We start from the raw sequence: 44,385 nt of genomic DNA, 5'->3' as shown, positions 1-44,385 counted from the left end.
AGATGTGTATAAGAGACAGTGGGAGTAGGGCTGGGAGTGGGGCTAGGGGCAGGGGTAGGACTGGGCAACCCGATCGCCTGATGCCATGCCACTAAGCCATCGGCAATGCCAGTGGCAATCTCTTTGCGGCGATTCTGAATTAGGGCGCGATCGTCGGCATTCGTCAGAAACCCAATTTCCATCAGCAATGAGGCGGGAATCAGTTGCCGACAGAATGCCAGACTGCCCGTTCCCGTTGAGGTATCTGGTTTAGTGCCGCGATTGGGTAACTGGGGTACTCGGCGTAACACCGCGATCAGCAGCAGTTCGGCATGTTTGCGGCGTTCTTCATTCTGGGCAATGTAAAACACGCTACTGCCCCGTACTGATGTTGTGGTAGATGCGTCCGCATGGATTTCTAACGCCACATCTCCCGATCGGGCGCGGGCATTAATCCAGGCGATCGTTTGTTCCAGGCTCAGGTCATCCGGCACAGACCACACATCCATCTGCCGGGATTGCAACTCCGCCATAATTAAATCGCGGGTTAAGATCATTTCTCGCGCTTCCGTGGTACCCGCTACCACCGCACCGGGATCAACCTTGCCATCTTCCTGACCACCATGACCGGCTGAAATAAAAATTCGTCCCATCTGATCCACCGCCCCTTCGTCGTTAACCGAGTAGTTTCTTTCGACCTACCCGAACCGCACCATGTGTAATCTGTCCATGTTGTATACCAAGAGCCGCCAATGGAGACAAAAAAATGTCCCAACTGACCCTAATTATCGGCAATAAAAATTATTCTTCCTGGTCATTGCGTCCCTGGTTAGCATGAGTAGGCAACGGTATGATTCCACGCGGTACACCGGATATTGGTTGGCGGGATTTAGCGATCGGGGCACTTGCCTCGCTCCAGTCCCACAATCCAGATACGCTCCAAGCCCAGGTCGAAACGCTATGGTCAGCGAACCATGACAGTCTAGTCTGTTTATCGGTACGCAGTGGTTTCGATGTCTGGCTGCAAGCGATCGCCTTACCCCCAGGGAGTGAAGTGCTGGTATCTGCGATCACGATTCCTGATATGGTGCGAATTCTGGAGCATCACGGACTGATCGCTGTGCCTGTTGATGTAGAGATGGCAACGCTATCCGTCGATCGTGCCAGTTTGGTAAAGAGTTTAACCAGCAAAACCAAAGCGATTCTGGTCGCGCATTTATTTGGTAGTCGGATGCCGCTAGACCCGATCGTGGAGTTTGCCCGTCAGCATAATCTCCTGCTGATCGAAGACTGTGCCCAGGCGTATGACGGCTCGGAGTATCGCGGACACCCTGCCAGTGATCTCAGCCTGTTCAGTTTTGGGCCAATTAAGACGCACACAGCTTTAGGCGGTGGGCTACTGCGTTGCCAGAACCAGGTAGTTTTAGCCAGGATGCGATCGCTGCAAGCTAAATATCCTCGCCAGCGATCGTCTGCCTTTCTTAAGCGAGTTGGCTTGTTCGCTCTCCTGAAACTGCTGGCACAACCGATGATCTTTGGTGGGTTTGTTCAAGTGTGTAACTGGTTGGGGCAGAATCACGATCGGGTTCTTTATCAGGCACTCCGAGGGTTTGCCGGTAAGGATTTGTTCCAACGATTGCGCCAGCAACCCTGTATGCCGTTGTTAAGGTTATTAAAACGACGGCTCACTCGGGTTGATGTCGCCAGTATCGATCGGCGGATGCAGTATGCCGATCGATTGATTGTCCACCTGCCGGACATTTCCCGTCCCGGCTATCATGCCAAACTGCATACCCATTGGGTGTTTCCCATCCAAATCCCAACCCCAGACGAGTTAGTCCATCGCCTCTGGCAAGCTGGCTTTGATGCGACTCGAACTGCCTCTAGCCTGGTGGTTGTCTCCCCGCCTCGCGATCGCCCCCATCTAGCGCCCGTTCAGGCAAGCCAAGCCTTAGCCACAATAATTTATCTGCCTCTATATCCCTGGATGACTGAGGATGATCTACAATCCCTCAGCGCGATCGTCTTCAGCCACGATCGCCCCTCTGAATAAGCTATAACAAAGCTAAGAGTGGTCAGCTTTTGACAACCCTGGTTGGCATTCTCACCTCCCCATCTCCCCATCTCCCCACCTCCCCACCTCCCCCTCTCCTCCGTCAAGTTCTCTTCAGCAGCCTCATTGCCACGGGTCTTGTCTTCGGCATCCGGTGGCTTGGACTACTGCAACCATTGGAACTCTGGGCATTCGATCGCTTCCTGACCCTCAGACCCCAAGAAACCCCCGACTCTCGCTTATTGATCGTGACGATCGATGAAGCCGATATCCAGGCACAGCACCCTGATCAACGGCGAGGTTCCCTTTCCGATCGGGCATTCGATCAACTGCTAAAGCGATTGCTACCGTATCAGCCGCGTGTGATTGGTCTAGATATCTATCGCGACTTTCCGACGAGTCCGCAATATCCTGAGTTGATTCAGCAATTGCGGCAGAATCAGCGTCTGGTAGCGATCTGTAAGGGTAGTGATGCCCAGTACGATCCCGCAGGGGTGGCTCCTCCCCCGGAAATGCTGGAGTCCCGCCTGGGTTTTAGCGATTTTATTGAAGATAATGATGGCATCCTCCGCCGCCAAACTTTGTTTAGAGATCCTGAGCCTGCCTCTGCTTGTAGCACACCCTATGCCTTCAGTACCCGACTTGCCTTTCGGTATTTGGAGGCAGAAAAAATCACTCCGGAATTTACTTCGGCTGGGAATTTAAAGCTGGGAAACACAGTATTTCCGCGATTGGGGACACAAACAGGGGGGTATCAAGGAGCCGATCACCGAGGCAATCGAGTGTTATTAAACTATCGGGCTTTACCGCCGCGATCGATTGCTCCGCAAGTTACCCTGACCCAGGTATTAAAGGGACAAATTCGTCCGGAGGCGATCCGCGATCGGGTGATTCTGATTGGTGTGATTGCGAATAGCAGCGGTGACTTTTGGCTGACCCCCTATAGTGCCAGGACTGCCGAGCAGCCTTCCGAACAAGTTCCAGGGGTATTTATTCAAGCCCAGATGATCAGTCAAATGATTAGTGCGGTATTAGATCAGCGTCCCTTGATGACAGCTTGGCACTGGACAGGTGAAGGACTGTGGATCTGGGTCTGGGCAGCGATCGGAGGAATAGGGATGGGATGGGGACAGCGTCTCAGTCGGCAAAGCCTTGCGAGTATGATAGCGTTGAGCATACTTGCCGGACTCAGCCTATTTTTACTCATACAAGGAATTTGGGTGCCGCTCATTCCGGCGGGAATGGCGTTAATGTTGACGGCAGGTATAACCAATTTCTGGAAGAGGAAATTCTGATGAAGCCCCCTATCACAATAAGCTTATTTATTCTACTCGCTGGAATACTCATTAATCCTGCACCGAGTGGGTCACAGCCCTCGACGACTAATCCGCTCCAGGGCAATCAAATTATTTTTAATGATCCCACCCCACCCAGTCAGGGAACCCCCACCGGGAGCCGTCGTGGTGGAGCCAGTCGTACCTGTTATCGCTCAGAAGAAACCTTAACTGCCCTGGTGCCAATTCAGAACCAAATTGTATTTGGGCGAACCAGTGCAGATCATCCCACCCTTTGGTTTTATCTTCCTACCCATCCCGATCGCCCGATGACGATCGAATTCTGGCTTCAGGATGCCAAGGATAATGTGATCTATACCACTCAAATTGCCCTAGCAAATCGTCAGCCTGGGTTAATGTCAATTGCTGTACCCGCTACAGTCCCACCACTCGCTGTAAATCAGCTTTACACCTGGACACTGCAAGGATCTTGTCAGTCTCAGCGATCGGCAGAGTCCAGTTCTTTAGTGGTGAAAGGCACGATTCAACGCACACCGCTGGATACAACTTTACAACAACAACTGACAACGGCTACTCCGTTAGAACAAGCTAAGGTATATGCAGCAAAAGGCATTTGGTATGATGCTCTAAATACGTTAGCGACATCCTATCGGAGTAATCGCCGCGATCGCCCAATTGCCGAAGCCTGGAATACATTATTGCAACAAATTGGCTTGGAATCCCTGGCAGAAAAGCCATTTATCTCTTCTGGAGAAGACGTTTCCAATCGCCATCCCTAGCGGCTTCATAACTCTCCTCCTCAACAGCTTGCTGCACATCACAGGTTAATAGTTATGAGCACACCAGTTCGCCGATTCACCAAATTTTGGCAACGTATCCTGGCTGGCATTGGATTGGTGCTGGTATTGAGTATTGGACAACCCTTTGGATTCAGTCATCCATCACCTGTGATCATGACTCAGTCCGCTGTTGATGCCAGCCAACTTTTACAACAAGGTCGCGAACAGTATCAACAGGGATTATTTACCCCCGCGATCGCCCTCTGGCAACAGGCGGCGATCGCCTATCAAGCTCAAGGAGATCAAGCGAATCAGGCCTTAGCCCTCAGCTATTTATCCCTGGCATACCAGCAGTTAGGAGACTGGCAGCAGGCACAAATCGCGATCGCCACCAGCTTAGACCTAATCAGAAGTACAGGTAGCAGCAACAATTCTCCCGCCAATCGCCAACTGATTTTGGCGCAGGGATTGAACACTCAAGGCAGCTTACAGTTCGCTCAGGGCCAAACAGAAGCGGCACTGGCAAACTGGCAACAGGCAACCGTCATTTATACCCAGTTAGGAGATGCCCAACGACGCATTGGCAGTTTAATTAATCAAGCTCAGGCGCAACAAGTATTAGGCTTTTTTAACCAGGCGCGGCAAACGCTGGATGATGTCGAACGATCGCTTCAGAAACAACCAGATTCCCAGTTAAAAGCCTTGGGATTACGCAGTTTAGGTAATGTGTTGCTGCTTGTCGGTAATCGAGTCGGTGCTCAACGGGTATTACAACAAAGTTTACAACTGACTCAACAACTTCAATCTCCTCAAGATATGAGTGCCACCTTGATCAGTTTAGGCAATGCAGCCCGATCGCAGCCTAATCCTGCCTCTGCCTTGGCATTCTACCAGCAGGCCGCTAACGCTACAGAGTTGCCCTTACCTCGGGTGCAAGCGTCGCTGAATCAGTTAAGTCTGTTACTAGAGCGAGGACGGACAGCCGAGGCTCAAGCGTTATTACCTGAGATGCACTCCCAAATCGAGCAACTCCCTGCCAACCGCGCTGCAATTTATGCTCAAATTAACTTTGCTCGTAGCCTGATGCAACTCAGAGACAAGCTTCCGACTCCGTCCAGGGTGGCTCAGATGTTGGCGAATACAGTGCAACAGTCAAAAGATTTGGGCGATCGGCGGGCAGAATCCTACACGATCGGCTACCTGGGAAATGTATATGAACAGAATCAGCAATGGTCGGAAGCCCAACGGCTGACGGAACAAGCCTTGCTGATTGCCCAAGCGATTAATGCCCCTGACATCACCTATCAATGGCAGTGGCAACTGGGACGGATCTTAACAGCCCAACGGCAGACAACCGAGGCAATCCAGACCTATGAAGCGGCATTTCAGACCCTACAATCCGTTCGCCGGAATTTACTAGCTAGCAGTTCAGATCTACAGTTCTCATTTCGGGAAAGTGTCGAACCTGTCTATCGAGAACTTGTTGATCTTCTACTTCAGCAAGCTGACAGCGACCCTCAAGCCGCCACCGCTCAATCGGACTTGAAACAAGCCCGTCAAATCATTGAATCTTTGCAACTTGCCGAACTGGATAACTTCTTCCGCAGCGCTTGTTTAGAGGGGCAAACCGTGGCACTGGATACGGTGGATCAAACGGATGCAGCCGTAATTTATCCAATCATTCTGCGCGATCGCATGGCAGTGATTGTTAGCCTGCCTGGACAACCCTTACAACAATATCTTGCACCTGTCGCCCAGGCGGAGGTCGAGAACGCACTGAATCAATTTCGCCAAACCTTAGAGAAACCTATTACCACGCCAGAAAGTAAGATTTTAGGACAAAAAATTTATGATTGGCTAGTGCGTCCCCTTGAGGCAGCGCTACAACAACATGCCATTAGAACCTTAGTGTTTGTGTTAGATGGAGAACTCCGCAACATCCCGATCGCGGCTCTGTACGACGGCAACCAATATTTGATTGAACACTACAGCGTAGCCCTAGCACCAGGTTTGCAACTATTAAATCCTAAACCATTACAGCAACAGGGACTACAAACTCTAGCGGCTGGATTAACCGAAGAGCGACATGGATTTAGTGCCCTGCCCAATGTAGGTTCTGAACTCCAAGAAATTCAATCGGAAGTATCCAGCCAGATTCTGTTAAACCAGGCTTTTACCAGCACTGCCCTGCAACAACAAATTAAGGCGGCATCGTTTCCGATCGTCCATCTGGCAACCCACGGACAATTTAGTTCTAACGCAGAAGATACCTTTATCCTTGCCTGGGATAAACCGATTCGAGTCCAGGAATTGAGTCAACTACTCCGGCAGCGAGAGGATGCCCAAGAAGAAGCGATCGAACTACTCGTACTAAGTGCCTGTGAAACCGCTACAGGCGATAAACGGGCAGCACTGGGGCTGGCAGGAGTGGCGGTGCAGGCGGGTGCCCGGAGTACCCTGGCTTCCCTCTGGAGCTTAGATGATCAGTCAGGAGCGCAGTTGATTGCTCAGTTTTATCAGCAATTAGTGGAGGCGAAAGTGTCTAAAGCAGAAGCCTTACGACAGGCGCAACTTAGCCTCTTGCGTGATCCTAACTTCCGTCATCCCCGGTACTGGGCACCCTATGTACTGCTCGGCAATTGGTTGTAATAGTGCTGTCTAGTGGCATTGCACTCTTACATCGGGCAGATGCACAGGAGCTTGGGTAGTGAGAATGATCGTACCATCGGGCATAGTCGCCCAATCTTGAGCTTCGACGATCGCCGCTGTAGTTGATGGTAAAGAACTACTGTTCCTGACCTCCTGGCTGCTATTCTCCGCTGCTAAGGGTGATAAATCCTGCCAGAGAGTATCGGCGGCGATCGGATCAATTGGATTAGTCGGAACGCCACCCTGCCCAGCAATGACAAAACTGCTGGCTCGGTTGCCCTGTGCCCGACAGCCCTGCGCTAGAGGAGGACTGCTGAACGTGGTGGGCAAATCTGCACCGCGTTGGAGCGGATCAATCCCTAATGTCGTAATCATGACGTTGCCAGCTAGCCCAAATTCAGAACTGGCGGTAATGTCGCTGAGGGGAGTCAGGCGATCGCTGAAGTATGAGTTAATTTACCTGATGGCATTTGAAGATGGAATTCATTTGAACAAGGAAGTACAACGATGGTTTCATTGGTATAATCAAGAGCGTCCACATCAAGCCTTGAGTTATCGCACTCCAGAAGCCGTGTATTGGGAAACGCGATTGTTCTCTAAAGAAGCTTGAAACGGTCATGGAGATCTCTCGTTTCAGAGCTTAGAGATCCCTCAGAATTGTCCAACCAATCGGGTTCACCTCAGTTTAAGGTTCATCTTGAAAAATCTCTTTCAGGTAAGCTTCATCTGCATTGGATGGCACCCTAATCAAAGAACTGATTAACCGATTAAACGAGAAAGAAACCTGATCAGGATCAACACTGAGTCTCGATAACTGGGGTAGTTGCTTCTCAAGCTGGGGGTTCATACCATCAAGACGAACAACCTCATAACCCAAAAAATTAGCCACTTCCCCTTTAAGTTTATGAAGAGCGTCTCTGACAGTGATTAGGCACTCTTCAATGCTTGCCCTTTGCGAAAAGTACGAATCCTTACTCTCAACAAAAACAAGCTTCAAGTACATTGAAGCCAGAGTAAGGATAATCTGTTTCAACTGAGCTTCTTTTTGGGAAAGTTCTTGCTGATGTTCCTGATTTTCAACTGGCTTGGGACGATTAAACCAACCGTACTTGTTCCCTTTTGGCTTTGCTGGTTGATCGATTATTGACTTAACACCTAATTGACTACTAGGCGATCTAATTTTGATTTTTTCTATTAAATCAATGCCAAAACTCCGAATGGAGTTTTCAAGCGAAGGTTTATCATGACCATTATCGTCTAGACCGACAAAGAACAAATGGTAGATGTATATACCTAGCATATTAATATAATAAACCGTTGGAGATAGGTCTTTATAAAAGATAGCCTCAATCTCTCCTTCCTCTATATTTCTAAAGGCATTTTCATAATCCTTTCTTTCTTCTTCATCTTCTGAAGGAATAGATAGTCGCAATTTCCAACTGTCTCCGCTTAAATCACTCACTTGCCAGAGATAGCTATTTCCGCGTAACTTGATCAATACCCAATCCTCACGTCTGATCATATTACCGTAGGGAGAAGCATCCATAAATTCATAGACTGTGCAATCTAGCGTACTAGGTTTCTTATTGATATTGTATTTTGCTTTTAAGCGGATAGGACGACGAATATAGTTGAAGAAATTAGGCACATAGGGATTCGTCGGATCACGATTAATCTTAGTGTAGACAAAATCCTTTCTTAGATCGTCCATATAGCGGCTCTGATTCTCATAAACGATATATCTGACTCCCAAACCTGATTGATCCTGAGTAATATTTTTAGGCATTAACTCAAAGAAGTAAGCAATGTCGTTGGAAACAAGATTTTGTATGAGTTGGATTAGTTTCTCAAAGTACTGGATTCCTCTGGAGAGGCGCTTGGGAAAGTCTTTTTTGGCAAATTGCCTGAGGTTTGCTAAATCGTTTGAGAAATCCACTAGATTTTGTGGAGAAATTGCTTTCTGCGTATCAATATGATAGAGCTTATTCTTTTTGGCAAGCTCTGATGTTTCAAATTGACTGTTTCGATTATAATAGAGATCCTCAAGATCGGATATAACTGCCTCCATTGTAGACCCGGGCTTTTCTTGTTCTTCCGTGCGTGAGTAAAATGTACTCTTTGCTTTGTAGAGCATACATCTCAATATCAACATGACAATCTCAGGGGGAGCATAAATAGAGGAGGCATCATGCAGTTTGAAGGGTGAAAAAATCTGTACCAGACTCGGCTCAGTTGACTGAAAATTAGAGACTTGTCGATACAAATCCATAATTGAATCAACATCCTGATCGGGCGTGTCATATCTACGAATCGCTTCATAAAAACGTTCTGGCGAGTTACCACAGGTCAATAATTCAAACATCAAGGCTCCGAACCCAAACAAATCGGTGCGATGACGTTGACGCTTGTAAAAATATACTTGGGTTCTTTTGTCTGGCTGGATGCTCTGCTCTTCCTGGTTTGGCTGCTTCTTTAATGTGATATGAAATGTAGTCGTTTCACCAACTTTCCTGCTAACCTCGGCAATTTCATATTCTTTCTTGTACTTGCTAAAGCTAACAACATCTGTGTCTTCAATAATCGTGTCATTAAACTTGGGATCTTTGATAATCAGTTTTATCTCTAAGTCAACAATAACCTCTACGTCTGCCACATCAAAATAATCTTTTTGCTCCGGTGAGCGATAATGTCTAGTTCCTAAGGGTAAGGATGGACGTTCTTCTTGCTCAAGATAGGGCTTATAAGGGGCATTAAGATGCTCTCGGTTTGCCTCATCTAAAAAGCCAAGGTCGCCAATGACAGTCTCAATTTTTGTTCCTTTTTTACGAACAAGGACATTAGCGGGTTTGAGATCAAGATGTAATAGCTTAACCTGATGCAGTGTTTTCAGTCCTTGAGCCACATCATAAATATAGGGCTGTATATTATTAATTCGCTCTACAAAGTCCATCCGTTTGAGCACTTCATAGCCAGTAATTGAATAGATTTTACGCTCAAGTTCTTTTTGGGTCTCTTTCCTCTCCTCTTCCGTTGTAGAGGCATACACTTGCTCTACTCGTTTACTGATCTCGTTTGTAAGCTCATCATAAGAACCAATTGGTATATCGGATGGGAAAAAGGTTGTGACGGTTGTGTTTGTGCCAGGTAACGTAAAGATATCTTTGCGCTCTTCCTCTAACAATTGCTTGAGTGTCTTCTCATACTTGGGCATGACTAAGACATAGTTGGATACACTCAAGGGTTGCAGAAAGCTCTTTAAAGAGTTATAGGCGGGAGAATCGTGGAAATGCTCAGTTCCTCCTTCAGTTTCAATCACCCCAGCAAAGGTGTTGCGATCGCCCAAACTCTCTTCAATCAGGTCATTAATGAGCTGAGATGATTTCATCTCTCGCCGAAATCTCTCCTCAGAGCGATCAGTTTCCTGATCCTGATAGAGCAACTTGGCAGCATACTCTCGCCTTAGAGAATCATGAACTTCAAACACTATCCCATACGTTCCATCCCCTAGCTTAATTGGGCAATGCTCCTTATCTAATTTGAAATAGAATGTCTCTTGCTTTGGAGTTTCAATGTTAAATGAATATTGAGGCTTTAGCTCTTGGACAAGCTGAGATTGCTGTGTGGATTGAGCCTGGGGAGGTTGTTCTTGTGCTTGAGCATTTGGTACATTTTGCGGCGTTTTGAAATCTTCTGCTTGGTTGCTCACAGCACCCTCCTATTCCTGCTTAAGATCACCATACCCTAAGACCCCCTTGTTAGGTAAGAGTTACCCTCTAAAGAAAGTCTAAAAAAGGTCTGATCCCTTGACAGATATGACAAAAGTGTGGGTCATAAGACGGATGTGATATGGGAAGGAGCGCAGGTTCCGAGGCGAGAGAGAATTGCACACCAGCCAATCCAAGCCTGACCAAGATTAATTCCAGGTGATATACGGCAGGCTCTATATAAAGTTGGAAGATGGGCAGGTGGTGCATTCATACTAAAGTTCAGAGCTGTATAGTTAAGCCACTCTCTCTTTGATCGCCATCCAGTACGGTCGCTCAACTCTCTAAAGGTTCTGAGTGTAACATCATTATCCGTGCCAAAGTCAAGCCTCCCTCCAACTGACAGCCAGAGTTGTTTCTGCACACTCAAACCAAACTTACCGCCACTGAATCTGAACCAGAGTTGATCGATCTGATCTAAATCTTGGCAGGGGAATGTTTTTAAGCTGTCTATGGTGAGATGACCTTCCTCTTGTTGCCCTGCTAGCTCTAGCATCAGTCGCTCAGTTTCCTGGTCAGCCTCCTTCCAGCGACCATTTGCCAGAAAATTGACTAAGTACCTATAGTGATTATCGATATGTTCGCGCACAATTCGTAAAGCATTGCTTTGGCTATCTGGTGTTGATAACCAGGGTTGAATATTTTGTATCCCGACCTTCGGGGATCTAACCTGAATCAGTTCTGCCGCTGTAGGTAAGCGGAAGATGTAGACCCCATCCTCCGGTTGTAAATGAGTTTGGGTACTCAACCAGGCACAAAACCATTGAGCATCAATCCAGCAAATATCAAGTTTGGGGCTGTCAAGAGGACGATCAGTAATATCTCCTACCATTGCTGTTGAGTGAAATTGCCCAGTTTGTTGAGACTTCAGGAAAAGTTGGTATTCTTTCCAAGTGATGTACTGAGACGAGATAATTGTGGTTTCGTTTAAGAGTAATTGCGTTTGAAACTGTTCTTCTAGTTTCACTTTTGCATTGAGTTCACGACCCAAATCAATTTCGCTCAGAGTTTTGTATAGATGAGATTTAAGTGCTGGAGAGATTTTTCTAGTATCCTCAATGCCAATCCGATACGCCAGTAGGAGAGCATCTTTATCAGTTGTTTTTAAGATAGCCTGGACAAATTGAGTGGCATCGGTCATAGTGGCGTAGAATCGGATCACTTCTTCCCAATCTTTCCAGGCTCCATCCATAATTTTTTGAATCAGCAACTCTTTTGATCTCTTATGTTGTTTGAGTTCAACTGCCGCTAAATACTCTTGAAAGGTTTTGTGGCTGAATTGATACAGATCACTTTCTCCAGTGAGTAGCCCTGCAATTGTTTTAATTTCCCATAAAAATTTTTCAGGAGTTAGTTCAGCATCATATTTTGCTAGAAGTGGTTGAAACGGCTTACTTGTCTGATTGACAGTAAATTCAGTTTTGCCCTTATTCATCAAGGCAAGAGCTAACTTTTGCAAAATCTGTTGATTCTCTTCTGCTGTTGGAATTGTTAAAGGTGTATCCCGATAGTTTGGTCGATCAGCAAGTAACAGATCAAACATTTTTTTATAGATCTCTACCCGGCGTTTGGGCAATGATGCAAAAGCCCGATGGGTGGCAGCAATGATTGTAATCAGGAGAGGGTTTTTGGCAAGTTCATTGAGACTGGGAATTTCGATGATTTGTCGGATCAAATCCTCAGCAGCGGCTTCCGCTTCCGCATCACTTTGAGCTTTTGCCTGCTCCGGAGAGAGACGCTCATGGTTTGGCTTCGCCTGACTCAGTTGCCAGTGAGACTCCCATTTTTTATGCCATAGAACCGCTTTATACCATTTGTAAATGAAGTCTTCTTTCTGATCTAGGTTGAAATCAACAATACTGATGCGTTCAACTCCCTGAAAGAGCCCCTCGTCATAGCCGTGGGGACGAGACGTTAAGATAAATTGGCTGGGATAGGTTTGCATTTGCCGTTTAGCCCACTTGCTGACTATTTCCCGGCAAACCTCTGGGACTTCATCCAGTCCATCCAGCATGACTAAACAGCGACCGCTCTCCAATTGCTTCTCAAACCAGTCTGCCGATACATCTAGATCCTGACAGCGAGGCAAACCCTTGACTTGTTTCTGCACCATGTCGGGTAGCATGGGGGTCTGTTCATCTCGAATATCCGCATAGATACTCCGAAGTATGAGCAGGATGGGAAGCAGATCGGCAGCACCAAACTCGTGATAGCTGGAATTGGCATATTTTAGGGTGAGATACCGGGTGAGGGTTGTTTTGCCGTATCCAGGATTTGCCACGATCGCAATGCGACGGTAGCGATTGTCAGCCACAAGTTGTCCCTGTCTTGGCAGTAGGGACCAGATTTGTCTGATTGAGGGGCTGATGGCAAAACGCGCTGGATCAGCGTCCAAGCTTAAGGGAACAAAGACCTCCTCCAGAGCCAAGGATGGAAAGTCTCCCTTGAGTCCTTCCACTTCGAGATCGTAACAGTAGCCTTGCAAGGCTTTAAGATATTTCTGATCAATGCCAGACCAAGTCTCCAGGGTTCCATCTGCCACCTTAGTGATGCGATGACCTGACTTTTCGCCAAGATCGCCAATCCAATTCTCTATAGGTTTCATCAAGCGTTGCCCAAAGTTGGTGAGGAGTCCAGCTCCAGTTGCAACGAGTCCACCAATAGCTGCCTCGGCTAACTTACCAGTGTAGAGAAAATATAGGGCTGACCCACTGCTACCTGTGACTATTAGCTCAATTAGTCTATGTATGAGTTGTTCGGACAGGGATGATTTGGATTCAGAGGATGGTTCAACCATAAGAATAATAGATTACAAGGTGGCGGAAACAGGAAGAAACCAAATATCAAAGGTTTAGCCCATGACCAATGAATGCCTAAAGTATAGACAGCCTCTATCAATAGTTAAAACAGTGTTTTGAGAACAATCAAATTTCTGGACAAAAGCTACCCCCTTTGTAGATGTAGATATGACCTCAAACACCTGAAGGGTAGCATTATGAATATACTACAAGCCCTAATTACCCAAATAGGACATTTAACAAACCGCAGTAAAAAATTTACTGTTAGGAAAGCCTAGGAAGCCATTCTTGGGCTTTTTTGTGCTTGTTGGATAACTCTCATCTATATGTTTATGGGCTTGCTGATGGGCACAGGGTACTGATAGAAATACTAGTTCCATAGGGAGGTACCGCAGCCTGGGCGGTTAATACAGCAGTGCCGCTGGGTAACAGAATTAAGTTTTGTACCTCCACTAGTGAAGCCGGAGAAGCAGCTATGGCAGATTTAGGTTGTCTGTCTAACTCTACTTTCTGGTTTTCTGAAGTTGGTAGAGGTTGCAAATCCTGCCAGAGGGTATCGGCGGCGATCGGATCAATTGGATTAGTCGGAACGCCACCCTGCCCAGCAATGACAAAACTGCTGGCTCGGTTGCCCTGTGCCCGACAGCCCTGCGCTAGAGGTGGACTGCTAAACGTTGTCGGTAAATCTGCACCGCGTTGGAGCGGATCAATCCCTAATGTCGTAATCGTGACGTTGCCAGCTAGCCCAAATTCAGAGCTAGCTGTAATTTGACTTTCTGAGAGCAGAAAAAAACTTTGTGTGCGAATCCGCACGTTACCACCCTGTCCTTGAACAGCATTTGCAGTAATCGAACTTTTCTCTGCAAGTAGCAAGTTGTCAGCATTGATGATGACATTGCCACCGTTGGCAGTACTGGGAATAGTAATATCTGGTCTGGGGAAAGCATTTGCACTAGGGTCAGCATCACCAATAATTTGACCTTGACGACGCAGCAAAATCGTCCCAGCATTAATGATAATGTTGCCACCTTCCCCAAAAATGCTAGAGGCGGTAACGATCGCTCCATCACTAACTTGCAAGAAGGGTGTGGTAATGCGTAAATCTCCAGCACCACCACGTCCCAAACCATCGATTTGGAGATAGGTCGGATAATCGACGATCGGCGACACTCCGGAGATAATCACAGATCGTGTTGCCTGAATATCCAGGTTGCCTCCACGTCCAAGACCACGATTGGCAGCAGAGACAAAGGCTCCATCTCGAATTGTTAAAGTTCCTGTTGTAATCCTGAGATCACCTGAAAAGCCGGTTGAAGTGAAATCACTTTGAGAGGCAATCACACTACTAAATGTATCAGTGGGATTGACACCACTGACATCAACTGAATCTGTAGCATTGATGATTAAGGTTCCACCATTTCCAGAGCCAAAGGAAGCCGTGGAAACTTGCCCACCTTCACGAACAGTTAACCTCCGGGTATCAATCTTCAGGTTGCCAGCATTACCCGTACTATCAGGTTGAGAATCGGTTGAGATCGATGAGGCGATCGTTTCATCACTACCGATCACTTCAACCGAGTTAGTGGCTCGAATGGTAATATTGCCGCTATCTCCTGCCCCATAGGTAGCCGTTGAAATGGTAGCGCGATCGTTTACCTGAAGTTGCTTAGTCGAAATATTAATTGCTCCTGCTTTGCCTGTACCACCCGTTCGGGCAATTAATCCACTGGGCCCTGTCAAATCTGGGGTTTGACCACTTAATAGGATAGATTCAGCAGCGTTAACCGTAAGAGTACCACCTGGTAACGAGCCGATTACATTGGCATCCAATTGACTGCCTGCGGTTAAGCTAATCCTGCGTGCCTGGGCTTGAATCCCACTACCACCATCACCCGCGATCGTAACTCGGCTGGCTTGAGTCATTTGAATGTCGCGCCAGGATTGTTTGTCTGGATAACTTAGTTGCCAGCCGGATGGGATGGAAGTCAGCCGCACCTCTCCAGCAGCAATGCTGCCTAGCTCGGCTCGACCTGCCACTGCCGTTAGATACCCGCCTAATAAAGAAATATCTCCTCCGACCAAAGCGATCGTTTTACCAGCAGGCACTTGTAACCCTACCACTTTCCCGGTTGCGTCGGTGGCACGGGATTGATTAATTAATGCCCCTGGATCAGCACCGACCTGTAACCCGATCGGTAGATTAATGGTTAGTAAGGGGGGCGTTTGAGGATTAACAGCACTGAAGGTAAAACCGTCACTGAACACCACACTATTAGCAGTACTAGCAATAAATGACCCTTGCCCATCTAACTGGGCGTTAGGTCCAAAGATAATTCCATTAGGATTGATCAAAAAGAAATCCGCATTGCCCAACACGCCCAACGTTCCCAAAATGTTGGAGCGATTGCTGCCAGTGACTCGGGTCAGGATGCGATCGACTCCAACTGGATTCGCAAAATCGATTCGTTGTCCATTGCCAATATTAAACTCTGAGAAGCTGTGAAATAAATTGCCACCCCGTCTGGCACCACCATTAATTACGTTAGCTGGAGATAAATCGGAGCGTTCTGTTCCCAGCGAATCATCTGGAATGATTTGTGCGATCGTCGGGAGTTCAACCAAGCTAATGGTAAAGCCAAGAACACTGAATAAGAAGCGAATTGACCACTGAAGAATTGCTGGATGTTGGGGGCTAAACATAGTGCTAGGTGGGAATTGCTGTTTAACACTCTAAACTGATTCTCTTTAAACCATCCGGGGAGTTGCAAAAAATTCAAAAAATTTGGTTTCAACAGTGCATACCGCTCAAAAGGTGTCCGCAGAAGCGAGTAGCAGCAGAACGCACCTGCTGATGTTGCTGCCCCACAACCTTTACTTCTGTAAGGACTACACTCATGGACACTTTCCAAGATTTCAATAGCCCCCTGACCACAAGTTCTGGTTTTCTGCCAAATCAACCGATTCAAGATCCCATCATCGCTCTGGAATCATTCAACGGACGTGCCAGTGCCGCCTACAGTGACCCAGCAATTGATTTTCTAGCCCAATCCTCACAAGTGGCAACGACCGCTGCTATGCCAGTATGGTGGATGGGGCAACGCTCAGAAACTTGGCAACAGGGTGCAGGCGGACTTCCAGGTAAAGCAGAGAACGGGTTTAAATTCTCAGGAGGTCAAGGAACCACGGCTTATCAACGGGGAGATGAATTTGGGAAAGCTGTGGCGACTGGAGATTTTAATGGCGACGGCTATGTAGACTTAGCCATTGGTACACCAGGGGAAGACTCTTCAGCGTATAACGACGACTCTGGTAAACCCTATGACGAGTATCAATATAACGGACCAGGGCAAGTCACAATTATCTATGGTTCGGTCACGGGGTTATCGGCAACCAACAGCCAAACCTTTCGAGCTGGGGAAACTAACGCATTTGGGCGATCGCTGGCCGTCGGTGACTTCAATAACGATGGTAAAGCCGATCTGGCCGTCGGTAGCGGCAATGGAATTGGAATTTTCAATGGCAGCAGCAGCGGTTTACAACGAGGTATCTCGTTAGGTGCGGGTAGCTATGCCTTAACAACCGGAGACTTTAATGGTGATGGAGCGGACGATTTAGCGGCAGGTGATCCCTTTTATGACAACGAAAAAGGTTCTGTCAGCATCTTCCACGGTCAGGCAAACGTGGGTTTAACGAATGCGGCTTCCCAGTTTTGGACTCAGGATTCTCCAGGAATTTGGGGGTTAGCAGAGAGTACCCCTAATCCACTATTCAATTCTAGCAAAACCTGGGGCGATCGCTTTGGTTTCTCTCTAGCCGCAGGTGATTTTGATGGAGATGGTAGAGATGATCTGGCGATCGGTGCTCCAGGTGAACGGTTTTACATGGGCGGGATCAGTAATGTTCCAGGTGGAGCCGTCAATGTTCTATACGGTAGCGGTTTTGGCTTGATGAGCTATCGCAACCAGTTCTGGGATCAGAATGGTACAGAAGGATCTCAGTTCAACCTGGAGGGTGGCATTGAAGCGAATGATCAATTCGGCTACGCTGTCAAAGCAGGTGACTTTAATGGGGATGGTGTTGCGGATTTAGCGATCGGAGTTCCTGGGGAAGATACATCCACTGGTGGGATTAGCTATGATTCCGATGGTGGCGCTGTCGCAATTATCTATGGCAAGCGCTTCCAGGGGTTAACGAACGAAGGTAACCAATTAATTGATCAAAATACTCCTGGCGTGACAGGGGGAGTCGAAGAGAACGATCGCTTTGGTCAAGCTTTAGCCGTTGGTGATTTTGACCATAATGGCTTTGATGATTTAGTCATTGGCACTCCTGGTGAAACTGCGGCTGGAAAGCGAGGTGGCTCCATTTCGATTATGATGGGAACTCCAAACGGAATTTACCCTAGCGCGAACCAACTGATTGATCAAAGCCAAATTACAGGTGCTCAATTGGAAGATGCGGATCTATTTGGTGCAGCCCTAGCAACCGGAGATTTCGATGGCAATGGAAGTGATGACATCGCGATCGGTGCTCCTGGCGAAAAGATTGGCAATTCATTTTATTCCAACTTAAACCATGCTGGTGAAGTCAATGTGGTGTATGGTAACACCTTCTTAAGAACCATCACTGTTACATCTGATCTGACCCCCATTCGAGAAGGATCTCCAGTATCTGCGGCTTTCTATGTCAATGATGGTGGTTTTGGGGTACCCGCAGGAACATTGGTTAAGCTTAGGAGTATTGGAACCGCTAAGCTAGGGGTTGACTTTACAGTCAGTGGAGCCACTGTAGAGGGTGATTATGTCATCTTCAGAATGCCAGGTCCCAATTCCGACCCAACGACCCGAATGTTTACAGTGAGTGCATTGCAAGACAACGACCTAGACCCAGTGGAACAGGTTGTGTTTGAGGTTGTTAAAGGCGATGGCTACATGGTGCAACCCAATCAGAAAGCCAGTGTGCTTGTGCTTGATCCATCCCCCTTAGTGGTTGACACCCTGGTGGATGAAAACGATGGCGACTATAGCCCTGGTGATCTATCGCTGCGAGAAAGTGTTCAGCTTGCTGGTCGTGGTTCGACCATTTCCTTTGCGTCTGGGTTGCAAGGAACCATCATCCTCAATAGCCAACTATTGATTAATAAGAATTTGACCATCGATGGACCCGGAGCTAACTTACTCAGCCTGAGTGGTAACAATACTTCGAGAGTATTTGAGATTGCCAACGGTGCAAATGTCACTCTAGAAGGACTGACGATCGCCAATGGCTTTGCCAATAATGCGTCTGGTGGTGGGATCGAAAACTATGGCACGTTAATGGTTGACAACAGTAGAGTCACTAACAATCGAGCGGTCTATGGAGGTGGCATCCATAATGTGGGTAGACTTACTATCCAAAACAGCACCGTGGATAACAATACAGCCAGCTATGATGGCGGTGGTGTAAATGTTGATATGGGCACAGTCAACATTTACAACAGTACCATCAGCGGCAACCGAGCAGATTATGGAGCTGGCATCCAGCGGGTAGGTGGCGATTTGACGCTCAACCATGCCACCATCACCAATAACACCGCTAACTTGGCAGGGAGTGGTCTGTATAACTACCCAGATCTCGGCACAACCACAGCTAAAAACACCCTCATAGCTGGAAATCACACGCTATATAATGCGGGCGGCGATGTGTATGGTAATGTTTCTAGCCTGGGTTTGAACCTGGTTGGTGATGCCACTGGTAGCACTGGATGGATTTATTACTACGATCGTTGGGGAACGAATACCAGCGTCATCGACCCCAAGTTGGGAGCGTTGCAAAACAATGGTGGAACAACACCCACTCACGCCTTGTTGTCAGGTAGCCCCGCGATCGATGCATCTTCTGCCGATGATTTGCTTTTCGAGGATATGGCTCCGGATCAGCGGGGTATCACTATACAAAACGGCAGGCGGGATATTGGGGCAGTCGAGTTTACATCAACGGATGTCTTACAACTTAGTTCTGGTTTGGCAATTAATCCTCAACCTAGCCCTCAACCTAGTCCTCAACTTAATCCTCAACCCAATCTGCTATTAGGGTTTCTGAGCTGGCTAGAGCTGAACTTCCCCAGACTCTAACGCCATCGTGCCATACCGATGAGATTCTATGACTAAACATAGGGTCTCTAGACCCAACAAAATTACTCTTTAGGTGAGGCAACCTTTTGTCTCACCTTTTTTATGGATTAAGAGCAATGCAGAAGCAAAAGTTTTTCAGTCACCCAGAATGCATAAATCCTCAACGCAACCCGCAATAGGTAATAGATGCTCATTCCCCCTGAAATAAGTCTACTGTAAGGAAACCAGATCATGGCTCGTTATTCATTTTGGCAATCAATTCAAACTATCAGTTTCAGCTTGCCTTTGCTCACCCTGAGTATGACTCTCCCAAGCACCGCTATCGTACCTGAACCTGCTCCAGCGATCCAAAATTCCGCTATCAGCCCCAGCCCAAAATCCCATCAAACTGCCCAAATTCTGATTTATCAGGAAAGGCGCGGTTATGAATTGTATTGGGATGGCAAACGAGTTGGCTCTGAACCCGAGTGGACTCGGCAGCAGGCGATCGCTAATTTGGAATGGAATAAGAGAACCTATCCACAGAAAAAAGTAGAAGGTTTTTGGTATGGTCAGAAAATTGGCTATGAACTCTATTTTGACGATCGCCGCGTTGGCTTTGAACCAAGCTGGAATCAACAGCAAGCGATTAAAAACTTCCAAATGCACAAAAAGCGTCATCCTCACATGCGTGTTGAGGCAACCTTAGATGGCTTCCCACTAATACGATAAATTCTACTCTCAGGTCTACAGATGGAAGCTAGTTAGCCTATTTGTCAGCGATCGCTGCATAAACTACATCATCTCCCCGCAAAAACCTTCAGGAATTGCATTAGCACATTGCACCAGATCACCTCAATCCTGTAACACAGACTATGGAAGTTTTGCCCTCTGCCTCCACTTTCACCACATCCCTGAGTACCGCTGCCAGCTCAGCCATCCTCACTCCCGATCGCACTTCATTATCAACAGCAACCATACCAACGCCGCGATCGTCCAGCATTACCTTCATCGATCCATCCGCCCCAGATTATGAGTTGCTGCAACAGGGGTTGCAACCGGGAACAGAAGTGTATGTGTTGGATTCGACTCAGGATGCGATCGCTCAAATTACGCGGACTCTCGCTGGACGGAGCGGGATTTCTAGCCTGAATATTGTGTCTCACGGCGACATCGGCAGCATTCATTTTGCTTCGCTGCGATTCGATCAGCATAACCTGAACCAATATACCAACGACTTGCAGCAATGGGCACAGGCATTAACCTCCGATGCCGACATTCTATTGTATGGGTGCGATATTGCTCAAGGCGATCTGGGAGCATCGTTTGTCCAGCAACTTAGCCAGTTAACCGGAGCCGATGTTGCTGCCTCCATAGACCCGACAGGTAGCACCCAATTAGGTGGGAACTGGACACTGGAATACCACACCGGCAGCATTGAAGCCGAGGAAATGTTGCAACCGTGGGCACAGAGTGCTTATCAACATCTTCTGGCAGTCTTTGCAGTCACTAACACCAACGATCAGGGAGCTGGATCATTACGACAGGCAGTTTTGGATGCCAACAGGTTGGCTGGTGTCGATGAGATTATCTTCAGTCTGCGAGGGAGTGATCCACACACTATCACCCTTACCTCTGGACAACTGGAAATTACCGAAGACTTGTTTATCAGTGGTCTGGGGCAGGAAAATCTGACGATTAGCGGCAACAGTTTATCTCGGGTGTTTCAGATCAATCGTCATGTGAGGGCTACCCTGACCGGACTGACGATCGCAGATGGGCAAAGTGATCTGGGTGGGGGCATTTTGAATGCTGGCAGATTAGATATTCGCCACAGCACCCTCAAAAACAACAAGGCTGAAAGCGGTGGTGCGATCGCAAATGGTGTATCTGATGAGGATAATTCTGCGGTCAGCCTGACTCTAAATAATGTGCAACTAACAAATAATAATAGTGTTTGGGGAGCCGGACTGATGAATCTTGCTACCGCAACAGTTCGAGCCAGTACGTTTAGCAATAATGTGGCTGAAAACTTAGGCGGTGGCATTTTCACCACGGGTAACTTGACCGTTCATAGCAGCACCTTCCATGCCAATCAGGCATCAAGCGGGGGTGGAATTGCGACAGGAGCGTTTCGAGGTCATACAACGGTAGATAACTCAACCTTTAGTAGCAACTGGGCTGCGATCGGGGGAGCTATTTACAATGCCAGCACTGCTTCTGTGATCAATAGCAGTTTTGAATCGAATTCAGCCGTGAGTAGTGGCGGCGCGATCTATGATCAGGGGGCAACGACCGTCAGCTACAGTAGCTTCAAAAATAACATGGCACAAGGACAGGGAGGTGCGATCTACAGCACCGCCGCGTACTCTGAAGGAGAATTGCGCCTGGAATTCAGTACCTTAGCAAATAACTGGGCACACAGTGGTGGTGGAATGGCTAAGGCAAATGGCAAACTAGTGCGAATTCAGGAAAGCCAAATCTATGGCAATACTGCTCTCTTCAATGGAGCCAATTTGCTGGGAGGATTCATTAGTGAAGGGGGAAATGATATTGGCGATCCCGCAGGCAGTATCGGTTTTATCGATGGTGTGTTGGGCGATCGCGTACATGTGCCGCTACCCGCTTCCAGCAATACCATCTCTGGTGTGTCGAATCCCATCAGCGATGTCCTGACGATCGAGGATGCGATCGTGGATGGCAATCTGATCACCCTCCCTGATGCCACCTCGATCATGCCTCTAGGGCATATCACTACCTTTACCACACTGGATAGCTTGGATGCGATCGTGGATGGCAATCTGATTGTCCTGACCGATGATGCTGCCATTAGTTCTTTAGGGAGTGCCCTTCCCCCGTTGGGTAGCCCAATTCTATTAGAGCCGATCAGCCTGATAGATGATGTCGCCCACCACAAGCAACCGGCTAAAGATGGACTAGCTCAAGACAAGCAACCGAGCAAAGATGGGCAGATAGATGATGTTGCCCACCACAAGCAACCGGCTAAAGATGGACTAGCTCACGATAAGCAACCGAGCAAAGATGGGCAGATAGATGATGTTGCCCACCACAAGCAACCGGCTAAAGATGGACTAGCTCACGATAAGCAACCGAGCAAAGATGAGCAGATAGATGATGTTGCCCACCACAAGCAACCGAGCAAAGATGATCTAGCTCAAGATAAGCAACCGAGCAAAGATGGGCAGATAGATGATGTCGCTCACCATAAACCGCTTTCAGATAAATCCCCAGATGACTCGCAAAAGGTGTACGACAACTAAAATCCTAGCTGACCAATGTCGGGAAGGGTGGTGAAGGGCGGCGATCGGTTCTGCGATCGCGTCAGACCATTGGGGCGATTCTCAATCGCATGGGATATCGCCTAAAAAAACACAAACAGTCAAACTGTTGAAGAAGAATAAATGGCATCATCTCCCCGCAAAAACCTTAATGATCAGGGAACGTCTGAGCGATTTGCCACCCCGTTTAGCAGATCGCTCAGCCTATATCAAAACTTCGCTCAATCATCAACGATTTAAGTGAAGATGGCGCTGAAACTTTTGTCATTAAACAGTTGATTTTAAAGTGTGTTCAACTCGCTCCCATAATGAGACTAAATCCTCCACAAACATAGATTTGTCTGTTGAAAAACTATGGGGAACTTTGACCCGGATAGTAGTTTGATACGCGCCATCTACTATCTGATGACCGTAAGCAACGACCTTGCCAACGGTTCCAGAAAGTTTGTGGGATACATGATCATCTAGTTTAAACATAAGCTTCCTCACAACGAACATTAAAATTTTTGAAAATTATAGAATGCACCCTGAATGTTTGCTGGTCTGGGCAAGATAAATTAAATCGCGCTTCTGATTGAACTAAATGGGGCAACACATTGATAAAGTTGATGTACCTGGGCAGCAACAGCAGAAATGCTAAAGTGGGATTGCACATGCTGATAGCCAGCCTCTATCAGTAATTGCCATCGTTCAGGATCAGCAAATACATCTGCGATCGCGGCTGCTAATAAATCCGCATTGCAGGGAGGAATCAACACGCCAGTTTCATTGTGGATAATGCTATACCGTAGTCCTCCTACATGACTGGCAATCACTGGAGTTTTGGCTGCCATTGCTTCGATCGCCACTAAGCCAAAGGGTTCATAATAGCTGGGCACGACGCAGACATCAGCCGCTGCATAGTAGTCTGGGAGGCAATCCTGGGAAACGGCTCCAGTAAATGTGGTTACGCCTTCCAGCCCTAGCTCTCGCACGATCGCCCGAATCCGTTCTTGCTCTTGAGTTTTCTGACTATGCTGGTGATCCCCTCCGACTAAATATAGTTGAAAGCGCTGCCGCAACTGTGAACAGGCTTCAACCAATGTCTCAATGCCTTTGCGGCGATCGAATTGCCCAACATACAAAATCATGCGAGTCTCTGGGGCAATCTGTAACCGTTGACGAGCTACTGTTTGAGAAACGGAGGCAAAGTGTTGCACGTTAATGCCATAGGGAATCATGCGAACTTGCCCCTTGCGAGAAATCATTTGGCGTAGGGTGATCACCTCTTGCGGACTGGTGGCAATCACACAGTCTGCCTGCTCTAAACAGCGTTGCTCAACCTCCGATCGAGTTTGAGCTATCAAAGAGGATGGGCTGTCAGCCCCGCATTTTACTGCTCCAATGGAGTGGAAGGTATGCACAAACGGTAAGCCTAAATAGGATTTTAGTTGTAGTCCTACCCAACCAGACAGCCAGTAGTTTGTGTGAATTAACTCATAGGTTCGCCCGGATTGTTGGACAAAGGCTAACCAGGCTTCTACAAACTCTGGTAAATAGCCAAATAACTCAGAGCTAGGTACTGGGTAAGCAGAACCTGCCTTCAGCCGAATGATCCGACATCCCGGGGCTAACTCGACGATCGTTGCCTGTTCGGGATGCTGTCGTCGAGTGAAGATATCGACCTGACAACCTCGTTTCGCTAGGGCTAATCCTAACAACCTGACGTATAAACTTTGTCCACCTACCCCCTCCTGATCTAAGGCTGTGGCTGGGTCGCAGTGGACTGAGATCAAGGCATAGGCAGGCTTAGGTTGGGTCGAGACTTGGTGAAGAGATGGAGGGATGGAAATAACTTGTTGCCGCCGATCCATACAGTGCTTCTACCTTTAGCGTTAGACCTCTACTGATACCAACCCGTCAGCCGGGATAGTCATTACTAACACTATCGGCTTGGGGTCTAAAATCAGGGGAAGATTCGGGTAGATTTTGGGGAGAGTGTGATTCATCCTCTCAGGTCTACTGCTTGAGGCGATAGCCCAGACCATGTACTGTCTCAATGAAGTCCTCAGGTGCTCCTGCCTCCCTGAGCTTATGGCGTAGCGTTTTAATGTGAGACTTGACGGTTTCTTCGGTTGGGGGATCTTCAAGTGACCAGATGCGCTCGATAATTCCAGGTCTACTCAGCACCCGCCGACCGTTAGACATCAATAATTCTAGTAGGGCGTATTCTTTAGGCGTGAGATGCAGGGGAGAGTGATTATAAAACACTTCATAGGTGCTGGGATTAAGACGTAAATTGCCCCAAGCCAAGTTGGGTGTGGCAGTTGAACTGCCCCGGCGCAAGAGTGCCCGGATGCGAGCCATGAGCTCTCTCAGATCAAAGGGTTTGACCATGTAATCATCTGCCCCAGCATCCAAGCCAACAATTTTGTCTTCGATCGTGTCGCGGGCGGTCAGCATCAGAATGGGTAAGGAGAAGTGGCGATCGCGCAACTGATGACATAGTTTCAACCCATTCAATTTAGGCAACGTAATGTCGAGCAAAACCAGGTCATATTCCAATGTTTGGGCATAATTCCATGCCTCCTCACCATCTCGGGCAACATCAACAACGTACTGCCGGTTGGTCAGGGCTTCGGTTAGCATGTCCGCAATCTGGACATCGTCTTCAACCACCAAAATCCGCATTGGTCTTCAGATTCTCTACATTTAAGCGTTAACTCTTAGTGTATGGCGAGAGCCCAGTTTAGGTTTACTTGTTAAGCTAAAAGATGACATCAGTGGATTAGGTATCGTGAGCTAAACCTAACATGGCGATGAAATGGTTGCCTGAGCGGCAGTGGATAGCAGCAGGATTTGGTTTAGTCATGGTACTGATGGGAAGCATTAACCTACTGTCATACCAAAATGCCACTCGCTTAGCCGAAAGTGCAACTAAGGTGCGACAAACCTATGAAGTCTTAGAAACGCTAATAGAAATTCTCGCAACGTTGAATGAGTCGGAGGCGGGTAGACGAGGATATATCTTGTATAACGATCGTGCAGAGTTAAGTCGGTACACTCGCACCATTCAAGAACTTGACCTGCAATTACAGCACCTAGAATCGGTGATTGCCGAAAATAGCAGTCAACAGCAAAGATTAACTAGGCTCAGTAGATTAATTGCTCAGCGGCTTAAGTTAGGGCAACAGTCGATCCGGTTGCACCAGGCAGGACCTTCGCCCATCACTCAACTCACGATCACAACGGCAAGCACTCGGAATCGGCAGGAAATTTATCAGCTTGTCAGCGATATGAAACAACAGGAAGAGCGATCGTTGGATCTCTGGGTAAGTGAGTCTCAATCGAGTATGCACCTGCGCATGTGGCTGGAATTTTTCGGCACATCTTTTACATTTTTCATTTTGTTTAGTATTTTTGCTTTGCTATATCGGCAAATGGTTAAGCGGCAACAGGCAGAAGCTTTGCAGCAAAAATTAGCCCAGGAGAAGGAGTTAGGCGAACTCAAATTGCAATTTTTCTCAATGGTTTCCCATGAATTTCGTACCCCTCTGAGTAGCATTTTGGGGTCAGCACAAATCCTAGAAGAGACGTTGCAGTCACTGGTTGAAAAACAAAAACTGAAGAGTCTTTATCGCATTCGATCGGCAGCTCAACTAATGACTCAACTCCTCTCAGATATTCTAACTTTAGCCAGGGCAGAAGCAGGTAGATTAGAGTTCAACCCTAAGTCTTTAGAAATGCAAACCTTTTGTCTCAATTTGCTTGAGGATATGCAGTCTTTCAGTAATATGAGACATTCAATTGAGTTCACGATGCAGGGCAAATGTACTTATGCTGATGTCGATGAGAGATTGTTATATTCGATTTTGAGCAACTTAATTTCTAATGCAATTAAGTATTCGCCGAACGAAGGAACGATTTATTTTTCTCTCAGTTGTGAAGCCAATATCCTAACTTTCAAAATTACCGATGAGGGGATTGGTATTCCATTAGAAACTCAGAAAATTTTGTATGAGCCATTTCAGCGAGGTAGAAACGTCGGTGGAATCTTAGGGACAGGACTAGGGCTAGCCGTTGTGAAGAAATGCCTTGATTTACATCATGGCAAAATCTTAGTTGAAAGTGAGGTAGATGTCGGCACAACCTTTACCGTGACAATTCCTCAAGGCAGTCTAGCCAAGGCTGAATACGCTGAAACCCATTAATTAGCGGTCGAGTTTGGATGACTCGATCGCTGAAATTACCTGGACTCTATGCAGTTTTATCGGCTGTTTGAAACGTTAAAGGGGGGCTTTAAGCCCTACGGGCATACTCGAAAAGGGTTTTAAAGCGCCCTTCTTCGATCGTTCTGATCATTCTGCACTGACAATATAATTGGCTGCATTTGTTTCGGCTGCAACTGGCTCAACTTTTCCCTGATTGACTAATGCCTGATGAATTAAGGCGGCAATTTCTCCTCGGGTCGCAGGGCGATTTGGATTTAGCACATCTGAGTCGGGATAGTTCACAACGATTCCTGCGGTTGTTGCCTGAGCAACTGCATCCACAGCATACTGGGGAATTTGATCTGCATCCCGATAGTAATTACTCACCACTTCGGATATAGGACGCTGGGATTGAGGTGAATCCTGGTTGGCAGCTGGGGCAGCAGGTACAGCCGGTGTAGAGGCTTGGGTAGGTTGGGTTGCGGGAGCTACAGGGGTCGATCGTGCTGCCACAAATGGTTGCATCAGGGTTGTCATTGCCATTGGGTACATCATAGCCGTTCTGCTCCGTTGAACCTGCTGACGATCTGGCTCTGATGGTGTCGTTTGTTGAGTAGTTTGGGTAGTCTGGGGCTGAGGTGATACTGAAGCGGCTGGGTCACCTAGATCTAAACTGCGGGCTAATGCCACTAAAGCCTCTACCCGAGTCACTTCCTGGTTTGGTCTAAAGTTACCCCCCGGATAGCCATGCATAAAGCCCATTTGATAGGCATCTTCGATCGCCGGAGCAGCCCAGTAACTCTGGGGAACATCGTTATAAACGCTACCCGTTGCAATTCGCCTTTCTATGTCTTGGTTAAACGCATTATGAATGAACGAGGCAAACTCATCTCGACCAATGGGTTGATTAGGACGGAATGAGCCATCTAAGTAGCCAGCAACAATATCACGGTTTGCTAGTTTGGCGATAAAGGGTTGTGCCCAATGGTTGTCTGTATCAGGAAAAGCTGTGGCAGTATTGGGGGCGGCAATGACCGATGTGGAGGGTTGGGTCAGCGCGATCGTTCCGGCTAGAGAGCCTGCGGTTAATACTGCAATTCCTACAAATGACCGAGCAGAAAGTCGTAGCATAATATTCGTCTTATCCTTAATAACTTCTCACTGATCACGCTAACGTTTATATTCTTCAATTTCGTCTCTCGATCGAGAGAAACATAACTTTCAATCTAGAGTTAACTTAATGTTAAAATTGCTCTACCTATAATTAGCAGGAATCAAATTAAAGCTGGTTTTCAATTAATTCCCAACTTTTAATCAACACTATCAACATGCTGATTGCCCTCGTTGAAATATCCATGCTGTCAATTAGCTTGATCTTATTAACAGGATTTTTAGCCGTAGGACTGGCATTAGTTCACTTATTTGCTGGTCAACTACGATTTCTCAAAGCTACTCCCCGTAGCCAGTGGCTTTCAATCAGCAGTGGTGTTTCAGTAGCCTATGTGTTTGTGCATATCTTACCTGACCTGAGTGAGGCACAGAAAACCGTTCAGCAAAGCCTCAATCCCGAATTTGCCTTTCTAGAACATCATGTTTATTTACTATCCTTGCTGGGATTAGCTGTATTCTATGGATTAGAACGAGCCGCTACCGTGTCACGGCAACGGAGTCAGGCGGCAGGGAGTGGGGATGTCACCAGTGTCAGAATATTTTGGCTGCACATTGTTGCATTTGCAATTTATAATGCCTTAATTGGTTATTTACTGATCCATCGTGAAGTACCCGGTTTAAGTAGCCTCCTGTTTTTTGCGATCGCGATGGCATTGCATTTCGTGGTGAATGATTACGGCTTGCGTGAACACCATAAGGATATTTATGATCACATAGGTCGCTGGATTCTGGCAGGTGCAGTGATTACGGGTTGGGCGATCGGCAGTGGGACAAGGCTGTCTCAAGCTGCGATCGCTGTATTATTTGCTTTCCTCGCCGGTAGTGTTGTCCTGAATGTGTTGAAGGAGGAACTTCCTGAGGAGCGGGACAGCCGCTTTTGGGCATTTGCCTTAGGTGCAGGTGGATATGCAGCCCTATTATTAGCGTTGTAGATTGAATTAAAACAATTTGAGTGTTACAAGGTTGACTTCAAAATATTACACGGCTACTCTCTCTAAAGGTATATATCTAGAGTAGGATTCATTATTTCTTTCTAGCTATTAAATTTTAAGGTATGAAAATATTTGTATGCCATCCGTAAATTCTATACCAATAGCCATATTAACTGCCCTCTCGGAGTACCACCATGAGTCACCGTAATTCCTCCTTATCTGATCTGCAACAACCTGTCCGGCAGGCGGCAGCCCATCCCTGGGTCGAACGACTGGCACGATTAGGCTACGCGGCTAAAGGTATGGTTTACTTTGTCGTGGGCTTGCTAGCTGCCCAAGCGGCATTTACCACCGGTGGCAGAACTACGGATCCCAATGGTGCATTAGAAACCATTATCGACCAGCCGTTTGGTCAATTCCTGCTGGTGATCATCCTGATCGGATTAATTGGTTATGCTCTCTGGCGATTTGTGCAAACGCTTGTTGATCCGGAGCATTCTGGAGAAAGTCTAGATGCAAAACGGATCGCCCAACGTCTTGGCTATGCCTTTAGCGCGATCGCCTATACCGGATTAGCCTGGACAGCCGTGAAATTACTCATGGGTGAAAGTGGGGAGCATGGCGATTCTACCCGCGATTGGACAGCCCGATCAATGGCACAACCCTTTGGGCGCTGGCTGGTGGGTTTGGCGGGTCTGGTGGTGATCGGAGTGGGTGTATCCTATCTCTACCAGGCATATAAAGCCAAGTTTCAACGCCACTTTAAACTACACGAAATGAGCCAGACCCAGCGCCAATGGGCAAAACGGTTAGGTCAGTTTGGCATTGCCGCCCGTGGGGTGGTATTCGGCATCATTGGGCTATTTCTGGTGCTTGCCGCTCTTCGGGCTAATTCCAATGAGGCAAGAGGGCTAGGTGGTGCTTTAACGGCTTTAGCCGAGCAACCGTTTGGAGCCTGGTTATTAGGAGTTGTCGCACTGGGGCTCATGGCTTATAGCGTCTATTCCATCATTGAAGCTCGATATCGCCAACTTGCCCCACCTAGCCAGAACTATTGATGCCTGAGTTAGCGGCTAAATGTAAAAGAATCAGGAGCGATCGCTTTACCCAGGTTAGGCGGCTGAAATGTTGCCTCTTCAGCGATCGCCGCAGGGAGGTGGGCTTGACGTAAATCAGCGTCTTCTAGCTCAGCTTCGCTGATATTTGCTTGATCTAAGTTCACCCATTTTAATTTGGCTTGACTTAAGTTGGCTTGATCTAAATTACTCTGATAAAGATTGGTTCCAGATAATTTTGCCTGTTGTAAGTCAACATCCTGAAGGTTAGCATTGGTCAAAATGGTGCCATACAAAATCGTTTCCTGCAAATTTGCGCCTTGCAAATCGGCATAACTCAAATTCGCACCGCTCAAATCTAGTCCGCTCAAATCTGTATGGTTCAGATTAGCGCTTTGGAGATTACTACCCCGCAAATTAGCTCCCTTCAGGTTAGCTCCCCGCAGGTCACTATGGCTGAATAGGGCAGTTCTTAAATCTAACTCTGCTAACTGAGCCTGCTGGAGATTGGCATAACTGAAATTGGCTTTGTGGATGTTCGCATCCTTAAACGTAGCGAAACTTAAATTGGCGGCTTGAAATTGAGTTTGGTTGATATCCGATCGCGTGAAATCAGCCCCTTGAAGATTAGCCCGATTAAATTGGGTTTGTTCCAGGTCAGCCGCCCGTAATTTTGCCTTGGCTAAATTGGCTTCAGCAAAATGGGTCAACCTTAATATCGCCGCAGATAAATTAGCTTGCTCCAGGTCAGCATGGCTGAGATCGGCATGGGATAAATTAATCCAGGCTAATGATTGTTGGGTCAGTTTCACATCATTAAATGCTCGTTCTCCAGCTTGATATTGGGTTTGTAAATCGTGACGGTTCATGGTTATCCTAAAATTTCCACAATTCATTGATTAATTACTCGCCTGTTGTTCTGCCCACAAATAGGTGCTGACGTTACGAATCGCCTGACTGGCATAGTGATCTCCGGGGCGCTCTGCTAATGCCCGTCGGAAGTTAATCAGTGCAGTATTGTAGTCTCCCTGTTCAGTAGCGTCGTAGCCAATTTGCATGGAGCGATCGTACTCTGAACGGGTTCCGGCGCTGATCGGTTCAGATTCTCCTTGGCTCTGGCTTTGCAGCAGATCCATCGTATTCCAGTAGGAGATCGTAGCTAGACGATCGTAGGGACGGACAGATAAAGCATTACGGAAATAGGTCAATGCTGTAGGGTAACTCTCCGTTTTTAAGGCAGCATATCCCAATCGCATGTATTGATCATAGGCAGGTTCTTCTGCCATCCCCATACTGGGTTCAGGTGTGTTAGGGGATGTCGGCTGATTTACCGTGGCATTCTCGTTCGAGAGATTTGGTTGTGGAGCAGGCGTGTAGTAGGATTGAGCATTACCTGAGCCGATGCCAACGCTGCTGACAAAGGTAAACAAAATCGTTGCCGCACCTGCTTTTAAGATAGATTTCATAGCTGTAATCTCCTAAATGACTATTCTTCCTCCTTATCTAGGGCTGATGAAATTGTTAAGCCCCTATGCTTAAAGATTAATTAATAAGTTTGCCAAATACGTCTACCTCAGGGATAGGTCATTGTCTAACGCTGGGTAGTCACTCATTTTCGTTAATTGGTACTTTTCTATTCTCTCGCGTTCCTCAAAAGTTTGATAAGATTATTCGATAGCTTGGCGATCGAGCCGCCCCGTTTATCAGTGATTGAAATCAGGTTTACCACGGTAATACTTCACCATTGGCATGCCAAAATGTACCTGAGTTCTCCAGCGTTAGCGCATCAATCCGAGCCAGTAATCCTTGCACAGACTGCTCAGGGGTAATGCCGCCGGAGGTGAAGTTGGTCATGCGGGTTTGCACTAAACCGGGATGCAGAATTGCCACTGCGATTCCCCGAGGTTTCAGGTCGTGTGCCAAAGATCTCCCTGCCATTGACAGTGCCACCTTCGACATGCGGTAGCCGTAGGAACTACCAGACGTATTATCTGCGATCGATCCCATCCGACTGGTCATCAAGATAATCTTAGAACCAGCATCAAGATTGGGCAGAAGGGCATGGGTCACCCGTAAGGCTCCAAGGGCATTCACCTCAAACTGCTGCCGAATACTGTCAAAGTCCAGGTCTTCCAGGGTAACTCGTTTGAGTATACCGGCGTTATTGATCAACACTGCGATCGGGGTATCTGCCAACCGATGCCGTAATTCGACGACCGAAGGATCAGAGGTAATATCAATCCCCGCTTCAACTCGTATCCCTAATTGCTGCAATTCCTCAGATGCCGTCCGACAGACCGCGATGATCCGATCGCCCCGAGCTTGCAGTTGACGACAGTATTCGTAACCAATGCCGCGATTTGCTCCCGTAACTAAATAAGTTGCCATAACCAGATCTGTTGTCCTCGTAGAATCAGCGAGTAGAATTTTCCTGTTAAAGATTTATTGCTGACCAGGTTGCCGTTAGGGGGCAATCACGAAACAATTATTATCCTTTTAACCAAGTATATTGGCGATGAGGGAATGGTATCAGGATGATGCAAACCGGGAGTTAATGGGAACCTTAAGTACAGGTTAATTGTATTAAATGTAACAGTATGTGTTCCCCGATGGTTCATGTGCTTCTTGTTGAAGATGACGAAGAAGACTATCTCATTACCCGCAGCTTACTTGCCCAGATCAAGCAAGTCAAGGTTCATTTGGACTGGGTAGCGACCTATGAGGCGGCGTTATCCGTGATTGAATCCTGCCAGCATGATGTGTATCTGGTGGATTATCGCTTGGGTCGCCATGATGGGCTGGAATTGTTGCAAGCGGCTGTCCTGAAAGGCTGTCGATCGCCAATTATTCTATTAACCGGGTATGTCGATGCCGATCTGGATCTGGCCGCCATGAAGGCAGGAGTCGCGGATTATCTGGTAAAAGGGCAAATTGATGCGCCTTTGTTAGAACGATCGATTCGGTATGCGATCGAGCGCAATCGTACCTTAGCCGCTCTCCATGAAAGTGAATCGCGCCTGGAAGGGATTCTTGGCTCGCTTAAGGATGTCGTGTGGTCGATGTCTGCAACGACCCTGGAACTGCTGTATATGAGTCCCGCCGTTTATGGAGTCTATGGGCGGTCTGCCCACGAATTTGTGGAAAATCCTAATCTATGGTTGGAGGTCGTTCATCCCGACGATCGCGACTGGGTTAAACTCGCTTCTCAACAGGTGTCAGAAACTGGCTCGAAGGATTTGGAATACCGGATTCTGCAACCTGATGGCAGTGTGCGGTGGATTCGCGATCGGGCGTATCTGGTCTGTGACGCGGGTTGGAAAACGATTCGGATGGATGGCATCACCACCGATATCACGGCTCAAAAGCAGGCAGAAGCCGCCCTCACCCAGGCAGTCCGAGAGAATAGTCGGTTAGCCGCCGCCATCTCCCATCTCTCAACGGGGGTGGTGATTAGCGATCCACGGTTGCCAGATAATCCCGTGATATTTGTCAACTCAGGCTTTACAGCCATTACAGGTTATACTGCCGCCGATGTCTTAGGTCGCAACTGCCGGTTTTTGCAAGGCGCGGAAACTGACCCAGCGATGGTGAACCAACTCCGCCAAGCCGTTGTCCAGGGGCAGCCCTTTACCGGGGTGCTGCTGAACTATCGTAAGGATGGTAGTCCGTTCTGGAATGAACTGATAATTAATCCGGTGTTTGACAACGAGGGTACACTGATTAATTTTGTCGGGCTGCAAACGGATGTGACTGCCCGCAAAGAAGCCGAGGTGACGCTGGAACGGCTTCGCCGTCACAATGAGTTGATCTTAAATTCGGCGGGAGAAGGCATTTATGGTCTGGATCAAACGGGAATCCTCACCTTTATCAATCCGGCGGCTGCCATCATGTTAGGTTGGGAAGCCGATGAACTGGTGGGCAAACAAATTGCTGGCGTGGTGCATGACTCGCAATCACAGCAGGATCTGTACTGGACGAGTTGCCCACCCGATGCCGCGTCTCAACATGGTTGGGTGCATCACGTTGGCGAAGAGGTGTTTTGGCGGAAGGATGGTACTAGCTTTTGGGTGGAATACATCAGCACCCCGATTCTGGAAAATCAAGCCTTAGTCGGGACGGTGGTGACATTTCAGGATATTACCCAGCGACGGCAGGCAGAAGTTGCCCTACGCGAAAGTGAGGAGCGGTATGCGATCGCCGTTCAGGGTGCTAAAGATGGCTTATGGGATTGGAACTTGAAAACCAATCAAGTTTACTTTTCTCCCCGGTGGAAATCGATGTTGGGGTGGGAAGCGGACGAGATTGGTCATCATCTGGATGAATGGTTTAACCGGATTCACCCCGAAGATTTTGAAACTGTAAAAAGTCTGTTAGTTGCCCATCTAGAGGGGAGGACAGCCGATTTTGAGAGTGAGTATCGCATGCTGCATCGGGATGGCAGCTATTGTTGGATGCTCTGCCGAGGGCTGGCTGTATACGATGGTTCTGGTAAAGTCTCTCGGATTGCCGGATCGCTCACCGATATTACCAGCCGGAAACGCACTGAAAAACAATTGTTGCATGATGCCCTCCATGATGCCTTAACGGATTTACCTAACCGAGCGCTGTTTATGGATCGGCTCGGTCGATCGCTAGAACGCCATAAACGGAATCCTGATGATTTGTTTGCCGTGTTATTTCTGGATTTAGATCGGTTCAAAATTGTTAATGATAGTTTGGGGCACGTAGTAGGCAATCACCTATTAATTGAAATTGCTCGACGGTTGCAAACCTGTATTCGTTCTGAAGATACAGTTGCCCGTTTGGGGGGTGATGAATTTGTGATTTTGTTGGAAGCGATCGATTACCCCAGTGATGCGACCCGTGTAGCGGAACGGATTCAACAGGAATTAGCGCGACCGTTTGATTTGAATGGGCATGAAATGTTTGTGACCGTGAGTATTGGCATTGCCTTAATTTCAGCTGAATATGAGCAACCGGAAGAGATGCTGCGGGATGCGGATACTGCCATGTATCGCGCCAAGGCATTAGGCAAATCCCGGTATGAATTGTTTGATACCAGTATGCATCACCAGGCAATTACCCTATTGCAACTGGAAACCGATTTACGTTATGCGATCGAACGGCAGGAGTTTGAACTGCATTACCAACCGATCATAGCCCTGAAAACCAATCGTCTCAGTGGGTTTGAAGCTTTGGTGCGCTGGCGACATCCGCAACGGGGTCTGGTAAGTCCGGGAGCCTTTATTGCGATCGCGGAAGAGACGGGATTAATTAATCCGATTGGCTGGTGGGTATTACAGGAAGCCTGTCAGCAGATGCAGCACTGGCAAACGCAGTTTTCGCTCCAGCCGCCGCTCAGTATTAGTGTGAATCTATCGGGTAAGCAACTTGCCCAACCGGATGCTGTGACCCGGGTGCAACAAATTTTGCATACCACTGGACTCAATCCAGCCGCGTTAAAGTTAGAAATCACCGAAAGTTCGATTATGGAGAATGCCGAGTCTACTGTGGCTAGATTACAGCAACTTAAAGCCCTGGGAATTCAACTTTCGATCGATGATTTTGGCACCGGCTATTCTTCCCTCAGCTATCTGTGTCGATTTCCGATTGATACGTTGAAAATCGATCGCTCGTTTATTCATACAATGGATAGCGAGTTAGAAAAACTGGAATTGGTGCGAACGATCGCGACCCTGGCCTGGAATTTGAATATGGATGTGGTGGCGGAAGGGGTAGAGAATGAACATCAACTTGCCTATCTCAAATCCCTAGGGTGCGAATACGCTCAGGGCTATTTATTCTCACGACCAGTTGATCAGTTAGAAACTGAAAAACTGATTGCAACAGCATCGCATTCGTACCAGAACACTACACTGAATTACTCAAACACGCAAGAACAACTGCGATCGTAATTTTAGTTGGGTTGGTTAGTCAACCAGAGTTATTCTCTTAATCCCTTCATCTTACTCATTCATTGCTCCAGGGAAGCCATCATGTATTCCAACTTAGACCACCACTCTACTCAGACCACCTATCAATCTAGAGAATATTTGCAAACCGCTTTGATGTTTGCCCAAAGCATTGTGGAGACAGTGCGAGAACCGTTAGTTGTTCTGGATACCGATTTACAGGTACAAACCGCCAATCGGGCTTTTTATCGTACCTTTCAGGTCTGTCTGGAAGAAACCAAAGATCACTTTATCTATGAGTTGGGGAACGGTCAATGGAATATTCCGGCTTTACGAACCCTGTTAGAAGCTGTACTATCCGATAATGCTGCCTTTGAAGACTTTGAAGTCGAGCATGAATTTCAGCATATTGGACAAAAAATTATGCTGTTAAATGCTCGGCAGATTATGCATGCAGATCGGGCAACGGGCATGATTTTGTTAGCGATCGAAGATGTTACCGATCGTAAACACACTGAAACCGCCCTAAAGCTTTTCACTGCCAAACTAGAGCAAAGTAACCGGGAACTGCAAGACTTTGCCTCGGTTGCTTCCCATGATTTGCAAGAACCACTGCGTAAAATTCAAGCCTTTGGTGATCTATTGACCAAAGAATATGGAGAATGCCTACCGGAAATTGGTCAACAGTATTTACAACGGATGCAAAATGCGGCGGCTCGGATGCAAACCTTAATTAACGATCTGCTCGCCTTTGCTCGGGTGACGACTAAAGCTCAACCGTTTATTCCGGTTCAGTTAAATCAGGTGGTTCAGGAAGTGTTATCGGATCTGGAAGTGCATATTCAGACTGCGGGAGGACAGGTAGACGTGGGTAGTCTGCCCACGATCGAGGCAGATCCGTTACAGATGCGGCAGTTATTCCAGAATTTAATTAGTAATGCCCTCAAGTTTCACCAACCGGACTTACCAGCGCAGATCAAGATCCAGGCGCAAATGGCTGAACCGCCAATTTCCACCAGCAATAGTGGTAGCGCTTCAGAACGATGCCTCCTGTTGATTGAAGATAACGGCATTGGCTTTGAAGAAAAGTATTTAGATCGGATTTTTACAGTTTTCCAACGATTACATTATCGTAATGAATATGAAGGAACGGGTGTGGGGCTGGCAATTTGCCGTAAGATTGCAGAGCGGCATGGCGGCAGTATTACCGCAATGAGTAGCCCTGGAAACGGCTCAACGTTTGTCGTGATCTTGCCCATTCACCAATCTGTTACCTGACTCGATCGTGGATAAGTCTGGAAAACCAATCACTATTCTGATGGCTGATGATGACGAGGAAGACCTCTTGCTGGCAAGAAGTGCCTTAGAAGCCTGTCGGCTGGCGAACAATCTGCACTGTGTCAGAAATGGTGAGGAATTGCTTGATTACTTGTACCGACGTGGGGAGTATACTGAGTTAGCCAGTTCTCCCCGTCCTGGTTTAATTTTGCTGGATTTGAATATGCCCCGCAAGGATGGACGTGAAGCACTTCAGGAGATTAAGGCGGATCCGGAGTTACGCCAGATTCCCATTGTCATCCTCACTACTTCCAAGGCAGAGGAAGATATTTATCGTACTTACAATTTAGGTGCTAACTCGTATATCACTAAGCCTGTGACTTTTAATTCATTAGTGGAAGTGATGCAGAGTTTAGGACGGTATTGGTTTGAAATTGTGGATCTGCCGCCCAGCCAAAAGCCTTGACTCTAGCAGCAACTGTTAGCTTTAGAGAGGAGATACATTTTCTCCCAGTTCCTCCTGCTTGATGAGGGTAGCGATCGCCTGAATCAACCTGTCTGGTTCAATCGGTTTTGCCAGATGGCGTTGGTAGCCAGCCGTTAGGGCTTGTTGTTGATCTTGCTCCATGGCATAGGCGGTCAGCGCGATCGCCAGCATAGGTTGAGCGGCAACCGCTGTTCGACCTCGGACTCGCTGGATTAATTCATATCCATCCATATCGGGCATGCCAATGTCACTAATGAGTACCCTGGGTTGGAATTGCTCCAACAGGCTCAGGGCAACTATGGCTGAGGGCGCTGTTTGGACGATCGCTCCTGCCTGTTCCAAAATCATTGCCACTAACGTGCGCATATCCGCTTCATCGTCTACCACCAGGACGGAAATTCCTTGCAAAACGAACTCTGAATTGCTTGCCGGAGTGCTTGGTTGTAAACTGCCTAAACTTAACCGCGTGGTCATCAACGGTAAGCGGATTGTAAAGGTGGCTCCGGTTCCTTCCCCCTGGCTCTCTGCCTGCACAGTACCTCCGTGTAGTTCGGTTAATTGCCGCACGATCGCCAATCCCAGACCCAATCCGCCAAATTTCCGGGTGGTTTTGCCATCCTCTTGCCGAAATGAGTCAAACACGAACGGTAAGAAATCGGGAGCAATGCCTTTGCCAGTGTCAGAGATGGTAATTTGAGCGTAATGATGAACTGGCTCATTCGTCCCCTTACCGATTGTTTCACTGGCAATTCGTGCCAATCGCACTGTCACTAATCCACCAATAGGAGTGAATTTAATCGCATTGGATAAAAGATTCAACACGATTTGTTGTAACCGTCCGGCATCTCCCAAAACCGGCGACAGCGATAGATCAAAGTCAGTTTTGATCTGAATACTCTTGGCTTCGGCGGCTAATCGCACCGTTTCTAACGCCGACTCGATCGTTAACACTAAATTAACCGGAGCTTCACTCAACATCAATTTGCCGCGCAGAATTTTGGAAATATCCAGCAAATCATCAATCAATTGAGTTTGCTGTTTAGCATTGCGCTCAATAATTTCTAGTGCCTGCTTGGTTCGTTGAGCGTCAAATTTGCCCGTTTGCAACAGTTTTGCCCAGCCCAGAATTGGGTTCAGGGGCGATCGCAATTCATGGGACAGAACCGCTAAAAACTCATCCTTAATGCGATTAGCTTGTACCAAATCCTCCGTTTGTTGCTGAAGCGAGGCAACCAATTCAGCCCGATCGAGGGCGATCGCCACTTGCTTAGAAATTACTTGCAGTAGTTCTACCTCCTCCAGCGTAAATTCAGGGCGGGTGCGGCTGGCAAACGACAGCACTCCTAACAATTGCCCATGTACCATTAAGGGTTGTCCGGCATAGGCAGATACTCCCATCATACAGATGGCTTGAGCCTTGGGATGAGTGGCAATTTCAACCTGATTCAGGACAATTTGCCGCCGCTCCTGGGCGACCAATCCACACATCGCCTGCCCCAGATCGATCGAGGCAAAGGCCTGGGCTTGCTCTGCCGAAATGCCTTGATAATTCATTAACTGGAGTAGTTGTTTGCCGTCCTGTGTAACCAACTGAAAGTGGTAATAGAAATGCAAATCCATTTGGGCTGAGAGCCGCTTAAACAACTGATTCATTAACTCCAACGGTTGTGGCGCTGACAATAATTCACTGGTAGTTTCATACAGTAAATTCAGGCGTGTACTATGTTGTTGTAAAGCTTGCTCAGCATGTTTGCGATCGGTCACATCCATATTTACCCCAATCAAGCGATCGGGTTTATCGGCATCATCATAGAAAACCTGCGCTCTAGCCGTCACCCAACGCACCTCACCCGTGGGGCGAACCAGTCGGAATTCTGTATCAAAATCAGCCCCTGCGATCGCAGTTCGTTGAGCCGCTTGATCCGCCGCCGGACGATCGTCGGGGTGTATCCGGTTTAACCAATATTCATAGCTGCCCTCAAAACTGCCTGGAGCCAGTCCGAACAGCACTTCCATCTCCTCTGTCCAGATTAATTCTCCAGTCTTAATATTCCATTCACAGGTACCCATTTTGCCCACTTGTTGTGCTAACACCAAGCGCTCCTGGCTGGTGCGGAGGGCGATTTCCACGCGCTGCCGTTCCTCAATTTCCTGTTGCAATTGCTGGTTGACATGAACCAATTCCGCCGTTCGTTCTTTGACCCGTTGTTCTAACTGATCTTGCAATTGTTTTAGTTCCGCCTCAGCCCGTAACCGTTCCTCAACTTGAGTGGATAGTGCGGCATTCACCTGCCTCAGTTCCGCCGGACTAGGCAATGCTAACGCTTTAGGCACTAAAGGAATCAATTCCATCGCTGTCAAAAATGATACTCCCGCCGTACCAACTTTTAAGACACCAGAGAGCCAATAGGTTGGATGCCAGAGCGTCCAAATTTCAGCTAGATGCGTTGTGCCGCAGGAAACGATAAATGTCGCAAAGAGTAGAAAAATCCAGCTAAATGGTAAATCCTGCCGCTTCCGCACAAAATAGAACAGTGTCAGCGGAATGGAATAGTAAGACAGCGTAATAATGGCATCAGAAATAACATGTAACCAGACTAAACTGGGTTTCCACAGGTAGCAATGACCGTGAGGAATAAAGGAACTCGAACTAAACAGGTTAACTAGAAGGTCATGCATACCAGGGAAAGTTGCTGTGAGATGAATAAAACAGTCGAAGGAGCCTAGCGTTGGTAATTTCCGATCGATTGATTGATCGTCATCAGTTCTGAGATCGCATTGACTAAGGCTTCCGGTTCAACCGGTTTCGCTAAATGCCGTTGAAATCCCACTTTAAGTGCCTGTTTTTGATCATATTCTCCCGCGTAGGCCGTAAGTGCGATCGCTGGAATTAGCCCACCCCGATCGGGCGATCGCTGACGAATTTGTCGAACTAACGTATAGCCATCGATTTCGGGCATGCCAATGTCACTAATTAGGAGGTCAGGCGGTTGGCGATCGATAATCCTCAATGCCTCCTGAGCAGAAGCCGCTGTCATGATTTGTGCCCCCTGGTGCGCCAGAATTGTTTCTGCCAAAACCCGCATATCATCATCATCATCCACAATCAGAATGCATAACTGGCTAAAATCAAGCGATTGTCTGGGTAGAGGTTCTGCGGCTACCGCTTGAGTTATCATCATCATCGGCAACTGTACCGTGAAAGTGCTTCCCTGTCCTTCTCCGGCACTGGTGACCTGAACTGTGCCGCCATGTAATTCCGTTAAATGACGCACGATCGCCAGCCCTAATCCTAATCCACCAAACTGTCGTGTGGTTTTGCCATCCTCCTGCCGGAAATAATCAAACACAAATGGCAGGAAGTCTGGCTTGATCCCTTTACCCGTGTCAGTGACTTTGATTTGGGCAAAGTGGGAGGGTGAGGAGGGTGGGGAGGGTGAGGAGGATGATGAGGGTGGGGAGAATGAGGAGGGTGGGGAGGATAAGGAATGTGAGGAGGCGTTCACCTCCCTATCTTCCCTATTTTCCCTATCTCCCCTATCTCCCCTATCTCCCCTATTTTCCCTATCTCCCCTATCTCCCCTATCTCCCCTATCTCCCCTATCTCCCCTATCTCCCCTATCGACCTGTTCCAACCGAATCTCGACTCGTCCGCCCAGGGGAGTGAATTTAATGGCGTTGGAAAGTAAATTCCAGACGATCTGTTGTAAACGAGTGGAGTCTCCCATGACTTGAATCGGATGGGTAGATGGGCGATCTCCGACTCTCCCATTCTCCCATTTACCCTCTTGGTCGAGGAGAATAAATTGTACAGCGATCGCCTTCGCTTCGGCGGCTAGTCGAACAGTTTCCAGGGCTGATTCCACAACAGCAACTAAGTCAACCGAGCCAATATTCAAGCTCATTTTGCCGCGAAGGATGCGAGAGACATCAAGCAAATCATCAATTAACTGGGTTTGGAGTTTGGCGTTGCGTTCGATCGTTTCCAGGGCACGCAGGCGAGTTGGATGATCGAGAGTGTCTTTTTGCAATAGTTGTGACCAACCGAGAATCGGATTCAGGGGCGATCGTAGCTCATGGGAGAGCACTGCCAAAAATTCGTCTTTGATGCGGTTGGCGACTTCCGCCTGTTCCCGAGCGGCTTGTTCGCGGATTAATAATTGTTCCCGCTCCTGTTCTGCCCGTTTGCGATCGGTGATGTCGATCGCCATACCTGCGAGTAGTAGCCGACCCGTAGCATCTTGGATGGGAAACTTAAAGGCCAGATAATAGTGTTCACCATCCTCTAAAGGATTGGTTTCAATAATCTGAATGGCTTGTCCTGTCTTTAAAACATTTAAATCATTATCTCGCACTGCTTGGGCAACTTGCTGGGAAAAGAAGTCGAAATCTGTTTTGCCTAACCACTCTGCCATCGGTCGATTAAACGAGTATTCTACCCGTGAATTGACATAGAGATAGCGCCCTGCCTCGTCCTTAATAAACGCATTGGCAGGGCTGTAATTCATAAAACTTTGAAACAGTGCTTGACTGGCTTGTAACTTTTCCTCTGTCTGCTTTCGCTCCATAAACTGCCCGATCTGGCTACCAATTGCCTTAATCAGGTATAGCAAATCTTGATCAGGTTCTTGATGGTGGATACTGAAACATTCAATTACACCGAGAATTTCCTGGTCGATCGACACCGGAAACCCAAAGACACTATGCAAACCTGCCTCTAGAGCAAGTTCTTTGCGGGGGAAATTAGGCTCTTGAGCCAGATCGGCGATCCAACTGGGCTGACCGCTTGCCCATACCCGACCGGGTAAGCCAGTTTCCGGCGCAAAGGACATGGTTTGATTTGCCGTGATGACTGAGGTGATATCCAGGTCGGGGGAATGCCAGCTATTCAGATAGCGCAGGGTATGAGTGGGTGAGTGAAGCTGCCAGAAGACTGCAACTTGCCATCCTAAACTGTGACAAAGCGACTGCAATACCTGAGGAATTGCCTCCGTCAGGGTAGTTGCCTCGGCTAACGTCCGAACGACGGCATATTGAACGGCTAATCGTTGCTCGGCTCGCTTGCGATCGCTGACATCCAGGATAAAACTAATTAACTGCTCCGGATCATCCTCTAATAGGGCTGCGCCCACTACCACAGGCACTCGCTGTCCTTGCTTACCAATAAAGGCTTTTTCATAGGGAGTATTTACTCCTTTGGTAATTAACTCGTCATAGGCAGGCATATCGAGAGGCTTTAAATCAGCCGGAGTCATTTCATCCCACCGAATGCGTCCAGCTAATAAATCTTCGCGAGTGTAGCCTAAACTGTTCAACAAAATATCATTGGCATCGGTAATCGCTCCATAAATATCGCAGGATGCAACGCCAATAATGTTGGAGTCTACCAGACGGCGAAATTTAGCCTCGCTAGATCTTAACTGCTGTAAACTCTCCTTCGTTCGTTGTTGGGCACTACGCAGCGCCCCAATCAGCATACTGATGAGAGTGCCTTCCAGGAGAAAAATCAACACTCTACCACTGCTGGCCAGCGTGGATGACAAGGAATAGGTAGGAACGATAAAAAAGTAGTTAGCCAGTAAGGCTGATAGAACTGTGGCGATTATGCCCCCCCATTGTCCCCTATACAGAGCGGCGATCGGTACAGCCCCGAAAAATAATAGAAATGGGGTTTGAGTCATGCCTAACCAAGGATTCAGCCCCAGCATCAGCAATAATGCAATCAGGACAATCCCAATGGCAATGATGCAATCTTGAGCCAGGAATTTCAGCTTGAGCATAGTTCGGTAGTAGCAGGTGCAATTAGAGCAGTAACTATAAGGCGAAGCAGGACAGGCGCATGAGGGACTGGAGGGGAACGCTGTGCGATCGACGATTTAGACTATAGGGAGTTAGGGGGCGTTAGAGAGTGTTGGTTCTAACAGCGTCGCGATTGTTCGGACTAAGGTTTCTGGCTCTACAGGTTTGGGAACATGTTGTTGAAATCCTGCCTTGAGCGCTTGCTGCTGGTCATATTCCCCCGCATAGGCGGTCAGCGCGATCGCGGGCACCAGTCCCCCTTGATCCGGCGATCGTTGGCGAATTTGGCGGGCTAACGTATAGCCATCGATTTCGGGCATGCCAATGTCGCTAATTAGGAGGTCAGGCGGTTGGCGATCGAACATCACTAGAGCTTCTGATGCCGAAGCCGCAACTCTCACCTGCAACCCCTGTTGTTCCAAGATGCACTGCATCAACTCCCGCATATCCTTGTCATCATCCACTACCAGCACCTGAAGTTGGTTGAAATCTAATCTGGATGGCAGGGTTGACGTTGGTGTCTCTGTTTTTACCACAGTAGGCATTAAGGGTAAGCGCACTGTAAAAGTCGCTCCCTGACCTTCCCCAGCACTATAGACATGCACACTGCCACCATGCAGTTCAGTCAGATGACGCACGATCGCCAACCCTAGCCCCAGTCCGCCAAACTTGCGGGTGATTTTACCATCCTCCTGCCGGAAGTAATCAAACACATACGGCAGAAAATTGGGACTGATTCCTTTGCCGGTATCGCTGATCACAATTTGGGCATAGGAAGGGGATGACGGTGAGGAAGCATTCCTATCTCCCCCATCTCCCCCATCTCCCCTATCTCCTGTCTCTTATACACATCT

The 44,385-nt window shown here is 47.7% G+C and carries 28 protein-coding genes; 14 read left to right on the top strand and 14 right to left on the bottom strand.

The features are described 5' to 3' along the window. Window positions 1-632: N-acetylmuramoyl-L-alanine amidase family protein (locus ACN4EK_RS25460; RefSeq protein ID WP_431661090.1), on the bottom strand; the 632-nt coding region annotated here is incomplete at its 3' end. A gap of 197 nt (window positions 633-829) precedes the next feature. On the opposite strand from ACN4EK_RS25460, the gene ACN4EK_RS25455 reads away from it, so the two are divergent. Genes ACN4EK_RS25455 through ACN4EK_RS25440 form a run of 4 tightly spaced genes read left to right on the top strand, consistent with a single transcriptional unit; the run spans window position 830 to window position 6,755 of the window. Continuing rightward, window positions 830-2,032 carry a DegT/DnrJ/EryC1/StrS family aminotransferase gene (locus ACN4EK_RS25455; protein ID WP_431661089.1) on the top strand — a complete coding sequence of 401 codons (1,203 nt, stop codon included), beginning with the start codon at window positions 830-832 and terminating at the stop codon, window positions 2,030-2,032. Window positions 2,033-2,061: 29 nt separating this feature from the next. Then, window positions 2,062-3,327 carry a CHASE2 domain-containing protein gene (locus ACN4EK_RS25450; protein ID WP_431661088.1) on the top strand — a complete coding sequence of 422 codons (1,266 nt, stop codon included), beginning with the start codon at window positions 2,062-2,064 and terminating at the stop codon, window positions 3,325-3,327. Continuing rightward, window positions 3,327-4,106 (top strand): DUF928 domain-containing protein, encoded by a 780-nt coding sequence (locus ACN4EK_RS25445; RefSeq protein ID WP_431661087.1) that lies wholly within the window; start codon window positions 3,327-3,329, stop codon window positions 4,104-4,106. Before ACN4EK_RS25450 ends, ACN4EK_RS25445 begins: the two co-directional genes overlap by 1 nt. Window positions 4,107-4,160: 54 nt before the next feature. Continuing rightward, window positions 4,161-6,755 carry a CHAT domain-containing protein gene (locus ACN4EK_RS25440; protein WP_431661086.1) on the top strand — a complete coding sequence of 865 codons (2,595 nt, stop codon included), beginning with the start codon at window positions 4,161-4,163 and terminating at the stop codon, window positions 6,753-6,755. 9 nt (window positions 6,756-6,764) lie between these two features. Here the strand turns inward: ACN4EK_RS25440 and ACN4EK_RS25435 are convergent, their stop codons facing one another. Further along, window positions 6,765-7,130 carry a hypothetical protein gene (locus ACN4EK_RS25435; protein WP_431661085.1) on the bottom strand — a complete coding sequence of 122 codons (366 nt, stop codon included), beginning with the start codon at window positions 7,128-7,130 and terminating at the stop codon, window positions 6,765-6,767. On the opposite strand from ACN4EK_RS25435, the gene ACN4EK_RS25430 reads away from it, so the two are divergent. Continuing rightward, entirely contained in the window at window positions 7,129-7,365 is a 237-nt protein-coding gene (locus ACN4EK_RS25430; protein ID WP_431661084.1) for an integrase core domain-containing protein, read from the top strand. The two genes, ACN4EK_RS25435 and ACN4EK_RS25430, sit on opposite strands and share 2 nt — an antisense overlap. Before the next feature lie 75 nt (window positions 7,366-7,440). On the opposite strand, the gene ACN4EK_RS25425 is transcribed toward ACN4EK_RS25430, so the two are convergent. From ACN4EK_RS25425 to ACN4EK_RS25415, 3 genes are all read right to left on the bottom strand, one after another. Further along, entirely contained in the window at window positions 7,441-10,461 is a 3,021-nt protein-coding gene (locus ACN4EK_RS25425; RefSeq protein ID WP_431661083.1) for a protein kinase domain-containing protein, read from the bottom strand. A gap of 122 nt (window positions 10,462-10,583) precedes the next feature. Continuing rightward, the gene (locus tag ACN4EK_RS25420) at window positions 10,584-13,316 is read right to left on the bottom strand and encodes an NACHT domain-containing protein (RefSeq protein ID WP_431661082.1); all 2,733 of its coding nucleotides are present in this window, start codon (window positions 13,314-13,316) and stop codon (window positions 10,584-10,586) included. A gap of 331 nt (window positions 13,317-13,647) precedes the next feature. After that, window positions 13,648-16,017 carry a two-partner secretion domain-containing protein gene (locus tag ACN4EK_RS25415; protein ID WP_431661081.1) on the bottom strand — a complete coding sequence of 790 codons (2,370 nt, stop codon included), beginning with the start codon at window positions 16,015-16,017 and terminating at the stop codon, window positions 13,648-13,650. A gap of 194 nt (window positions 16,018-16,211) precedes the next feature. Here ACN4EK_RS25415 and ACN4EK_RS25410 point away from each other — a divergent pair, with 194 nt between their 5' ends. From ACN4EK_RS25410 to ACN4EK_RS25400, 3 genes are all read left to right on the top strand, one after another. Then, a complete protein-coding gene (locus ACN4EK_RS25410; RefSeq protein WP_431661080.1) occupies window positions 16,212-19,430 on the top strand; it encodes an FG-GAP-like repeat-containing protein in 3,219 nt (1,072 codons plus the stop codon). Between the two features lie 231 nt (window positions 19,431-19,661). After that, window positions 19,662-20,141: a hypothetical protein gene (locus ACN4EK_RS25405; protein ID WP_431661079.1), complete on the top strand. Its 480-nt coding sequence runs from the start codon at window positions 19,662-19,664 to the stop codon at window positions 20,139-20,141. Window positions 20,142-20,284: 143 nt separating this feature from the next. Then, complete coding sequence (locus tag ACN4EK_RS25400) at window positions 20,285-22,690, top strand: DUF4347 domain-containing protein (RefSeq protein WP_431661078.1); 2,406 nt, start codon at window positions 20,285-20,287, stop codon at window positions 22,688-22,690. A 575-nt stretch (window positions 22,691-23,265) separates the two neighbouring features. Here ACN4EK_RS25400 and ACN4EK_RS25395 read toward each other — a convergent pair. Both ACN4EK_RS25395 and ACN4EK_RS25390 read right to left on the bottom strand, forming a co-directional pair. Then, the gene (locus ACN4EK_RS25395) at window positions 23,266-24,561 is read right to left on the bottom strand and encodes a glycosyltransferase (protein WP_431661077.1); all 1,296 of its coding nucleotides are present in this window, start codon (window positions 24,559-24,561) and stop codon (window positions 23,266-23,268) included. A gap of 145 nt (window positions 24,562-24,706) precedes the next feature. After that, window positions 24,707-25,378: a response regulator transcription factor gene (locus ACN4EK_RS25390; protein ID WP_431661076.1), complete on the bottom strand. Its 672-nt coding sequence runs from the start codon at window positions 25,376-25,378 to the stop codon at window positions 24,707-24,709. Between the two features lie 122 nt (window positions 25,379-25,500). On the opposite strand from ACN4EK_RS25390, the gene ACN4EK_RS25385 reads away from it, so the two are divergent. Next, complete coding sequence (locus ACN4EK_RS25385) at window positions 25,501-26,898, top strand: sensor histidine kinase (protein WP_431661075.1); 1,398 nt, start codon at window positions 25,501-25,503, stop codon at window positions 26,896-26,898. Window positions 26,899-27,045: 147 nt separating this feature from the next. On the opposite strand, the gene ACN4EK_RS25380 is transcribed toward ACN4EK_RS25385, so the two are convergent. Continuing rightward, the gene (locus ACN4EK_RS25380) at window positions 27,046-28,029 is read right to left on the bottom strand and encodes an S-layer homology domain-containing protein (protein WP_431661074.1); all 984 of its coding nucleotides are present in this window, start codon (window positions 28,027-28,029) and stop codon (window positions 27,046-27,048) included. Window positions 28,030-28,253: 224 nt separating this feature from the next. On the opposite strand from ACN4EK_RS25380, the gene ACN4EK_RS25375 reads away from it, so the two are divergent. Continuing rightward, window positions 28,254-29,000 carry a hypothetical protein gene (locus ACN4EK_RS25375; RefSeq protein ID WP_431661072.1) on the top strand — a complete coding sequence of 249 codons (747 nt, stop codon included), beginning with the start codon at window positions 28,254-28,256 and terminating at the stop codon, window positions 28,998-29,000. Between the two features lie 194 nt (window positions 29,001-29,194). Further along, the gene (locus ACN4EK_RS25370; RefSeq protein ID WP_431661071.1) at window positions 29,195-30,058 is read left to right on the top strand and encodes a DUF1206 domain-containing protein; all 864 of its coding nucleotides are present in this window, start codon (window positions 29,195-29,197) and stop codon (window positions 30,056-30,058) included. Between the two features lie 8 nt (window positions 30,059-30,066). Here the strand turns inward: ACN4EK_RS25370 and ACN4EK_RS25365 are convergent, their stop codons facing one another. From ACN4EK_RS25365 to ACN4EK_RS25355, 3 genes are all read right to left on the bottom strand, one after another. Then, window positions 30,067-30,924, bottom strand: a complete 858-nt coding sequence (locus ACN4EK_RS25365; RefSeq protein ID WP_431661070.1) for a pentapeptide repeat-containing protein — start codon at window positions 30,922-30,924, stop codon at window positions 30,067-30,069. A 30-nt stretch (window positions 30,925-30,954) separates the two neighbouring features. Beyond that, a complete protein-coding gene (locus tag ACN4EK_RS25360) occupies window positions 30,955-31,521 on the bottom strand; it encodes a hypothetical protein (protein ID WP_431661069.1) in 567 nt (188 codons plus the stop codon). A gap of 256 nt (window positions 31,522-31,777) precedes the next feature. Further along, window positions 31,778-32,443: an SDR family oxidoreductase gene (locus tag ACN4EK_RS25355; protein WP_431661068.1), complete on the bottom strand. Its 666-nt coding sequence runs from the start codon at window positions 32,441-32,443 to the stop codon at window positions 31,778-31,780. Window positions 32,444-32,664: 221 nt separating this feature from the next. Between ACN4EK_RS25355 and ACN4EK_RS25350 the strand changes: the two genes are divergently transcribed. The 3 genes from ACN4EK_RS25350 to ACN4EK_RS25340 all read left to right on the top strand — a co-directional run bounded on the left by ACN4EK_RS25350 (window position 32,665) and on the right by ACN4EK_RS25340 (window position 37,711). Beyond that, complete coding sequence (locus tag ACN4EK_RS25350) at window positions 32,665-35,970, top strand: EAL domain-containing protein (protein WP_431661067.1); 3,306 nt, start codon at window positions 32,665-32,667, stop codon at window positions 35,968-35,970. A gap of 81 nt (window positions 35,971-36,051) precedes the next feature. Then, complete coding sequence (locus tag ACN4EK_RS25345) at window positions 36,052-37,245, top strand: sensor histidine kinase (protein ID WP_431661066.1); 1,194 nt, start codon at window positions 36,052-36,054, stop codon at window positions 37,243-37,245. A gap of 7 nt (window positions 37,246-37,252) precedes the next feature. Next, window positions 37,253-37,711, top strand: coding sequence for a response regulator (locus tag ACN4EK_RS25340; protein WP_431661065.1), 459 nt, complete (start codon window positions 37,253-37,255; stop codon window positions 37,709-37,711). Window positions 37,712-37,732: 21 nt separating this feature from the next. On the opposite strand, the gene ACN4EK_RS25335 is transcribed toward ACN4EK_RS25340, so the two are convergent. The 3 genes from ACN4EK_RS25335 to ACN4EK_RS25325 all read right to left on the bottom strand — a co-directional run bounded on the left by ACN4EK_RS25335 (window position 37,733) and on the right by ACN4EK_RS25325 (window position 44,292). Further along, window positions 37,733-40,411: an ATP-binding protein gene (locus ACN4EK_RS25335; protein WP_431661064.1), complete on the bottom strand. Its 2,679-nt coding sequence runs from the start codon at window positions 40,409-40,411 to the stop codon at window positions 37,733-37,735. 44 nt (window positions 40,412-40,455) lie between these two features. Further along, on the bottom strand, window positions 40,456-43,512 hold the full coding sequence (locus ACN4EK_RS25330; protein WP_431661063.1) for an ATP-binding protein: 3,057 nt from the start codon (window positions 43,510-43,512) through the stop codon (window positions 40,456-40,458). 111 nt (window positions 43,513-43,623) lie between these two features. Beyond that, window positions 43,624-44,292: an ATP-binding response regulator gene (locus tag ACN4EK_RS25325; RefSeq protein WP_431661062.1), complete on the bottom strand. Its 669-nt coding sequence runs from the start codon at window positions 44,290-44,292 to the stop codon at window positions 43,624-43,626. Between the last annotated feature and the right edge of the window lie 93 nt (window positions 44,293-44,385).

This window comes from Pantanalinema rosaneae CENA516, from assembly GCF_050753385.1.
In the GTDB taxonomy this organism is placed as follows: domain Bacteria; phylum Cyanobacteriota; class Cyanobacteriia; order Leptolyngbyales; family Leptolyngbyaceae; genus Pantanalinema; species Pantanalinema rosaneae.
This window is presented reverse-complemented; position numbering and strand designations above follow the sequence as displayed.

Bases quoted from the DNA above. Each gene is read 5' to 3' on its own strand.
- ACN4EK_RS25455 (WP_431661089.1), top strand. From the start codon at position 830: ATGATTCCACGCGGTACACCGGATATTGGTTGGCGGGATTTAGCGATC.
- ACN4EK_RS25445 (WP_431661087.1), top strand. From the start codon at position 3,327: ATGAAGCCCCCTATCACAATAAGCTTATTTATTCTACTCGCTGGAATA.
- ACN4EK_RS25440 (WP_431661086.1), top strand. From the start codon at position 4,161: ATGAGCACACCAGTTCGCCGATTCACCAAATTTTGGCAACGTATCCTG.
- ACN4EK_RS25430 (WP_431661084.1), top strand. From the start codon at position 7,129: ATGACGTTGCCAGCTAGCCCAAATTCAGAACTGGCGGTAATGTCGCTG.
- ACN4EK_RS25435 (WP_431661085.1), bottom strand. From the start codon at position 7,130: ATGATTACGACATTAGGGATTGATCCGCTCCAACGCGGTGCAGATTTG.
- ACN4EK_RS25420 (WP_431661082.1), bottom strand. From the start codon at position 13,316: ATGGTTGAACCATCCTCTGAATCCAAATCATCCCTGTCCGAACAACTC.
- ACN4EK_RS25415 (WP_431661081.1), bottom strand. From the start codon at position 16,017: ATGTTTAGCCCCCAACATCCAGCAATTCTTCAGTGGTCAATTCGCTTC.
- ACN4EK_RS25410 (WP_431661080.1), top strand. From the start codon at position 16,212: ATGGACACTTTCCAAGATTTCAATAGCCCCCTGACCACAAGTTCTGGT.
- ACN4EK_RS25405 (WP_431661079.1), top strand. From the start codon at position 19,662: ATGGCTCGTTATTCATTTTGGCAATCAATTCAAACTATCAGTTTCAGC.
- ACN4EK_RS25400 (WP_431661078.1), top strand. From the start codon at position 20,285: ATGGAAGTTTTGCCCTCTGCCTCCACTTTCACCACATCCCTGAGTACC.
- ACN4EK_RS25395 (WP_431661077.1), bottom strand. From the start codon at position 24,561: ATGGATCGGCGGCAACAAGTTATTTCCATCCCTCCATCTCTTCACCAA.
- ACN4EK_RS25390 (WP_431661076.1), bottom strand. From the start codon at position 25,378: ATGCGGATTTTGGTGGTTGAAGACGATGTCCAGATTGCGGACATGCTA.
- ACN4EK_RS25385 (WP_431661075.1), top strand. From the start codon at position 25,501: ATGGCGATGAAATGGTTGCCTGAGCGGCAGTGGATAGCAGCAGGATTT.
- ACN4EK_RS25380 (WP_431661074.1), bottom strand. From the start codon at position 28,029: ATGCTACGACTTTCTGCTCGGTCATTTGTAGGAATTGCAGTATTAACC.
- ACN4EK_RS25375 (WP_431661072.1), top strand. From the start codon at position 28,254: ATGCTGTCAATTAGCTTGATCTTATTAACAGGATTTTTAGCCGTAGGA.
- ACN4EK_RS25370 (WP_431661071.1), top strand. From the start codon at position 29,195: ATGAGTCACCGTAATTCCTCCTTATCTGATCTGCAACAACCTGTCCGG.
- ACN4EK_RS25365 (WP_431661070.1), bottom strand. From the start codon at position 30,924: ATGAACCGTCACGATTTACAAACCCAATATCAAGCTGGAGAACGAGCA.
- ACN4EK_RS25360 (WP_431661069.1), bottom strand. From the start codon at position 31,521: ATGAAATCTATCTTAAAAGCAGGTGCGGCAACGATTTTGTTTACCTTT.
- ACN4EK_RS25355 (WP_431661068.1), bottom strand. From the start codon at position 32,443: ATGGCAACTTATTTAGTTACGGGAGCAAATCGCGGCATTGGTTACGAA.
- ACN4EK_RS25350 (WP_431661067.1), top strand. From the start codon at position 32,665: ATGGTTCATGTGCTTCTTGTTGAAGATGACGAAGAAGACTATCTCATT.
- ACN4EK_RS25345 (WP_431661066.1), top strand. From the start codon at position 36,052: ATGTATTCCAACTTAGACCACCACTCTACTCAGACCACCTATCAATCT.
- ACN4EK_RS25335 (WP_431661064.1), bottom strand. From the start codon at position 40,411: ATGCATGACCTTCTAGTTAACCTGTTTAGTTCGAGTTCCTTTATTCCT.
- ACN4EK_RS25330 (WP_431661063.1), bottom strand. From the start codon at position 43,512: ATGCTCAAGCTGAAATTCCTGGCTCAAGATTGCATCATTGCCATTGGG.